Annotated in this window: 55 protein-coding genes and 1 pseudogene (2 of these 56 cut by a window edge); 23 read left to right on the forward strand and 33 right to left on the reverse strand. The window is 64.9% G+C overall.

Annotated features, from left to right (window positions below):
• Together ACFQU1_RS25795 and ACFQU1_RS25800 are read right to left on the reverse strand one after the other, a co-directional pair.
• Nucleotides 1–146, reverse strand: partial view of a dipeptidase gene (locus ACFQU1_RS25795; protein ID WP_378138194.1) — the 5' portion only. Its footprint begins 1,249 nt before the window's first position; only the first 146 of its 1,395 coding nucleotides appear in the window; its start codon is at nt 144–146; its stop codon lies off the left edge, out of view.
• A complete protein-coding gene (locus ACFQU1_RS25800) occupies nt 143–559 on the reverse strand; it encodes an ester cyclase (RefSeq protein ID WP_378138196.1) in 417 nt (138 codons plus the stop codon). Before ACFQU1_RS25800 ends, ACFQU1_RS25795 begins: the two co-directional genes overlap by 4 nt.
• 135 nt (nt 560–694) lie before the next feature.
• Between ACFQU1_RS25800 and ACFQU1_RS25805 the strand changes: the two genes are divergently transcribed.
• From ACFQU1_RS25805 to ACFQU1_RS25840, 8 genes are all read left to right on the forward strand, one after another.
• Nucleotides 695–1,801: a M24 family metallopeptidase gene (locus ACFQU1_RS25805; protein ID WP_378138198.1), complete on the forward strand. Its 1,107-nt coding sequence runs from the start codon at nt 695–697 to the stop codon at nt 1,799–1,801.
• A 23-nt stretch (nt 1,802–1,824) separates the two neighbouring features.
• Nucleotides 1,825–2,967, forward strand: coding sequence for a M24 family metallopeptidase (locus ACFQU1_RS25810; protein ID WP_378138200.1), 1,143 nt, complete (start codon nt 1,825–1,827; stop codon nt 2,965–2,967).
• Nucleotides 2,968–2,991: 24 nt separating this feature from the next.
• Complete coding sequence (locus ACFQU1_RS25815; protein WP_378138202.1) at nt 2,992–3,549, forward strand: flavin reductase family protein; 558 nt, start codon at nt 2,992–2,994, stop codon at nt 3,547–3,549.
• A gap of 252 nt (nt 3,550–3,801) precedes the next feature.
• Nucleotides 3,802–5,346: an ABC transporter substrate-binding protein gene (locus ACFQU1_RS25820; RefSeq protein WP_378138204.1), complete on the forward strand. Its 1,545-nt coding sequence runs from the start codon at nt 3,802–3,804 to the stop codon at nt 5,344–5,346.
• Between the two features lie 534 nt (nt 5,347–5,880).
• Entirely contained in the window at nt 5,881–7,968 is a 2,088-nt protein-coding gene (locus tag ACFQU1_RS25825; RefSeq protein ID WP_378138206.1) for a hydantoinase/oxoprolinase family protein, read from the forward strand.
• 2 nt (nt 7,969–7,970) lie between these two features.
• A complete protein-coding gene (locus tag ACFQU1_RS25830; RefSeq protein ID WP_378138208.1) occupies nt 7,971–9,635 on the forward strand; it encodes a hydantoinase B/oxoprolinase family protein in 1,665 nt (554 codons plus the stop codon).
• A gap of 4 nt (nt 9,636–9,639) precedes the next feature.
• Nucleotides 9,640–10,575 (forward strand): ABC transporter permease, encoded by a 936-nt coding sequence (locus tag ACFQU1_RS25835; RefSeq protein ID WP_378138210.1) that lies wholly within the window; start codon nt 9,640–9,642, stop codon nt 10,573–10,575.
• On the forward strand, nt 10,575–11,426 hold the full coding sequence (locus tag ACFQU1_RS25840) for an ABC transporter permease (protein ID WP_378138390.1): 852 nt from the start codon (nt 10,575–10,577) through the stop codon (nt 11,424–11,426). Before ACFQU1_RS25835 ends, ACFQU1_RS25840 begins: the two co-directional genes overlap by 1 nt.
• A 53-nt stretch (nt 11,427–11,479) precedes the next feature.
• On the opposite strand, the gene ACFQU1_RS25845 is transcribed toward ACFQU1_RS25840, so the two are convergent.
• Nucleotides 11,480–12,055: a peroxidase-related enzyme gene (locus ACFQU1_RS25845; RefSeq protein ID WP_378138212.1), complete on the reverse strand. Its 576-nt coding sequence runs from the start codon at nt 12,053–12,055 to the stop codon at nt 11,480–11,482.
• A 29-nt stretch (nt 12,056–12,084) separates the two neighbouring features.
• Nucleotides 12,085–12,600 (reverse strand): CMD domain protein, encoded by a 516-nt coding sequence (locus tag ACFQU1_RS25850; protein WP_378138214.1) that lies wholly within the window; start codon nt 12,598–12,600, stop codon nt 12,085–12,087.
• A 101-nt stretch (nt 12,601–12,701) separates the two neighbouring features.
• On the opposite strand from ACFQU1_RS25850, the gene ACFQU1_RS25855 reads away from it, so the two are divergent.
• Genes ACFQU1_RS25855 through ACFQU1_RS25870 form a run of 4 tightly spaced genes read left to right on the forward strand, consistent with a single transcriptional unit; the run spans nt 12,702 to nt 17,562 of the window.
• A complete protein-coding gene (locus ACFQU1_RS25855; RefSeq protein ID WP_378138392.1) occupies nt 12,702–13,715 on the forward strand; it encodes a LysR family transcriptional regulator in 1,014 nt (337 codons plus the stop codon).
• The gene (locus tag ACFQU1_RS25860; protein ID WP_378138216.1) at nt 13,712–15,175 is read left to right on the forward strand and encodes an NAD(P)-binding domain-containing protein; all 1,464 of its coding nucleotides are present in this window, start codon (nt 13,712–13,714) and stop codon (nt 15,173–15,175) included. Before ACFQU1_RS25855 ends, ACFQU1_RS25860 begins: the two co-directional genes overlap by 4 nt.
• On the forward strand, nt 15,162–16,022 hold the full coding sequence (locus ACFQU1_RS25865) for an alpha/beta fold hydrolase (RefSeq protein WP_378138218.1): 861 nt from the start codon (nt 15,162–15,164) through the stop codon (nt 16,020–16,022). The genes ACFQU1_RS25860 and ACFQU1_RS25865 overlap by 14 nt, the downstream gene beginning before the upstream one ends.
• 37 nt (nt 16,023–16,059) lie before the next feature.
• A complete protein-coding gene (locus ACFQU1_RS25870; RefSeq protein ID WP_378138220.1) occupies nt 16,060–17,562 on the forward strand; it encodes an ABC transporter substrate-binding protein in 1,503 nt (500 codons plus the stop codon).
• A 3-nt stretch (nt 17,563–17,565) separates the two neighbouring features.
• Here ACFQU1_RS25870 and ACFQU1_RS25875 read toward each other — a convergent pair whose 3' ends face one another.
• The 4 genes and pseudogenes from ACFQU1_RS25875 to ACFQU1_RS25890 all read right to left on the reverse strand — a co-directional run bounded on the left by ACFQU1_RS25875 (nt 17,566) and on the right by ACFQU1_RS25890 (nt 19,945).
• Nucleotides 17,566–18,645, reverse strand: a complete 1,080-nt coding sequence (locus ACFQU1_RS25875; protein ID WP_378138222.1) for an NAD/NADP octopine/nopaline dehydrogenase family protein — start codon at nt 18,643–18,645, stop codon at nt 17,566–17,568.
• An 11-nt stretch (nt 18,646–18,656) separates the two neighbouring features.
• Nucleotides 18,657–19,319 (reverse strand): GntR family transcriptional regulator, encoded by a 663-nt coding sequence (locus tag ACFQU1_RS25880; protein ID WP_378138224.1) that lies wholly within the window; start codon nt 19,317–19,319, stop codon nt 18,657–18,659.
• 172 nt (nt 19,320–19,491) lie between these two features.
• Nucleotides 19,492–19,677 (reverse strand): annotated as a pseudogene (gene glnQ / locus ACFQU1_RS25885) (glutamine ABC transporter ATP-binding protein GlnQ); the annotation flags it as partial.
• Nucleotides 19,634–19,945, reverse strand: a complete 312-nt coding sequence (locus tag ACFQU1_RS25890; RefSeq protein WP_378138396.1) for a hypothetical protein — start codon at nt 19,943–19,945, stop codon at nt 19,634–19,636. The gene ACFQU1_RS25890 and the pseudogene glnQ, both read right to left, overlap by 44 nt.
• Before the next feature lie 359 nt (nt 19,946–20,304).
• Between ACFQU1_RS25890 and ACFQU1_RS25895 the strand changes: the two genes are divergently transcribed.
• Entirely contained in the window at nt 20,305–20,958 is a 654-nt protein-coding gene (locus ACFQU1_RS25895) for a LysR substrate-binding domain-containing protein (protein WP_378138226.1), read from the forward strand.
• 186 nt (nt 20,959–21,144) lie between these two features.
• Here the strand turns inward: ACFQU1_RS25895 and ACFQU1_RS25900 are convergent, their stop codons facing one another.
• From ACFQU1_RS25900 to ACFQU1_RS25930, 7 genes are all read right to left on the reverse strand, one after another.
• Nucleotides 21,145–22,263 (reverse strand): ABC transporter ATP-binding protein, encoded by a 1,119-nt coding sequence (locus tag ACFQU1_RS25900; RefSeq protein ID WP_378138228.1) that lies wholly within the window; start codon nt 22,261–22,263, stop codon nt 21,145–21,147.
• 5 nt (nt 22,264–22,268) lie between these two features.
• Nucleotides 22,269–23,111 (reverse strand): ABC transporter permease, encoded by an 843-nt coding sequence (locus tag ACFQU1_RS25905; RefSeq protein WP_378138230.1) that lies wholly within the window; start codon nt 23,109–23,111, stop codon nt 22,269–22,271.
• Nucleotides 23,108–23,980 (reverse strand): ABC transporter permease, encoded by an 873-nt coding sequence (locus tag ACFQU1_RS25910; RefSeq protein WP_378138232.1) that lies wholly within the window; start codon nt 23,978–23,980, stop codon nt 23,108–23,110. The genes ACFQU1_RS25905 and ACFQU1_RS25910 overlap by 4 nt, the downstream gene beginning before the upstream one ends.
• 28 nt (nt 23,981–24,008) lie before the next feature.
• Nucleotides 24,009–25,061 (reverse strand): extracellular solute-binding protein, encoded by a 1,053-nt coding sequence (locus ACFQU1_RS25915; RefSeq protein ID WP_378138234.1) that lies wholly within the window; start codon nt 25,059–25,061, stop codon nt 24,009–24,011.
• Nucleotides 25,062–25,235: 174 nt separating this feature from the next.
• Nucleotides 25,236–25,988 carry an SDR family oxidoreductase gene (locus ACFQU1_RS25920; RefSeq protein ID WP_378138236.1) on the reverse strand — a complete coding sequence of 251 codons (753 nt, stop codon included), beginning with the start codon at nt 25,986–25,988 and terminating at the stop codon, nt 25,236–25,238.
• A gap of 120 nt (nt 25,989–26,108) precedes the next feature.
• Nucleotides 26,109–27,020, reverse strand: a complete 912-nt coding sequence (locus ACFQU1_RS25925) for a DUF6282 family protein (protein WP_378138238.1) — start codon at nt 27,018–27,020, stop codon at nt 26,109–26,111.
• Between the two features lie 10 nt (nt 27,021–27,030).
• Nucleotides 27,031–27,954, reverse strand: a complete 924-nt coding sequence (locus ACFQU1_RS25930) for a DUF6282 family protein (protein WP_378138240.1) — start codon at nt 27,952–27,954, stop codon at nt 27,031–27,033.
• A 307-nt stretch (nt 27,955–28,261) separates the two neighbouring features.
• Here ACFQU1_RS25930 and ACFQU1_RS25935 point away from each other — a divergent pair, with 307 nt between their 5' ends.
• Nucleotides 28,262–29,206 (forward strand): DUF6282 family protein, encoded by a 945-nt coding sequence (locus ACFQU1_RS25935; protein ID WP_378138241.1) that lies wholly within the window; start codon nt 28,262–28,264, stop codon nt 29,204–29,206.
• 48 nt (nt 29,207–29,254) lie between these two features.
• Here the strand turns inward: ACFQU1_RS25935 and ACFQU1_RS25940 are convergent, their stop codons facing one another.
• Nucleotides 29,255–30,235, reverse strand: a complete 981-nt coding sequence (locus ACFQU1_RS25940) for a Bug family tripartite tricarboxylate transporter substrate binding protein (protein WP_378138243.1) — start codon at nt 30,233–30,235, stop codon at nt 29,255–29,257.
• Between the two features lie 260 nt (nt 30,236–30,495).
• Between ACFQU1_RS25940 and ACFQU1_RS25945 the strand changes: the two genes are divergently transcribed.
• Together ACFQU1_RS25945 and ACFQU1_RS25950 are read left to right on the forward strand one after the other, a co-directional pair.
• Nucleotides 30,496–30,951: a tripartite tricarboxylate transporter TctB family protein gene (locus ACFQU1_RS25945; RefSeq protein ID WP_378138245.1), complete on the forward strand. Its 456-nt coding sequence runs from the start codon at nt 30,496–30,498 to the stop codon at nt 30,949–30,951.
• A gap of 8 nt (nt 30,952–30,959) precedes the next feature.
• Entirely contained in the window at nt 30,960–32,465 is a 1,506-nt protein-coding gene (locus tag ACFQU1_RS25950; RefSeq protein WP_378138247.1) for a tripartite tricarboxylate transporter permease, read from the forward strand.
• Between the two features lie 27 nt (nt 32,466–32,492).
• On the opposite strand, the gene ACFQU1_RS25955 is transcribed toward ACFQU1_RS25950, so the two are convergent.
• The 5 genes from ACFQU1_RS25955 to ACFQU1_RS25975 all read right to left on the reverse strand — a co-directional run bounded on the left by ACFQU1_RS25955 (nt 32,493) and on the right by ACFQU1_RS25975 (nt 37,295).
• Nucleotides 32,493–33,998 carry a tripartite tricarboxylate transporter permease gene (locus ACFQU1_RS25955; RefSeq protein ID WP_378138249.1) on the reverse strand — a complete coding sequence of 502 codons (1,506 nt, stop codon included), beginning with the start codon at nt 33,996–33,998 and terminating at the stop codon, nt 32,493–32,495.
• A 3-nt stretch (nt 33,999–34,001) separates the two neighbouring features.
• Nucleotides 34,002–34,487 carry a tripartite tricarboxylate transporter TctB family protein gene (locus ACFQU1_RS25960; protein ID WP_378138251.1) on the reverse strand — a complete coding sequence of 162 codons (486 nt, stop codon included), beginning with the start codon at nt 34,485–34,487 and terminating at the stop codon, nt 34,002–34,004.
• Between the two features lie 24 nt (nt 34,488–34,511).
• Nucleotides 34,512–35,501, reverse strand: a complete 990-nt coding sequence (locus tag ACFQU1_RS25965; protein ID WP_378138253.1) for a Bug family tripartite tricarboxylate transporter substrate binding protein — start codon at nt 35,499–35,501, stop codon at nt 34,512–34,514.
• A gap of 66 nt (nt 35,502–35,567) precedes the next feature.
• Nucleotides 35,568–36,716 (reverse strand): sialidase family protein, encoded by a 1,149-nt coding sequence (locus ACFQU1_RS25970; RefSeq protein WP_378138255.1) that lies wholly within the window; start codon nt 36,714–36,716, stop codon nt 35,568–35,570.
• A gap of 120 nt (nt 36,717–36,836) precedes the next feature.
• Nucleotides 36,837–37,295: a YybH family protein gene (locus ACFQU1_RS25975; RefSeq protein ID WP_378138257.1), complete on the reverse strand. Its 459-nt coding sequence runs from the start codon at nt 37,293–37,295 to the stop codon at nt 36,837–36,839.
• 270 nt (nt 37,296–37,565) lie between these two features.
• Between ACFQU1_RS25975 and ACFQU1_RS25980 the strand changes: the two genes are divergently transcribed.
• The 4 genes from ACFQU1_RS25980 to ACFQU1_RS25995 all read left to right on the forward strand — a co-directional run bounded on the left by ACFQU1_RS25980 (nt 37,566) and on the right by ACFQU1_RS25995 (nt 41,973).
• Nucleotides 37,566–38,480, forward strand: a complete 915-nt coding sequence (locus ACFQU1_RS25980; RefSeq protein ID WP_378138259.1) for a hypothetical protein — start codon at nt 37,566–37,568, stop codon at nt 38,478–38,480.
• Nucleotides 38,481–38,725: 245 nt separating this feature from the next.
• Nucleotides 38,726–39,880, forward strand: a complete 1,155-nt coding sequence (locus ACFQU1_RS25985) for a sialidase family protein (RefSeq protein WP_378138261.1) — start codon at nt 38,726–38,728, stop codon at nt 39,878–39,880.
• A gap of 62 nt (nt 39,881–39,942) precedes the next feature.
• Complete coding sequence (locus ACFQU1_RS25990) at nt 39,943–40,866, forward strand: 3-keto-5-aminohexanoate cleavage protein (RefSeq protein WP_378138263.1); 924 nt, start codon at nt 39,943–39,945, stop codon at nt 40,864–40,866.
• Between the two features lie 297 nt (nt 40,867–41,163).
• Entirely contained in the window at nt 41,164–41,973 is an 810-nt protein-coding gene (locus ACFQU1_RS25995; RefSeq protein WP_378138265.1) for a helix-turn-helix domain-containing protein, read from the forward strand.
• 65 nt (nt 41,974–42,038) lie between these two features.
• On the opposite strand, the gene ACFQU1_RS26000 is transcribed toward ACFQU1_RS25995, so the two are convergent.
• The 7 genes from ACFQU1_RS26000 to ACFQU1_RS26030 all read right to left on the reverse strand — a co-directional run bounded on the left by ACFQU1_RS26000 (nt 42,039) and on the right by ACFQU1_RS26030 (nt 48,385).
• Nucleotides 42,039–42,809, reverse strand: coding sequence for an HpcH/HpaI aldolase/citrate lyase family protein (locus tag ACFQU1_RS26000; RefSeq protein WP_378138267.1), 771 nt, complete (start codon nt 42,807–42,809; stop codon nt 42,039–42,041).
• A 280-nt stretch (nt 42,810–43,089) separates the two neighbouring features.
• Entirely contained in the window at nt 43,090–43,869 is a 780-nt protein-coding gene (locus tag ACFQU1_RS26005; protein WP_378138269.1) for an amino acid ABC transporter ATP-binding protein, read from the reverse strand.
• On the reverse strand, nt 43,866–44,963 hold the full coding sequence (locus ACFQU1_RS26010) for an amino acid ABC transporter permease (protein ID WP_378138271.1): 1,098 nt from the start codon (nt 44,961–44,963) through the stop codon (nt 43,866–43,868). Before ACFQU1_RS26010 ends, ACFQU1_RS26005 begins: the two co-directional genes overlap by 4 nt.
• A complete protein-coding gene (locus ACFQU1_RS26015; RefSeq protein WP_378138273.1) occupies nt 44,960–46,099 on the reverse strand; it encodes an amino acid ABC transporter permease in 1,140 nt (379 codons plus the stop codon). The genes ACFQU1_RS26010 and ACFQU1_RS26015 overlap by 4 nt, the downstream gene beginning before the upstream one ends.
• Nucleotides 46,100–46,117: 18 nt before the next feature.
• Nucleotides 46,118–46,750: a hypothetical protein gene (locus ACFQU1_RS26020; RefSeq protein WP_378138275.1), complete on the reverse strand. Its 633-nt coding sequence runs from the start codon at nt 46,748–46,750 to the stop codon at nt 46,118–46,120.
• A gap of 74 nt (nt 46,751–46,824) precedes the next feature.
• On the reverse strand, nt 46,825–47,130 hold the full coding sequence (locus tag ACFQU1_RS26025; RefSeq protein WP_378138277.1) for a hypothetical protein: 306 nt from the start codon (nt 47,128–47,130) through the stop codon (nt 46,825–46,827).
• A gap of 58 nt (nt 47,131–47,188) precedes the next feature.
• On the reverse strand, nt 47,189–48,385 hold the full coding sequence (locus ACFQU1_RS26030; RefSeq protein WP_378138279.1) for a trans-sulfuration enzyme family protein: 1,197 nt from the start codon (nt 48,383–48,385) through the stop codon (nt 47,189–47,191).
• A gap of 110 nt (nt 48,386–48,495) precedes the next feature.
• On the opposite strand from ACFQU1_RS26030, the gene ACFQU1_RS26035 reads away from it, so the two are divergent.
• On the forward strand, nt 48,496–49,407 hold the full coding sequence (locus ACFQU1_RS26035; protein ID WP_378138281.1) for a LysR substrate-binding domain-containing protein: 912 nt from the start codon (nt 48,496–48,498) through the stop codon (nt 49,405–49,407).
• 169 nt (nt 49,408–49,576) lie between these two features.
• Here the strand turns inward: ACFQU1_RS26035 and ACFQU1_RS26040 are convergent, their stop codons facing one another.
• Genes ACFQU1_RS26040 through ACFQU1_RS26055 form a run of 4 tightly spaced genes read right to left on the reverse strand, consistent with a single transcriptional unit; the run spans nt 49,577 to nt 53,820 of the window.
• On the reverse strand, nt 49,577–50,524 hold the full coding sequence (locus tag ACFQU1_RS26040; RefSeq protein ID WP_378138283.1) for a DUF6282 family protein: 948 nt from the start codon (nt 50,522–50,524) through the stop codon (nt 49,577–49,579).
• A gap of 27 nt (nt 50,525–50,551) precedes the next feature.
• Entirely contained in the window at nt 50,552–51,481 is a 930-nt protein-coding gene (locus ACFQU1_RS26045) for a hypothetical protein (protein WP_378138285.1), read from the reverse strand.
• A gap of 34 nt (nt 51,482–51,515) precedes the next feature.
• Nucleotides 51,516–52,286, reverse strand: a complete 771-nt coding sequence (locus ACFQU1_RS26050; RefSeq protein ID WP_378138287.1) for an HpcH/HpaI aldolase/citrate lyase family protein — start codon at nt 52,284–52,286, stop codon at nt 51,516–51,518.
• Nucleotides 52,287–52,296: 10 nt separating this feature from the next.
• Nucleotides 52,297–53,820 (reverse strand): MFS transporter, encoded by a 1,524-nt coding sequence (locus ACFQU1_RS26055; RefSeq protein WP_378138289.1) that lies wholly within the window; start codon nt 53,818–53,820, stop codon nt 52,297–52,299.
• Between ACFQU1_RS26055 and ACFQU1_RS26060 the strand changes: the two genes are divergently transcribed.
• Both ACFQU1_RS26060 and ACFQU1_RS26065 read left to right on the forward strand, forming a co-directional pair.
• Complete coding sequence (locus ACFQU1_RS26060) at nt 53,770–54,534, forward strand: helix-turn-helix domain-containing protein (protein WP_378138291.1); 765 nt, start codon at nt 53,770–53,772, stop codon at nt 54,532–54,534. The genes ACFQU1_RS26055 and ACFQU1_RS26060 overlap by 51 nt on opposite strands.
• A gap of 59 nt (nt 54,535–54,593) precedes the next feature.
• Nucleotides 54,594–55,493 (forward strand): 3-keto-5-aminohexanoate cleavage protein, encoded by a 900-nt coding sequence (locus ACFQU1_RS26065; RefSeq protein ID WP_378138293.1) that lies wholly within the window; start codon nt 54,594–54,596, stop codon nt 55,491–55,493.
• A 9-nt stretch (nt 55,494–55,502) separates the two neighbouring features.
• On the opposite strand, the gene ACFQU1_RS26070 is transcribed toward ACFQU1_RS26065, so the two are convergent.
• A protein-coding gene (locus tag ACFQU1_RS26070) for an SDR family oxidoreductase (RefSeq protein WP_378138295.1) crosses the window boundary here: on the reverse strand, nt 55,503–55,518 show its 3' end. It continues 758 nt past the right edge of the window; 16 of the gene's 774 nt are visible here — the last part of the coding sequence; its start codon lies off the right edge, out of view; the stop codon is at nt 55,503–55,505.

Below are 55,518 nucleotides of genomic sequence, written 5' to 3' on the forward strand. Positions count from 1 at the left end.
ACCCAGGCGGCGGCGCGTTCCACGTCGCCGAAATGCTCGGGTGCGGCCGAGACACTCGGGATGCTGAGAAATTCCGCGAGTTCGGCGACGAAATCGGCCTGCCGGGCCTGGAGATAGGCCTCGAAGTCTCGCGAGGTTGCGTTCAACCCGTGGCCTCGATCTGGCGCAGCAGCACAAGCGAATCGCGCAGCACCCAGCTTTCGCGGATGAGCCCACCCGCCACGCGGTAGATCCCAATGCCGGGCACGTTAACGGCTCGGCCGGTGGGTGGCCTGCCCTGGAACTCACCTTGGTGAATGCCAAGCATCGTGTAGCGCACCACGACCTTGTCGCCGTCGACGAGGACATCATCGAGGGTGAAGCGCACGTCGGGGAAGGCCGTGATCAGCGAGTGGTAGTTCTTGGTGATGCCCGCGGGGCCCGCGAGTGTGCCGCGCGCGCCAGCGTGATTGACGTATTCGGGCGCGAACAAGGTCTCGATCGCCTCCGGCTGACGCCGGTCCCAGACCAGATCGTAGTAGCGAAGGATGACCTCCTTCGGCGTGAGCGCTGCATCCATCGATCTTCTCCGCTTTGTCGGCGCTGAGACCGCTTGACAAAAAACGCGGCAGCGCGACCATATGTGTACTGCATGCAGGAAACAGACGCTAGCGCCTTCGGCTGTGACGGGGGGCGCGCCTTTGTGGAGCGGCCGGTGACAACCACAATTCCCCTTGTTCACAGACGCCAGGCCGTACGCACGTCGATGCGCTCCGCCGGCATCGATCTCCTCCTCATCGGGCCGAGTGCGGGCTTTCGCTATTTCGCCGGACGCAACGCCATTCTCACGGAACGCTTCGTGGCGCTCGCCATCGGCGCGGACGGCAGAGACGTCATCTTCAGTCCACGCCTGCAGGCGCCACTCTACGAGACCATGGCCGGCGTGGAGCTCCGCATCTGGGACGAGACCGAAGATCCGCTCGCCGCCGTCGCTGCGAAGGCTCGGGCCGCAGGCGTCCGCAGCATCGCTGTCAACGCCGAATTCTGGAGCGGATTCCTCTTGCAACTCGCCGTGCATTTGCCCGACGTGTCGCTGAAGAACGGGGCAGCGCTCATCGAGGCGCCGCGCATGGTCAAGGGTCCCGAGGAGATCGCCGCCCTCGCTGCGGCGGCTGCGAAGATCGATGCCGTCTGGGCCGAATTCGTCGCGACCACCGACAGCATGGTAGGCCACACAGAGCTCGAACTGCGCGCCAGGATCGACGCTATGATGCGGGCTCAAGGCTTCAGCGAGGTGACGTGGGTCGATGTCGGCGCCGGCCCCAACGGCGCCTCCTCGCTCCATCATGGGTCGGACCACGTCATCGCCGCGGGCGAGCCGGTCGTGTTTGACTTCGCCGGCTGCTACGAAGGCTACTACGGCGATATCTGCCGAGTCGCCGTCTCGGACGAGCCTCATCCGGACTATGTCGCACTCTATGAGATCGTGCGCGAGGCACAGGAACTCGCATTCCGGGCCATCCGGCCGGGTGTGGCCGCCGGTGCCATCGACGCCGCTGGGCGCGAGCATATTGCCGCCCATGGCTTCGGCCCGCTGTTCACGCACCGCCTCGGCCACGGCATCGGCTTGGCCGCCCACGAGGCGCCGTACATCGTCGCGAGCAACGACACGCCGCTCGAAGTCGGTATGACCTTCTCCAACGAGCCCGGCGTCTATGTGCCGGGCCGCTGGGGCGTGCGCATCGAGGACATCGTCGTCGTCGCGCAGGACGGCGCGACCCGCCTCACCCAGTCGCCACGCGATCTCGTCCGCTTCGGCTAATCGCTTTCGAAGGAAGCACCAGCATGTCGCACGATCCATCCGGCAAGGCGCTCGCCTTCCCGCGCGAAGACTACGACGCGCGTGTCGCCAAGCTGCGGCAGCGCATGGCGGATGCCGGCGCGGACGTGCTGATCATCGACGAATTCGAGCATCTCGCCTATTACACCGGGCACATTCCAACCGCGGCGATGTACCAGTGCTGCCTCATGCCGGCCGCGGGCGAACCCGTCATGATCGTTCGCTCGCTCGACGGCCCCATGCTCGAGGAGATGAGCTGGACGACCGATCACGTCCTCTTCCATGACGACCAGGATCCGATGACGGTTGTTGTGACGGAGCTCAAGCGCCGCGGCTGGGCCGGCGTCCGCATTGCGGTGGAGACGGATTCGCACATCATGCTGCCCGCGCGGCTCGCCCGCCTGAAAACCGAGCTCAGCGAAGCCACCTTCATCGATTTCGCCGGCCACATGTGGGAGCTTCGGCTCAAGAAGTCGCCGCGCGAGATCGCCTATCTCAAACGTTGCTCGGAGATCTGCGACATTGCCACCCTCGCGGGTGCAGAAGCCTCGCGCATCGGTGTGCCGGAGCGCGAGGTCGCTGCGGCCATCACGGCGGCAGCGCTGCGTGCCGGCGCCGACAACACCCGTCTCGTGCTCATGCAGTCCGGCCCCCGCTCCAGCACGCTCCACGGCGGGCTGGGCAGCCGCGTCCTGGCGCCGGCCGATATCGTCCATATCGAAATGGTGCCACATTATCGCGGCTATAGCGCCCGCTCTATGCGACCCGTTTCGGTCGGGGAGCCGACGCCACGCCAACGCGAAGTGGCGGAGAAGCTCGTGGCCTTCCAGGACGAGCAATTCGCCGCCATGAAGCCCGGCGCGCTCGCCTCTGACGTCGATCGCATCCTGCGCGACCAGGTGCTCGCGGCCGGCTTGCGCGAGACCTACACCAACATCACGGGCTACACGCTCGGGCTCGTCACGATTCCGCGCACCAGTGACTTCACGCGCGTCTTCCTGCCCACCTCCGACTGGTTGCTGGAAGAGAACATGGTGTTCCACATGTACGGCTGGGCGGAAGGTATGGCCTTCAGCGAGACGGTCCTCGTCACGCCTGCCGGCGGCGAGCGGCTAACGAGGCTGGACCGCCGCTTGTTCGTCGCCTGAGGACTTAGATCAGGGAATCTCGCCATGGCCGAACAGCAGCATCTCTCTGCCGCTCCGGTGCCTCGAATGGAGCCGAATGCTTTTGACGCACGGCTCTTCCGCAGGGCGCTCGGGCAGTTCGCCACAGGGGTTGCGGTCGTCACCGGCTTGAGTCCGGCTGGCGAGCGGCTCGGCATGACGGTGAGCTCGTTCAATGCGGTGTCGCTAGAGCCGCCCCTCGTGCTGTTCAGCATCGCGCGGGGCGCCCTCAGCCTGCCGGCGATGCTCGAGCTCGAGGGTTATGCGGTCAACGTCCTGTCGCGCGAGCAAGCTAACCTGTCCGGCCGCTTCGCGCGGCCGGCGAGTGACAAGTGGACCGACATCGAGCATGCCACCGGCCACGCCGGCGCCCCTCTACTGCCCGGCGTCCTCGCGCATTTCGAATGCGCCGCTCATGCCCGTCACGACGGCGGCGACCACGTCATCTTCGTCGGCCGCGTCGTCTCCTTCGCCTGGAATGACGAAACCGAGCCGTTGCTTTTCTTCCGCGGCGCCTACCGGGAGGTCAATGCGCTGCGGGCCGAGCAAGGCCGGTCAGGCTGACGGATAGGGCAAGGTTCGGCGGACGGCACCGGCTCGATCGGTAAGGCTCCGTCGAACGCTTTGGTCCGCATTCAAGGTCGAGAGCAGCGTGCACTTGTCGGTATTTCGGACGCTCGGCTCCGACAGGCAGTGGCGGATGATGCCATAGCTCGCAAGGGCATATGAGTGCGTTTGACAGCTGCCAATCTAGATGCCACGATTGGCGCCAAGATGGGAACGGTCACAACGACCTCAGTCGGTAGGGTAGTCCATATGGCATTCCAGAATTCAGGCGGGCACCGCCTTGCGCCCACGGACGGGCGCCTCGCGCGTTGCACGGCGCTCGGCATCGCAGCCGCGACGCTTTTCCTTGGCGCAACGGGCATCGCCCTGGCACGCGATCTCACCATTGCTCTGCCGACCAATGTCAATACGCTCGATCCGGACAAGTCGACGACGGTCGGCACGGACTTGAGCGTCGTCTCCCACATCTACACGCCGCTTATCGACCGCGGGCCAGACCTCAAGCTGCGACCGGGGCTCGCCACCTCCTGGACGCCGGTCGGCGATACGGTCTGGCGCTTCGAGCTGCGCGACGGCGTGACCTTTCCCAACGGCGAGAAGCTCGATGCCGATGCGGTGAAATGGAATGTCGAGCGGATCCTCGATCCGAAGACCGGCGCGCGCAACAAGCCATGGTTCGCCAATATCACCGAGGTCCGGGTCGTCTCGCCGACGGTCGTTGAATTCGTGACGCGTGGCGCCTACCCCGATCTTCCGGCCCAGATGTCCATGTTCTTCCTGATGCCGCCGAAATGGACGGCCGAGCATAACCCGTCGACGACGGCGCTCGGCAGCGGCCCCTACGAACTCGCCGAATTCGTGAGCGGCGACCGAATCGTGCTCAAGGCGCGCAAGGACTACTGGGGCGAGAAGCCCGCTTTCGACAAGGTGACCTTCCGCGTGATGCCGGAAGATGCCGCGCGCATCGCGGCGCTGCTCGCCGGCGACGTCGATCTCGTCACGGTTTTTCCGACCTCCGAGATCAAGCGCATCAACGACAGCAAACGCGCCAAGGCCAGCTCTGTCACCGGCACGCGCGCCATGTTCGTGAAGCTCAACGCGACGCGCCCGCCCTTCAAGGACAATCCGAAGCTCTGGCGGGCGCTCAACCTCGCCGTCGACCGCACCGCGATCAACGACGGCCTGCTCGACGGGCTCGGTGAGCTCGAAAGCTGCCAGGTGCTGTCGCCCGCCTATTTCGGCTACAATCCCGATCTGAAGCCCATTCCCTACGATCCGGCGAAAGCCAAAGCCCTGCTTGCCGAGGCCGGCTATCCGGATGGCCTCTCCATCGAGCTCGAAGTGCCGACCGGCCGCTATATCCAGGCCTCCGATATCGCTCAAGTGGTCGCTGCCCAGCTCGCCGAAGTCGGCGTGAAGGCAACCATTCGCGAGCTCGAGTTCGGCGCCTTCATGAACAAGTATCTCGTCGCGCGAAACCTCGCCGATACCGCCTATTTCGGGCTGGGCTGGCCAACGCTCGACGCCGGCGGCCTCTTGAACTTCTGGGAATCCGACAATCCCCAGGCCTATTGGGACAATCCGGACTTCACGAAACTGGCGCGCGAGGCTCGTTCCACCAACGACACAGCCAAGCGCAGCGCGCTCTACAAAAAGCTCACGCAGTCCATGTGCGATGCAGCGCCGCTCATCTTCATGTTCTTCACGCCCATTACTTACGCGGAGAGCCCGGACATCGAGTGGCAGGCCCGCGGTGACGACTGGGTGCGAGCCATGGACGTGAAGCTGCGCTAGAGCAAATCCGGCTTGCATGGAATCACCTGATGCCATGCAAGCCGGTGATTTTGCTCGGCTATTTTTAAGTTGAGCAAGTCCGCGACAGACAGGCTTGCTCTAGGCCACCAACCTCGCCCGGAGGCGATCTGCATGCAGTCTGCCGTTTCACCTCCGTCTGAAAGCCAGGCTCTCGGACGTGAAAAGCGCGACGGCTTGATCCCTCCCCAACGCAAATCGGGTGTTCCCGATTTGCGGATTATTGGGAGTGCGACTCGGAAACATCCGAGTTGCACGGGGAGGGTGGAACCGAGCGAAGCTCGGAGCCGGGTGGGATGCAGGACGGCCGTTGTGTCCCCCTCCGCCGTCAGATCGAACGCGGGCCTGCCCGCGTTCGATGTGAGACCACCTCCCCCTCGGGGGAGGATCATTCCAGCGCCGTCAAATGCGATCGCTCCCTCACCTCTTGGGGCGGCGACGTGAAACGGCCCACGGGCGGTCGACCTCAATCAACATCAGCTCATCCCGCTTGCTCGAACTGAAACGGATAACGACGTGTCCTCAGAACGACAGACCGCGGATTCCGCACGCCTGCGCATAGGCGTCGATTCCGGCGGTACCTTCACCGACGTGTGCATGTTCGACGAGACCTCCGGCGAGGTCCATGTCTGGAAGGTGGCGAGCACGCCGCAGGATCCCTCCCTCGGCATCGCCGGCGGCGTCGAGCAAGGCCTCGCTGAGGTAGCGCGGGCGACCGGGCGACCGGGCGAGGTGGTCTATTTTGGCCACGGCACGACGGTGGCGACCAATGCGCTCATCGTCGGGCGCGGCGCGAATACCGGCATGATCACGACGGCAGGCTTCCGTGACATCATCGAGCTGCGCCGGCAAAAGCGTGACTCACTCTACGACATCCAGACCGACAAACCGCCGATCCTCGTTACCCGGGATAACCGGCTCGAGGTGCGGGAGCGAGTCACCTTCGACGGCAAGGTATTCGTGCCGATCGTCGAGGAGGACGTGCGGGCGGCGGTGCGCAAGCTGAAGGAAGCCGGCATCCGCTCCGTCGCCGTCTGCTTCCTGTTCAGCTTCGTCGCGCCTGCCCACGAGGCGCTCGTCAAGCGCATCCTCCGCGAGGAGATGCCGGACGCCTTCATCAGCGTGTCGCATGAGGTGGCGCCAGAGTTCCGCGAATATGAGCGCTTCTCGACGACAGTCGTGAACGCTTATCTCGGGCCGATCATGCGCTCCTATCTGGAGCGGCTCGAGCCGCGGCTCAAGGACATCGGCGTCGATACCCATGTCCATCTCACCCAGTCGAACGGCGGCGTCATCTCCTCGGACGTCGCGCAGGACTTTCCGGCACGCACGGTGCTGTCCGGACCGGCGGCGGGCGTCATGGGCGCGCTCGCCATGGGCCGCTATTCGGGTTTCGAGAACCTCATTACGTTCGATATGGGGGGCACCTCCACGGACGTGTCATTGATCGATGGCGGCAAACCGCAGATGTCGAACGATGCGGTCGTGCACGGCTATCCCTTGAAGCTGCCGATGCTCGACATCCACACGGTCGGCGCGGGTGGCGGCTCGATCGCCTATGTGGACGCAGGCGGTCTTCTAAAGGTTGGGCCGCGCAGCGCCGCCGCTGATCCCGGTCCCGTCTGCTATGGGCGCGGCAACGAGGAGCCGACCGTCACCGACGCCAATGTCGTGCTGCAGGTGCTGAACCCGACGCATCTGTTGAACGGCCGCATGCCCATCGACCAAGCGCGCGCCAAGGCCGCTATCGCCCGTCTCGCCGAGAAGCTCGGCATGGACGTGATGGCGACGGCGCAGGGCATCATCAGCGTCGTCATCGCCAATATGGCGAAGGCCATCCGCGTCATTTCCGTGGAGCGCGGCTACGATCCCCGTGATTATGCCATGCTCGGCTTCGGCGGTGCGGGCCCGATCCATGCGGCCCGGCTGGCGCGCGAGCTCGAGATCCCGCGCCTCGTCGTGCCGAAATATCCCGGCATCATGTGCGCGCTTGGGCTCCTGCTCACGGATCTGCGCTCCAACATGTCACTGACACGGCTGCAGCCCTTGTCGGACGAGGAGGCCGGGAGCCTGCAGCAGGGCTTCGCCAGCCTGGAGGAGCGCGCCGAGACCTGGTTCGCGCAGGAGGCGATCGAGCCGCAACGCCGCTCCGTGATCCGCGCTGTCGACATGCGCTATGGCGGCCAGGGCTACGAGCTCACCGTCCACTGTCCGGCGGGGCCCATCGATGCCGCTGCGATCAAGGCGCTGCGCGAGGGCTTCGAACGCGCGCACCGCCAAGTCTATGGCTATATCGCCGAAGAGGAGCCGATCCAGGTGACGACCTTGCGCCTCGAGGCGGTCGGCTTGGTGCCGAAGGCGGAGTTCAAGCCGCAGGCGAAGGCCACGACGCCTGTCGAGACCGCGATCGTCACGCGGCGCGAGGTGTGGCTGCCGGAGACCGGCGGCTTCACCCCCTGTCCGATCTATGATCGCGAGAAGCTGGGGCCGGGGCACCGCATCGCCGGACCCGCGATCGTCGACCAGATGGATTCGACGACGCTCGTGCTGCCCGGGCAGGCCGCGACCGTCGATCCCTACCTTAATCTCATCATCGAGGGCTGAGCATGGCCAATCTCGAAGCCGCCTCTTCGCCCGAGGCCCGCACGCTCGATCCCATCACCGTCGAGGTGATCGGCAGCGCGCTGACGACCATCGTCGAGGAAATGGGCAAGGCGATCATCCGCTCCGCCTATTCCACCAATATCAAGGAGCGGCAGGACTGCTCGACCGCGCTGTTCGACACCGAGGGGCGGATCATCGCCCAGGCCGAGCATATTCCGGTGCATCTCGGCTCGCTCCTCGGCATCGCCGAGCATGTCTTCAAGCATCACGACCTGTCGACCGTGCGGCCCGGTGATGTCTTCGTCGGCAACGACGCCTATACAGGCGGCGGCACCCATCTCAACGACATCGTCTTCTTGGAGCCGGTATTCCACGGCGGCGAATTGGCGGCCTGGGTCACCAATCTCGCCCATCACTCCGATTTCGTCGACCGAGGCCACGCCCATATCTTCCAGGAGGGCCTGCGCATCCCGCCCGTGCGGCTCTATCGCGAGGGCGTGCTGCAGGATGACGTCATGCAGCTCATCCTGCTCAATTGCCAGGTGCCGCGCGAACGCATCAACGATTTCCGCGCCCAGATGGCGGCCAACCGCCTCGGCGTATTGCGCTACCAGGCGCTCTGCGACAAATACGGCCGCGAAATCGTGGCACGCGCCGCCGAGCAGGTGCTCGATTACACCGAGCGCCGCACGCGGGCCGGCATTGCCACCATTCCCGACGGCGTTTACGAGTTCCGGCACGATTTCGACAGCAATCTCATCGGCGAGATCCTCGACCTCAAGGTGAAGATCGAGGTGAAGGGCGACGAGATCTTCATCGATTTTCCGGACGCGCCGCCGCAGGTCCGGGCCGGCATCAACATGGTCTATACGGCGCTTCTCGCCACCGTCTATTTCGCGGTGAAGGCGCTGGTCGATCCGGACGTTCCGGCCAATGCTGGCTTCCATCGGCCGATTCATGTCACGGCGCCGCTCGGCAGCGTGCTGAACTCGACGCCGCCGGCTGCCGTCTATAGCCGAACCGACATCGGCCAGCGGCTCGTCGATATGATCTTTGCCGCGCTGGCGCCGGTGATCCCGGCGCGCATCGCCGCGGCCTCGACCGGCGGGACGCTGCTGACCACCAGTGGCATTCACCCGCGTACCGGCCGCTTCTATGTGTATAACGAGATGCACGGCGGCGGCATGGGCGCGCGCGCCGACAAGGACGGCCTCGACGGCGTGCAGGTCAACACCACCAACACCGCCAATCTCCCGATCGAGGCGTTGGAGACCGAGCATCCGGTGATGGTCGAATGCTACGAGCTCGTGCAGGATTCGGGCGGCCCGGGCGAATTCCGCGGCGGCATGACGATGCGCAGGCGCGTGCGCGTGCTCGACCATGTCGCCACCATCTCCGCCGGCGGCACCAACAGCGTCGTGCCGCCTTTCGGCCTCTTCGGGGGGCTGCCCGGCACCGTCGCGCGGGTCGAGCTGTCGGAAGGCGTGCCGCCGCTCCACAAGCGCGCGGGTGTGCTGCAGCCCGGCCAATCCGTCGGCATGGTCGCGGCGGCTGGTGGCGGTTACGGCGACCCCAAGAAACGCGACCGCGCACGTGTTCTGCGCGACCTCAAAGAGGAGCGGATCTCGGTGAAGGCCGCAGTCGAAATCTACGGACTAGACCTCTAAGAGGATGGCGGCCCTGACCGGAACATCACGCCGCTTTCTCACCCGGCTCGGCGAGGGGCTCATCGCCATCTGGGGCGTGGTCACGATCGTCTTCGTGGTGTCGCGGCTCCTCGGCGATCCGGCGGTGCTCCTCCTCCCCATCGGGGCAAGCCAGGCGCAGCTGCAGGAACTGAGGGTGCAGCTCGGCCTCGATCAGCCGTTGGCCGTGCAATATCTCACCTTCCTGGCCGATTTGCTGCACGGCGATTTCGGCCAGTCCTTCCAGTTCTCGCGGCCGGCGCTCGAGGTAGTGCTGGAGCGTCTGCCGGCAACCGCTTTGCTCGCCGTTACCGCCCTCGTCATCGGGATTGCCGTCGGCGGTATCGCTGGTGCGCTGGCAGCCATCTACCGCGGATCGATTCTCGAAGCGGCCGTGATGTGCATCGCGCTTCTCGGCCAGGCGACACCCTCCTTCTGGCTCGCCATCATGCTGATCCTCGTCTTCGCGGTCGATCTCGGCTGGCTGCCGACCGGCGGCTACGGCACATGGCAGCATCTCGTCCTACCGGCTGTGACGCTCGCCTGCTTCACGACCGCCAGCATCGCGCGGCTTTTGCGATCCTCCATGCTCGATGTGCTGCGTGAGGACTATATCCGCACCGCCCAAGCCAAGGGGCTGATGCCGCGGTCGATCTATATCCGGCACGTGATCCGCAACTCGCTGATCCCGGTCGTCACCATGGTCGGCATCCTCGCGGGCGAGCTCCTCGGCGGCGCGGCCGTCACCGAGACCGTCTTCGGCTGGCCCGGCGTCGGCCGGGTCATCGTGCAGGCCATCGAGACGAAGGACTTCCCGGTCGTGCAGGCGGGTGTGGCGATCGTCGCGACGATCTTCGTGGCGGTCAATCTCCTGGTCGACGGCCTCTATGCCGTCCTCGATCCCCGGATTCGGCAATCGTGATGCTCGCTCTCAAGCAGCTGCGTAAGCAGCGCCACAACTGGCTTGGCATCGTCGGTGGCATCCTGCTCGCCGTGCTGGTGCTCATCGCATTGTTCGGACCGTGGCTCGGGCTGCCCGATCCGCTGCGTGGGGACCTCCGGGCACGGATGGCCGCGCCAACGCTCTCCTGGTCCGGGCTCGGCGCTCATCCGCTAGGCACCGACCAGCTCGGCCGCGACATCTTGAGCCGCATCGTAACCGGCAGCCGCATTACCCTGATGATTGCTGGCGCGGCGGTCCTTCTCGGAGGCATCGTCGGCGTCTTCCTCGGCCTGATTGCCGGTTATTTCGGTGGCTGGGTCGACCGGGTCCTGATGCGCGTCGTCGACATCCAGCTCGCCTTTCCCTTGATGCTGCTCGCACTTCTTGTGGTCGCGGCGCTCGGGCCAAGCCTCGGCAATCTCATCGCGGTACTCGCGCTGACGAGTTGGGTGCGCTACGCGCGCATCGTCCGCGGGCAGGTGCTCGCGGTGCGCGAGCGGGAATTCGTCTTGTCGGCGCGCACGATCGGCGCAACCACGGGGCGTATCCTCTTCCACCATATTCTGCCGAATGTGCTGACGCCGGCGCTCGTTGTGGCTACGCTCGAACTCGCGCGCACCATCGTGCTCGAAGCTGGATTGAGCTTCCTCGGGCTCGGCATCCAACCGCCCTCGCCGAGCTGGGGGCGCATGCTCGCGGACGGGCGTACCTATATCGCGAGCGCGTGGTGGATCATCACCTTCCCTGGTATCGCGCTGATGCTGACGGTGCTCAGCGTCAATCTGCTTGGAGACTGGCTGCGCGACTTTTTTGACCCGCGGCAGCGTTGATCTCTCCCCTTGAGGGGGAAGATTGGACGTGCTGTCGTCAACGCGTCTGTATCTCAGTCCCTGACCGGCTCGCCAAGGGTATGCATCAGCCGGTTCGCCCAGCCGAAAATCGCGACCGACAGGACGAGATCCACAATTTCCAGCTCCGAAAGACCAGCGGAACGCAGGGCGGCGATGTCAGCTTTGCTCGCCTCAGACGGTGCGCGCGAGAGCTTCACGGCGAAATCGAAAATGGCTTGGTGCCGTTCTTCGAGCTTCGCGTCGACGCCGTCGTCGAAGATGGTCTCGATTACCTCGGTCGTCTTCGTCAGCTGGTTGAAACGCGCGCTGTGGACGGCGGCGCAATAAACGCAGCGATTGACAATAGAGGCCCCGACGGCTCCGAGCTCGCGCTCGGCGGAGGCGAGCCCGTCGCGACCATACATAATGGCATTGAACAGCGGCGAGCGCACTTTGAGGGACTCGGGGTCGTGCGCCAGCGTCAGCACATAGGCCGAGACCTTCTTGTTCGACGGCGTGATCTTCATCGCGTCGAGCTGCTCGGGCGTCGCCTCTTCGAGGCTGACGGGCGTGATATAGGGCGACCAGCGCGGGATGTCGGTGGTGAAGTCGTGGACGGGCGTGGGCATGGCGGATCTCTAAGAATGGAAAGCTGCCGTCAGGATGCTGCGAGCAGCCTCAGGCCGGCCATCACACGTATCTGGTAATTGACGAAGGCGGTGAGCTCGGCGAGGCGCACGATATCTGCTTCCCCGACGCCGGCGGCCTTGAGCGCCTCGATATCTCTGCGCGTCGCCTCTCGTGGCGCCTTCGACAGGATATCGGCATGGCGCAGGATGGCCCGGAGCTGCCGGTCGGCGAATTCCTCGAAGCCGACCGTCGGTGAAGCGGCGTCGGCGAAGACGTCCCGTTCTCCGCTTCGGTCGAGCAGCACGTGATAATGCGCCGCAAGCGCCTCGTCCCCATTCCATGCGGCCATACGCGCGGCGAGCACTGCCCGAAGCCCGTGGCTCAGACCGCCCGGCGCGCGGGGCGTCAGCATGGCGTCGTGGCTCGCCTGGCTCAACTCCATGATCTCGGCACGCTTCGCGAGGGCATCCGCGATCGGCGATCCGGCGGCAACGCCTGCCAGCCGCTCGATGACATGCGCCTGCTCCGGCGTGGAACTGATCATGATGCGTCCTTGCTCACTAACTTCCTCGTGCAGGCGCAGGAGGGCCGAGGATGCCTCGCTGCACTGCTTTTATGCTTGCGCAGCATAAAGATGAAGATATCATCCGTAAAATGAATTCTGACGCTTTCGACATCAAGCAGCTCGAGGCCTTCGCCGCGGTCATCTCATCCGGCAGCATCACCGGGGCGGCGCGGCTGCTCGGCCGTTCGCAGCCGGCGGTTACGCGGCTCATCCAGGACCTCGAGGCGAATGTCGGCTTCCCGCTGTTGCACCGGAACGGGCCGCGCATTTCGCCGACGCCGCAAGGGCTCGCCTTCCATGAGGAGGTCGAGCGGCTCCTGGTCGGTTTCAGGCATATGCGCGAGCGCGCAGCCGCCATCGGCGCGGCGGAGCTGCGCGCCATCGAGATCGCCGCCACGCCCGCACTCGCCACCGGCATCACGGCACAGGCCTTGGCGCGACTCGATCCGACGCTCGTGCCGCGCGTGATGCATGTGCAATCGGTGGCAGCCGAACAGGTGATCCAGCTCGTTCAGGCGCATTCCGCCGACATCGGCATCGCCACCTTGCCGATCGAGCATCCCGGCGTCGACGTGCTCTGGATCGGCGAAGCGCCCTGTGTCGCCGCCGTGCCGGCCGACGACGCGCTCGCGCAGCGGCCCGTCCTCCGCATGGCCGATCTCGCCGGCCGGCGCCTGATCACCATGGCCAACCCCTATCGGCTGAGGCGGCGCGTCGACGAGGCGCTGGCGCGCGCCGGTGTTTCACCGGCGAGTCTGATCGACACCAATTCCGCGCTGACGGCTCTGGGTGCCGCGCGTGCCGGGCTCGGCGTCGCGCTCGTCGAGCCGGCGAGCGCCTATGGCCTTCCGCTGGAAGGCGTGGCGGTGCGGCCGCTCGATGTCGCGATCCCCTTCCTCTTCGGCGCCATCGTACCCGCCGCCCGGCCGCTGACGCCCAGCCTGGAAGCCTTGAGCCTCGCCCTTCAGGAGACCGCCGCCGCGCTTCTCCCCGGCTTCAGGCTGCACGATGCCGCCGGACGCGAGGCGCTGGCGGCCGCCATCTACGGCGCCGAGACCGATGCGGCCGCAGCGGTTTCGGAGAGCACACCATGACCGCCGCGTCGGGCGAGATCATGGGCCTTCCTGCCCTGGAGCGCCGCCTGCGGCAGGATCTTGCATGGCTGGAATTCCCCGCGAAGGAATGGGTGCCGCCGCTTGAGAAAAACGGCAAGCGCGTGCGCGACGTCGTCATCATCGGTGCCGGCATGGCGGGGCTCGCCGCCTCCGCCGAGCTCAAGCGCAAGGGCATTCTCAATCACGTTCTCTACGACCGGGCTCCTGAAGGCCGGGAAGGGCCTTGGGTGTCCTTCGCGCGCATGCGCACGCTCCGCTCGCCGAAACAGCTGACGGGGCCGGCGCTCGGCCTGCCGGCGCTTACCTTCCGCGCCTTCTACGAGGCGCAGTTCGGCCGCGCCGCCTGGGATGCCCTCGGCCGCATCCCGCGCGTGCTGTGGATGGACTATCTCATCTGGTATCGGCGCATGCTCGACGTGCCCGTCCAGAACGAGACGACGCTCGCGGGGGTCCACGCGGCCGACGATCTCCTCGAACTGACATTGGAGTGTGGCGGGCGGACCGAGACCGTCTTCACCCGTCACCTGGTACTCGCCACCGGCCGCGACGGCCTCGGCGGCAGCTATGTGCCGCCCTTCGCCAATCAGATCGAACGCCGCTTCTGGGCGCATTCGGTCGACGACATCGACTTTGCCGCGCTCGCCGGCAAGCGCGTGGCCGTGATCGGCGCCGGTGCCTCCGCCATGGACAATGCGGCCACCGCGCTCGAAAGCGGCGCCGCGCGGCTCGATCTCTTCATCCGCCGCACCGACATCCCGCGCATCAACAAATTCACCGGCATCGGCAGCCAGGGCGTCGTGCATGGCTTTGCCGGCCTGCCGGACGAATGGAAATGGCGCTTCCTCGATTACGCCTTGCGCGCACAGACGCCACCGCCACGCGACAGCACGCTACGCGTCTCCCAGCACGCCCATGCGCATTTCCATCTCGGCAGCCCGGTCACCGCCCTGGCGCAGAGCGGCGATGGTGTCGCCATCACCACGCCGAAGGGCCGCTATACGGTCGATTTCATCATCTTCGCCACGGGCTTTGCGGTCGATCTCGGCCGCCGGCCGGAGCTTGCCGAATTCGCTCCACACGTCCGCCTCTGGCATGACCGTTTCACGCCGCCGCCGGGACTCGACAACAGCGAGCTCGCTTATTCGCCGGATCTCGGCGAGAGCTTCGCGTTTCAAGAGCGCGTGCCTGGCGCCTGCCCGGCGCTTGCGCGCATCCACTGCTTCAATTACCCGGCGACGCTGAGCCACGGCAAGCTTACAGGCGACATCCCGGCGATCAGCGAGGGGGCCGAGCGGCTCGTGCGCGGCATCACCCGCAGCCTTTTCGTGGAAGACCGCGAGGCGCATTTCCGCGCGCTCGAAGCCTATGACACACCCGAGCTTCTGGGCGACGAATGGACCGACGCCGATCGTAAGCAGGATGCCAATGCCCCCGCATGAGAGCCTGAAAACCATCGACTTGAACGGCGCCACCTTCCGCTACGCGCTCGCCGGCGAGGACCACGCGGAGACGATCGTCGTGCTGCATGGCGGGCGCGGCATTGGCGACCACCGCGGCGAGTTCAGCGCCTATGCGCCGCTCGCCGATCGCTACCGCATCCTCGCCTATGACCAGCGCGGCTGTGGGCTCTCGTCGCTCACGCCGCCCTATACCTTCGAGCAGTTCGCCGACGACGTCGAAGCCTTCCGCCAGACGCTCTGCGGCGGTCGGCGCATCATCCTGATCGGCGGCTCCTTCGGCGGCATGATCGCGCTGACCTATGCGGCGAAATACGGCGCGGCGGCGCTGTCGCGGCTCATCCTGCGCGGCACCGCCCCGAGCCATCACCACGAGGCCGAGGCGATTGCCAATTTCAAAGCCCGCATCGGGAAGGCGACGAGCGCCTCGCTCGGCATGGTCGACAAGATGTTCTCGGACAAGGTGATCGACGACACCGAGCTCAGGCTGATCTGGCTCGCGCTGCAGCCGCTCTACTATGAAAACTTCGATCCCGATGCCGCGCTGGAGCGCACGCGCACCATGCATCTGCACGCCGAGACGCATAACGCGCTCTTCGCGCACAAGGACTACGACCTGCGGGACAGACTTCCCGGAATTGACGTGCCGACGCTCGTCGTCGTCGGCAGCGAGGACTGGATCTGCCCGCCGAGCCAGTCGCGCCTCATCGCCGAACGCATTCCGGGTGCCGAGCTCCTGGAGATCGCCGGCGCCAACCACGCCGTCCATATCGAGGCGAATGCGCGAGTCGTCGCCGGGGTGCGCGATTTCCTCGCGCACACCGCATGACCGGATAGCCAAAACCATCAAACCAGAGGGCTTTGCAATGTCGCGTTGGCTTTCTCTTCTCGGCGCCGCCGTGGTCTCGGCGGCCTCCCTCATCACACCGGCGGCTGCGCAGGCAGCCGACCAGGTGACGATCGCGCTTAATGTCAATGTGAACACGCTCGATCCGCATATGACGGCCTCCGTCGGGTCGGATCTGAGCGTTCTGTGCCACATCTATCCGGCGCTCGTGATGCGTGGTCCGGACATGAAGCTCAATCCGGGCATCGCGACCGAATGGTCGCGGGTGGACGACCACCACTGGCGCTTCAAGCTGACCGACAAGGCGGTCTTCGCCAACGGCGAGAAGATCGATGCGGAAACGGTCAAATGGAACCTTGACCGCGTACGCGACCCGAAAGTGAACGCCCGCATCAAGGCCTGGTTCGATCTCGTGAAGAGCGTCACCGTGGTCAGCCCGACGGAGCTCACCGTCGAGACCTCGGCGCCCTACCCCGCTCTCGCCGACCAGCTCTCCATGTTCCTGCTGTTGCCGCCGAAATGGGCGGCGACGCACAACCCGGCGACCGAGACGCTCTCCGGCGGACGCTACACGATGGTGGAGAACGTCCCCGGCGATCACATCACGCTCAAGGCTAATCCCAAGTGGTATGGTGAGAAGCCCGCCTTCGATACTGTCGTCTTCCGCATCATCCCTGAAAGCGCCGGCCGTTCGGCGGCGCTCGCAGCCGGCGAGGTCGATCTCGTCACCGGCATCCCGGTCAGCGAAGTCAACCGACTCGCCCAGAATCCCGCGCTGAAGGTCGGCACCGTGCCGAGCACGCGGTCGGTCTTCATCAAGTTCAATACCCTGAAGCCGCCCTTCGACAACAAGCTCGTCCGGCAAGCGCTGAATTATGCCGTCGAGAAAGAGGCGATCGCGCAGGCGATCTTCGGCGGGAAGGCGCAGGTCTCGACCTGCCAGGTGCTGTCGCCGTCCTATTTCGGCTACAACCCGGACCTGAAGCCCTATCCCTTCGATCCCGACAAAGCACAGGCCCTGCTGAAGCAGTCCGGCGCCGATCTCGGCAAGCCCATCGATCTCGACGTGCCGACCGCCACCTATCTGCAGGGCGACGAGGTGGCGCAGGCCGTCGCCGACCAGCTCTCGGCCGTCGGCCTCACGGTCAAGATCCACGAGATGGATTTCGGCACTTATATGAACAAATATCTGAAGACGAAGGAGCTCGCGCCCGCTTCCTTGCTTGCGCAAGCCTGGCCGACGATCGATGCCGACGGTCTGCTCACCTTGTTCGCACCCGGCAACACTTACGCCTATTGGGAGAATGCAGCCTTCGGCGAGCTTCTCCAGAAGGGCCGCTCGACGACGGATCCCGCGGCGCGCCAAGAGTTCTACAAGCAGGCGACGGCGCTCATGTGCGAGGAAGCGCCCGTCATCTTCCTCTACGTGCAGCCGACGACCTACGGCAGCGCGAAGCGCGTGACATGGGCGGCGCGAGGCGACGACTGGGTGCGCGCGTTCGACATCACGCCGGCCCCGTAATTGTTAGCAGCCGGCCCATCCCTCCCGCGCCAGGCGATGGACCTCGACGGCGCTCAGACCGTCGAGGTCGAGCAGCGGCAGCAGGTCGTTCTCGGCGCGGAAACCGCGCGCCGAGATGGCGGAAAAGAGTTCGATACCCGCCTGATGCAGCGGCATCGGCACGCCGGCGATAGCACCGAGCCGTTCCAGCGGTAGCAGCCCGAACGGCACGTCCTCGGTGATGAAGCGCGTGTCGAGGCTCTTCGGGCCGAGAAGCTCGGGCCGTTTGCGATAGACCGCCTGCGCCATGTCGCTGACCGGACCGGGCTCGACGCCGAAGGACAGCGCGTAATGGTCCTGCACCGTGCGCACGGTGAGGCCGAAAGCGGCGGCGAGCGCGAGGCGCTCGCGGTCCATCGCCTCAACGATCCGCCCGACCGCCGGCGTGATGCTGCCGTAGTTCGGCCAATCCTCGCCCTTTTCGGCCCGCGTCAGATTGCCGAGCATGTTCGCCATATGGGCCGGCGGATTGAGATTGCTCAGCATGATCGCGAGGACGTCGTCGCGCAGCGCGAAGCGGTCGCCGAAGAGCGCGCGGCAGGCCGCGAGCCCTTCGGTCTCCAGCCGTTTGGGCACGGCCGCGATATCGACCTGGCTGCGAACACCCGAAATGTGGACGCCGGTCGGTCCGGACTTGCGCGCCGTCACCGCCGTCGTCGACCAGGCGACGATCGGCAGTTCGAGGCCGCGCTCCGCCAAAAGCTTAGCGAGATAGAGCGCTGCGAAGGAGCAGTGGGCACTGACGATGACGGTCTGGCCGGCGGCGAGCTGCGGGGCGATGGCCTCCATCACCCTGCGAAAGCCGTTGGCCGTGACGGCAATGATCACCACCTCGGCGCCGTCGATCGCCTCGGCTGAGGAGGCGGCGACCGGCACCGAGAGCTCGCCGGGCAGAATGCCGGTCGCGGTCAGCGGCTTGCCCCCGGCGAAATCGGCCTCCGCCGCCCCGGTGGGTGACCAGAAGACCGGCGCGTGCCCCTCACGTGCGAGGAGGACGGCATAGCCGCGGCCGATGCCGCCGGCCCCGATAATGGCGATGCGCATGGACACTCCGCTCAGCCCGCTGTGACGGGCTCGTTGAAACTCGCCGTCACGTGGCGGCGCAGCAGCGTCTTGAGGCTAGCCAGATCGCCGGCGCGCAGGAGAGCGATGATCGTGAAATGGTCCTGCGCCGCCTGGGCCATCAGTGTAGCGGTGTTGCGCTCGCGGGTGATGGCAACCGGGATGCGGCTGCGCAGATCGAAGATCATTTGCACCAGCTCGCGATTCTCACAGTATTTCAGCATCTCCGCGTGGAACGCGCGGTTGGTTTCCTCTTGTTCCACCACCGTGCCAGCTTTGACCGCCTTCTCGAAAGCAGTGGCGAGCTCTTCGAGCCGCGCAAATCCCGCCTCGTCGATGCGATCCATCACCTCCTCGGCAGCGGCGACCTCGAGTATCGCGCGGATCTTCAGGATGTGGCGCAGTCGCGTCGCATCGACTTCCAGGACGCGATAACCGCGACGGGCGACGAGCTCGACCATGCCGCGCTCGGCGAGGCGCTCCAGTGCCTGGCGAATGTCGAGGCGGGTCGAGCCGTATTTCTCTTCGAGGTCGATCTGCTTGAGCCACGCGCCGCCACTCAACCGGCCCGAGACGATGTCACGCTCGATCCGCGCCGCGAGATCTCGCGTCCGGTACTGCGTGACGGGCGTTTCGTTGTCGGTGAGCTCGTTCATGCCGTATAGCTGGTTGCCGTTTTGCCGGATTCGAAGCTCGGGATGGCCGTACGGATGACATTCCCGATCACATCACGATAGCAGCGTTCAGTGTTGGCGCCAAGCACGATACCGAGATTGGCGCCAAAGCAATCTAAAAACGGTCGGCGGAGGCAGCGGACTGGCGCCTTGACTAAGGTTGGATCTGGCCGAGGAAGGCCTGCGTGCGATCGTTGGCAGGTCGCGAGAAAAAGATGTCGGGTGAGGCGCTCTCGACGATTTCGCCGCCGTCCATGAGGACGACGCGATCGGCCACGCGGCGCGCAAAACCCATCTCATGAGTGACGACGATCATCGTCATGCCGTCCTCGGCGAGGCCGCCCCTCGACACCAAGACCTGCAAGAAATGTCTTGTCTGCAACCCGGTAGTCCAGATCGACGCCACCCCAGTTTTCCACGTCGATCTGAGTAGAACGGAGATCGCTCTCAATCTTCGTAGTGGCTTGCCTCGGTCGGGCGCTGTAGACCAGATGCTCCGGCGACAATGAAAGCCCAAGATCTCTCGCATGCTCAAGTTCGATCTTGACGCGGTCGGGCGCCTTGGCGTCATTCATTCGTCGTCTAAACTCGATTGTCTTTTCGTCCATCAAATTGCCTCCTGAGAGATTCGAACAACACCGTTTTGGCAGCATCGGTGCAGCCGAACGCACGAGAAATGCGGCAACAGGTGCTCGTGGTCTCTGAAGTTCGTCACAGGCCGGCGGCGTGCGGGATGAGACCGAAGCCCTCGTTGGCGCATTCTTCAGGAAACTTGAACGGTACGAGCGCTCTCTTCCGGATTTCGCTTAACTCGTTCAATCTTCCGAGAGCAATCTATGCGCAGCTTTCGATTGGGTGTCATCGTATGAACATACGATACCAGTGGTACTGTGGCTTTGCTTGGCGGTGCGCCGACGATGCGGATTGGTCGGTTCGATTCATGGAATGAGTTAAGCTGTGATGGGCCATGGCAATTTCGGTTGAGGCGTCTTCCGGTCTGGTTTCCGGAATCCAGGAAGCGGCGCTTGAGCCGTCGCGATGGCCCGGCGGGAAGCTTGAAGCACGAGCGAAGCAAAAGGCTAGTGAGGCACTGTCCGCGCCAGGCATGGCTCTGCATCGCCCGCGATTAATGAAAGACCGGTTTGGCGAGCATCTCGGCGCCGAGAAGCAGCAGCCCAATCAGGAACCAGCGGCGAAAAGTCGAAGCGTCGACACCCTCGTGCTTGTGGTGCCACGCAGCCATCCGCTCGCTTCGGAAAGACAGGTGTCCTTTGCGCAGATCCTCGACGAACAATTCGTGGGGCTGGCGAAAGGCGCGCTCCAGGATCACATCAACGGCCATGCCGCACAGGCCGGGAGGAAGCTGAGCTTCCGCGCGCGTGTCCGCACCTTCGAGGGGATCTGCACGATGGTTGCGCAAGGTGCTGGCATCGGAATCGTCCCAGAGCGGGCCGCCCGCCGATGCCGCAGAACCATGCCCCTCGCGTCCGTCCGTCTGCAGGACGCTTGGGCAACCCGACGGCTGTCGATCTGCTATCGACCCGACGAGGCATTGCCGGCGTTGACCAGAGACCTGCTCTCGCATCTGAGAGAAGGCTACCGCCAAGACCGGGCGGCCTAGGCAGCGAGCGCCGGATCAGGGATCACCGGAGCCACACATGATGCGGACGGATCAGCCGATGCCGATGCAGTAAGCGCGTGGCGCTCGGAAACGGGCGATGACGGTACCGCGAGCCCCGGTGGGGAAGAGCTTTGCGTGTAGAGAGATGCCGTTTCGCCCCCTCCCCCACAGATCGATCCTCTGTAACTACCGCTCGCCTTCACGCTTTGACACGATCCGCTGGGCACCGGGTCGCCACCACATCGTCACCTCGTCACCGGGTGAAAAGGCTGACACTGATGCAGGAAGTCGCGCGCGGCCCTCTATATCGGCGTTGCCGAGCCCGAGGATAAGCGTCCGGTAGGAGCCCGCATAGTCCACGTCACGTACTTTGGCACATACCGCATTGGCGTCGGCCGGCACGTCGGCGCGGGTCGGGTTCAGCGAGACGGCCTCCGGCCGCACCACAAGCGCCGTCCTGCTCGCGCCCTGGGCACTTACGGCGGTCGTGTCACCGTCGATTGTCCAGCGCTCCTCTTCCCAGGTTGTGAAGCCGCTGGCGGGCGTATCATCGAGATGGAAGACATTGGACTCGCCGAGGAAGCGCGCGGCGAACAGCGTCTCCGGCTTTGCATAGAGATCTTCCGGCGTGCCGACCTGCTCGATCCGGCCTTCGTTGAACAAGGCGATGCGGTCCGAGAGGCTCATCGCCTCTTCCTGATCGTGGGTCACAAAGATGAAGGTCGCGCCGACTTCGCGATGAATGCGCCGGAGCTCCACCTGCAGGTTCGCGCGGAGCCTTCGGTCGAGCGCGCTCAGCGGTTCGTCGAGCAGAAGGGCGCGCGGCTCGAAGACGATCGCCCGCGCCAGGGCCACCCGCTGCTGCTGCCCACCCGACAATTGCGCGGGGTAAGCATCATCGCGACCGCGCAGTTGCACCAGTTCGAGCACGTCCTGCACGCGCCTGGCGATCTCGTCCTTAGGCATCCGGCGTTCGCGCAACGGATATGCAATGTTGCGCGCCACTGTCATATGCGGGAACAGCGCATAGTTCTGAAACAACATGCCGAGATGGCGCTTATGCGGCGGCAGGCGGCCGACCTCCTGGGAGTCGATGAAGATCGCACCGTCCGTCAGTGTCTCGAAGCCCGCAATCAGATTGAGGGTCGTGGTCTTGCCGGAACCCGACGGGCCGAGCAGCGTGATGAATTCACCAGGCTCAATGGTCAGGGAAATAGTATCCACGGCGGGCGCCGCGAGGCCGTAATCCTTGGTAACGCCCTCCAGTCTGATCTGCGTGCCCCGTTTTACAGTCGTGTGCTTCATGGTTTCTAGCTGCGCCTCCGGGTAAAACCAACCACCATCCCGACCAGCAGGACGATGCTGACCGTCGTGACGATCAGGCTCGACGACGCGGCGACGGTCGGATCGATCTCCACCGTCACGCTGTTGTACATCTGCACCGGCAAGGTTTGGAAATCGGGCGCTCGAATGAAGAGCGCGATGACGACCTCGTCAAAGGAGGTGACGAAAGCGAGAACCGCGCCGGTCGCCACGCCGCGGCTGATGAGCGGCAAGGTCACCGTCGTGAAAGCGCGAAGCGGCGATGCCCCCAGCGAGGCAGCGGCGCGCAACAAGCGCGGATCGAACGTGCCGAGCGCGCTCGTCACGGATACGATGACGAAGGGTGTCGCGATGGCCGCATGGGCCAGCACATAGCCGGTCAAGGTGCCGACCAGGCCCCACATCAAGAAGGAGATATAGATCGATGTGGCAATGACGATCGAGGGGGTCACGATCGGCACCATAAGGATCGCACGGAGATAGCCGACGACCTTGCCGCGCAGCCGGTTGAGGCCGAGCGCCGCCGCGGTACCCACCACGGTCGCGAGCGCCGAAGCGAGCGTGGCGACCAGGATGGAATGGCCGAGCGAGCCGATCCAGCGCGGATCGGTGAAGAAGTTCTCATAGAGCCGAAAGGTGAAGCCTCGCGGCGGAAAGACGAAGGTGGTCGCCTCGCCCCAGCTCATCGGAATGACGAACAGCGTCGGCAGAACGAGATAGAGCGCGACGGCCAAGCCGGCCACCCGCAGCCATAGCGCAATCGGCTCTCCTGCGCGGATGCGGCGCCGGCGGCGCAGCCTCTGAAGCTGCGATGCGTCGAGCGGCCTCATGCGTGCTTGGCCTCCGCCCGCCCCACGGCAACGGCGCCCACCGCGTTGATGCCGCCGCCGACACGATTAGCCCAGGCGACTAGGAGCAGCGTGACGACGAGCACGAGCGTGCCGAGCGCGCCGGCGCCCGCGAAGTCCAAGAGCTCTGTCGTGCGGGTGCCGAGCAGCTGCGCGATGAGCGATTGCTGCGGTGAGCCGAGCAAGGCGGGCGTGACGTAGAAGCCGAGGCTGAGCGTGAAGACGAGAATCATGCCGGAGACGGCGCCGGCGCGCGACAGCGGCCAATAGATCTTCCAGAACGCGACGATCGGCGGCGAGCCGAGGCCGCGGGCCGCCAGCAAAAGGCGGCGGTCGATGCCACCGAGCGCGCTGAACAAGGGCAACACCATAAAGGGCAGCATCACCTGGCTCATCGCCAGCGTAACGCCGGCGACCGTGCCATAGAGCACGACATGGCCGAGGCCGATCAGAGACAGAAGCTGCTCGATCGGGCCGCCCTTATAGATCAACACCAGCCAGCCGAAATTGCGTGCGAGCGCCGACGTCCAGAAGGGGATGAGGACGATGGTCATCAGCACGCTGCGCGCTACCGGTCCGACGCGCGTCATCAGATAGGCGTAAGGGTAGCCGAGGGCGAACGCGACGACGGTGACGATCGCGGCGGACACGGCGGTGCGCCCGAGGATCTTCATGGTCACCCCATCCGTAAACAGGGTGGCGTAATTGGCTGTCGTCCATGTCGGCTCGCTGATGCTCCGCCAGAAGCTCTGAAATAGCGGAACGAACAGAACGCCCATCAGCAGCGCCAGCGCTGGCAGGAGCAGCAGCCAGCCCGTATCGAGGCTCACCGGCGATCGCGAAGTCCTCACGTCTTCACCTGATCTCTTCAACCGGCCCTCATTCGATCAGCCAAGCGGTGAAGCGCGCCACCGTCTGGTTGAAGTTCTGGCTCCACCAGCCTGGATCGACCTGAAAAGTCTTGCCGGTATTGGCGGGCCCGAAGGCGTTCACTTTGTTGCCGTTCTTCGAATAGGTGGGCACGGATTTCAGGTTCGAGGGCCCGACTCCACCAAGCGTCGCCATGCGCGCCTGCTGCTCGGGCTGCATCACGAAGCTCAGAAACGTCTCGATTTCGGCCAGGTGAGGCGACCCCTTCGGAACGGCCAGGCCATCGATGCTCGTCACCGTCATATCCCACACGGGAACCATGTTGGCGCCGGCATCGAGCGCCGCCTGGGAGCGGGCCTGAACCAGCAACTGCATATCGACCTGCTTGGACGTGATGAGCTGCAGCAAAGCGCCGGGATTGGCGGCCCAAATGGTGTCCGCCTTGATGGTCGACCACTTCTTGAGAGCGCGCTCGACGTCTAGCGGATAGATGTCCTCGGGCTTTACGCCGTCGGCGAGAAGTGCCTGCTCGAGCAGGCCGTCCTGCACGTTCTTCACGACGCCGCGCTTGCCGGGGAATTTTTTGGTGTCGAAGAAATCGGCGAGCGTCTTCGGGGCGTTCGCCGGGTCCGGCCATTTGTCGGCACTATAGCTGAAGACGAGTGAGTAGCGAAAATCCGCGACGTAGCAGTCGCCGATAGCGTTCGGCGGAAATCGAGAGTTGTCGAGTCCCGGAATTTTCAGCTTCTCGTAGAGTGTTCCGCAATTCTGCGTGGCGAGGAAGGGAGCCGTGGTCACGATGTTCCACTGAATGGTCTTGGCCAGCACCTGCGCTTTGACTTGTGCGGGATCGGGCGGTGATGTGTTGGTAAAGGAGATATGCGGCTTGGCGGCCGTGTAAGGCTCCTGCCAGGCCTTGATCTGCGCGCCCTGACCGGTCCCACCGTAGGACACATAGGTCAGGCGGAGCGGCGACTGCCCGTACGCGCCGCTCGTGGTCAGAAGGGCGAGGATCACCGTCGCTGCCGCGAAGCGGCGCGGCGACACTGACTTCCGTGGCATCGGCATTCCGTCCTCCCGTTTGTTACGAGCCGCCGCGCTCGCGCTTTCAGCGTGGCTGCCCGGCGGCGCTCATCTTCTCTAGAACTGCCTCACCGTGGCGGGAGGTTAGCCCCTCTCCTCGCCTTCCGACGGACGTCGCGCACTTGTTTCGGAAGCCGAAATTGGAATGGGTGTTCACCGCTGCGCGCCCATCACATTCAAGATCGCGCCGGTCACGAAGGAGGCTTTCTCCGAAAGCAGCCAGACGATCGCCTCGGCCACTTCCTCGGGTTGGCCGGCCCGGCCGAGCACGGTCTTCTCCGCGAAATCCGCAACGCGATCTCCCTGCCCCGACTTGGCGTGAATAGGCGTATCGATGAGACCCGGCCGGACAGCGTTGATGCGGATGCCGTCTCGCGCGACCTCGGCCGCAAGCCCCAAGGTCATCGTATCGACGGCGCCCTTTGAGCCCGCGTAATGGATGAACCGCCCCGGCGAGCCCGTCAGGGCGCCGATTGACGAGACATTGACGATGCTGCCGCCCTTGCCACCGTGCTTTGCCGACATGCGTTTCACCGCCTCGCGGCAGCATATGAGCAGTCCCGCTGTATTCACCGCGAGAAGATCCATGGTTTCCTTAAACGTGTAATCTTCTATGCTCCGCAAGCTTGGCGTATTGATGCCGGCGTTGTTGACGAGGCCCGTCGGCGGACCGAACATTTGATCTGCTGTCTCAAAGAGCTGTACGATATCGTCTTCGACGCCCATGTCGGCAGCGACGGCGATGCCCTTGCCGCCTACTGCGTCAATATCGGCCACAACCGCCCTCGCCTCCGCCGCCGAATGCCGATAATTGACGACGACACGTGCTCCATTGCGCCCGAGCATCCGCGCCGTCGCCGCGCCTATCCCGGTGCTGGCTCCTGTGACGATCACAACCTCCGACATACGTTCACCTCTCCCTGCGGCTGTGGCGGGCTGGCTGAAGGTCGTGCCCGTCCGAAGCCGACCTCGACCAGGCGTGCCAGCGGAGGCGCGATCCTATTTCACTCGACAAAGCAGTCGTCGTCAGGACGTTTCGGTCGCCGTGCTATCCAATCCGAGCAATCGGCAAGGATTGATCGCAATCATCGTGCGCACCTCATCAGGCGTGAAGCCGACGCCGAGCGCGGGTTCGATCGCGGCGCGGCCGGCGGCGACCCGGTCCGTGGCGCCGGGCGGAAGAGTGCCGAAGCCGAGGATGCTCTGCCCGAGCCCCGCTTGCGCGACGCCTTCCTTCAGCATGCCGGCGTCGAAGGCGCCGGTCCCGTCGTCGCAAGGTCCGAACGCGATATAGGCGCCCATCGCGGCCAGGGCACGCAGCTCGTCGGGAAGCGCCTCGACATAGCGGTGGGGGTGGCTGACGAGCAGACGCCGGACGCCGCGGCGGCGCGCTTCCTCGAAGAGCGGCAAGACCTCGCTGATATCCAGATGCCCAGCCGCGAGCACCGCGTCGTATTTCGCGACCTGATCGAGTATTTCCTTCACTTCGTCCTTCACGACCCACCGCGGTGTGAGCACGTTCAGCGCCTCCGATAGCGCGGCGGCGGCGCGTCTCAGATCGCGATGGTTTTGACGGACATGGTTGGTCGCGGAGAGGGTCGGCATCCACACCACGCGGCCGCCGAGCATCAGCGCATGTTCGGCCGCATAGGGGTTGAGCCCGCCGACGGGCGTGTTGAGCACCACGCCCGATATGAGCTTGAGCCGCGATTCCCTGAACCAGCTGGCCGCCAGAAAGGCGGCAACCGGCGTCACCGAGTACCAATGATCCTTGTAGACGATGGCCCGCAGGCCGGCCGTCTCGGCCGCGCGCGCCGCCTCCACATGGTCGAAGGCGCGACGGACCGGCGATGGCCCGCTCTGGCAATCGAGATCGACCGCGCCGCGCAGCAGGCCATCCACCACGGCGCCGCGTTCAATGTCCGGTCTCGTCAGCATCGGCCGTGCCTCATGGTGCTTCGCCGTCGAGGCCGATCAGGCGCGAGGCATTGTCGGACGTCATCTTGCGGATCTCGCTCTCCCCATAGCCGAGCTCCAGGCACATGCGGATCACGGCGCGGAAGCCTTCCACGGGATGCGGATTGGTCGGCTGGCCGAGATCGGAACACAGGATCGTGCGGTCGATCCCGCCGGCTTCGATGCATTGCCGCAAATCCTCGGCGGTAAAGGTTTTCGACGAGCACTCGATATAAAGGCAGGCGCAATGTTCGAGGTAAACGCCCATGGCGGCGAGATCGCGAAGATCGTCGAGCCCGCCCTCGATCCAGAACGTCGGATGGCTGACCAGCATGCGTCGGACGCCACGCCGCTTGGCTTCTTCGAACAGCGGATACATTTCGCTGATGTGCAGATGGCCGCCACAGAGCACGGCGTCGTGCTCGGCGATCAGGTCGAGGATCGGCGCAATCTCCTCGCGCAGGCGGCCGCGGGAGTCGACGGCCGAGATGGCGTGCGGCGGGATCATGTCGAGCCGGCCGGCGAGATTGTAGCGGAAGGCCGAGCGCAGATGGTTCTCCGCACAGAGCGTCGGCATCCAGACGAGGCGCGCGCCCATCTTGAGGCCGAGCTCCACCGCATCCGGATTGAGGCCGCCGAGTGCGTTGTTGAGAGGCACCCCGGACAGCAGCCTGAGATTCGAGCGGGGATTACGATGGCGGCTGATGAGCTCCATCACCGGGGTATTCGAATAGAAATGGTCCTTGAAGAGTACGGCCTTCATACCGGCGGCTTCTGCATGCTCGATCTGTTCCAAGTGGTCGAGCTTGCGCGTCATGATCGACGGGCCGGTGTGGCAATGCAGATCGACCGAGCCGTGCAGCAGGCGGTCGACCAGCGCGTCGTCGATGCGTCCGGCCTCGAGATGTTCGCCCATGGCTCTCTCCCTGCATGCGCGACGGCAGCGCCACGCCTCTCCGCCTGGCCAGCAGCCGAGCACTTGCCGAAGACTGCCGGGCCGATGTCCCGGCCTCGCGCAACCATCTTTTGTTCCGCCTCAACGCGCCGCCAGCAAATTTCACGTGTGTTTCATATTCCGAAACCGCCGCACTCAGGGTGGCGCGAGACAGTCGCTCATGGCCTTCGTTGACCGAATTTCGGTCCACGAAAACCTGCGATATCGCGCGAAGCCATATCTGCCAACCGCGCTAGCCTGCGCTCCGTTTGCCGCGAGCGCCAAGGTCATGAAACCGCAAAAGATCTTCTATGACGATGTTCCACCCAAGCCGGCGCTGACGCGCCCGGACGATGTCGCCCGTCTGCTGGTGGGCGCAGTCGACCTCCACTGCCACAGCGGCCCGGCGGCCATGCCGCGCATCCTCGACCATTTCGACGCGCTGATGGATTGCGCCGAAGCCAAGTTCCGAGCCCTGGTCTACAAGGATCACTTCTACCCGGGCATGGCGCATGCCGCGATGCTCGAACGGCTCGTGCCGGACACCGGCGTCGAGTTGTTCTCCGGCATCGCGCTCAACAATGCGTCCGGCGGCATCAATCCGCATGCGGTGGATCACGCGCTGCGTCTCGGCGCCAAGATCGTCTGGATGCCGACGCTCGCGGCCAAGAACCACGTCGATCAGACGAGCGGCGCCGCGAAGGATTTTCCGAAGACGGCCGAGAAGATGCTCGATGCGATCCCCCTCACCTGCCTCGACGCCAATGGCCGGCTGGCGGATGAGACGAAGCTGGTGTTGGACCTCATCGCCGAGGCCGACGTCATTTTGGCGGGCGGGCATCTCCATGTCAGCGAACAGCACCTCCTCTTCGCAGAGGCCAAGGCCCGTGGCGTCAAGAAGATGCTCGTCAATCACCCGACCTATGTGATCGGCTGTTCCGACCAGGACATGCGCGACCTCGCCGCCCTCGGCGTGTTCATGGAGCACGAGATCGGGATGTTCGTTCCGGGGCGAGCGCAGAAGGGAGATGCGCGCGACCTGCGCCGCCTGATCGATCTCGTCGGCATCGGTCGCGTGGTGCTGTGTTCGGATCTCGGCCTGCGCGGCTCACCGCGTCCGGTGGATGGCTATCGCGCCATCGTCCAGGCTTTCCTCGACATCGACATGCCGGAGGCCGATATCACGCGCCTCATCAGCACGAATGCCGCGGCTCTGCTGACCCTGGCCGCCTGACGTCGCCACCGGCCGGGCGAGCCGCATTCAGCGGCACGCTCAGGGTCTCTACCTGTTCGCCGCGATCATTTTTGCGAAGTCGTCGACGAGAGCGGCTTCGCCTTTGATGAGCGTGACAAACTGCTCCGGCTTGCTCGACAGCGGCGTCGCGCCCGATTTCGCCAGAAGCGCGATGAAGGCGGGGGTCTTGAGGCTGTCGTTGATGGCGTCGTTCAAAGTCTTGACGAGCTCGGCCGGCATGCCAGGCGGCCCGAAGATGCCCCACCAGATCTGCGCCTTCTCCATGCCCTTGATCCCGAGCTCCGCCATGGTCGGCGCCTTCGGCGCGCCGGGCGGGTAATTGTCGTCGGTATAGGCGAGCAGCCTCAGTTCGCCGCCTTCGATCTGCCCGAGCGTGCTGGCCACCGTCACGAACATCGCCTGCAGGCGCCCAGCGAGGAGATCCGTCTGAGCGTCGGCCGAGCTCTTGTAGTTGACCCCCTTGATGCGCAGCCCCGTCAGATTGTTGAACAGCTCCATGTGCTGCTGCTGCGTCGTCCCGATACCCGCATAGCCGTAGAAGGTCTTGGTCGGATGGGCTTTGGCATAGGCGATGAACTCGGACACGCTCTTGACCGGCAGCGAGGCCGGAACCACGAGCGCCGTCGGCGAGCTCGCCATGGTGCCGATGGGGGTCAGGTTCTTCAGCGGATCGAGCTCGACCTTCATCACCGGTTTGAACCCGACGACGCTGTTCGGCATCTCGACCAGGGTATAGCCGTCGGGGGCGGCGCGTGACACCGCATTGACGCCTGTGAACCCGCCCGCGCCGGGCCGGTTCTCGACCACGAAGGGCTGGCCGAAGCGCTTGGACAGATTGTCGGCGAGCGCCCGGGTGAAGGTGTCATTGCTGGCGCCTGGACCATAGGGCACCACGATGGTGACGGGGCGGGCCGGCCAGGTCTCCGCTGCCGTGGCTGTGCTGACAAATGCAACGGCCGCGGCGAAAGCGGCACCGAGCATGGCGCGGCGTGTGAATTCGGTCGACATTTGTCCCTCCGTAGTATTCACGTCCGGCTCCGCGGACCTTGTCGCAGCATATCGCGAAGGTCCCGCGTCAACATCCCGCCCCCACGCGCTGTTTCGTGTTCCGAAATAAGGGGGTGTCAGCCCGGAGGGGCGCCAATTTCGCCGGCCGAAAACGGCCGCTGCGGTCTGCCGCAAGTGCAAAAGACTCATCGCTCGCCGAAAGGTGATCCGTTAGCCTCCCGATGAGCGGCGGTATCCCGGAACGACCGATGGGGAGGAGGATGGAGCTCAATCGAAGGGATCTTGCGTGCGGGCTGATCTTCGCAGCAGTCGGCCTTGCCTTCGTCGCCTATGCATGGACGACCTTGCCGATCGGCGAAGCCGTCGCCATGGGACCGGGCTATTTCCCGATCGTGCTCGGCGTCGTGCTCACGGCGCTCGGTGCAGTCGTCGCCCTCAGCGGACGGGCGGGCCCCGCCGTCACGTTCCCGCCGGTCGCCTGGCGTGGCGTCGGACTCATCGTGGGGGCAGTGCTCTTCTTCGGCCTCACCGTTCGCGGGCTCGGCATGGCGCCGTCGCTCCTCATCGCCACCTTCATGGCGGCGCGCGCCGCGCCGCAGGTGCGGCTCCGTTCGGCCCTCATCGTCAGTGTTGTGCTCACGTTCTTCAACATCGCGGTATTCGTGTTCGCGTTGCGGCTGCCCTACGCGATCATCGGTCCGTGGCTCGGCGGCTGAGGTTCGGCATGGAACTCATCGGCCATCTCGCTCTCGGCTTCGGCACGGCGCTCTCGCCGGACAATCTGTTCTACTGCTTCGCGGGCGCTCTTCTCGGCACCTTCATCGGTGTTCTGCCTGGCATTGGGCCGACGGCGACGGTCGCCATGCTGCTGCCGCTGACCTATTATCTCTCGCCGACATCCTCCCTGATCATGCTGGCTGGCATCTATTACGGCTCGCAATACGGCGGCTCGACGACGGCCATCCTGCTGAATTTGCCCGGCGAGGTCTCGTCCTCGGTCACTGCCATCGACGGCTATCAGATGGCGCGCCAGGGAAAGGCCGGCACGGCGCTCGCTGTCGCCGCAATCGGCTCCTTCGTCGCCGGCACCTTCGCCACCTTCGTCATCGCGCTGGTTGCCTTACCGCTTACGGGCCTTGCGCTGCAGTTTGGCGCAGCCGAAAATTTTTCGCTCGTCCTGCTGGGCCTCGTCACCTCCACGGCCCTGGCGCACGGCTCGGTGGCCAAGGCCATGGCGATGATCGTCACCGGCATGCTCTTCGGCATGGTCGGCACGGATGTCGACTCAGGCGCCTTCCGCTTCACCTTCGGCATCATGGATCTGACCGACGGCCTCAATATCGTCGCCGTGGCGCTCGGCATCTTCGGGCTCGCCGAGACCATGCGTAATGTCGAAGCGACGCCGATCTCCGGATTGGGCACGGCGCCGATCACCCGCCTCATGCCACGCTGGGCCGAGATCAAGGACGCGTGGGGGGCGATCGGGCGTGGTTCGGTGATCGGGACGGTGCTCGGAACTTTGCCGGGCGGCGGCTCGATCCTCTCGTCGTTCTTCTCCTACACCCTGGAAAAGCGGATCTCGAAACATCCCGAGCGCTTCGGCAAAGGCGCGATCCAGGGTGTCGCCGGCCCTGAATCGGCCAATAACGCCGGAGCCCAGACCTCCTTCATTCCCATGCTGACGCTCGGCATCCCCTCCCATCCGCTGATGGCGCTGATGATCGGCGCCTTGATGATCCAGGGCATCGCCCCCGGGCCCAATGTCGTGCGCGATCAGCCCGACCTTTTCTGGGGCGTCATCGCCTCCATGTGGATCGGCAATGCCATGCTGATCGTCCTGAACCTGCCGCTGGTCGGGCTCTGGGTGTCGATGCTGAAGATTCCCTACCGCATCCTTCTGCCGGCCATCGTCATCTTCTCGGCCATCGGCGTCTTCACCGTCTCCAACAACGGCTTCGACGTGGCGATCCTCGCGCTTTTCGGCGTCATCGGTTACGCCCTTCACCGGCTCGAATGCGAGCCCGCGCCGTTCCTCATGGGCTTCGTGCTGGGCGGCCCGCTGGAGGAGCATTTCCGCCGGGCGATGGTGTTCTCGGCCGGCGATCCGAGCGTGTTCCTCCGCCAGCCCATCAGCGCCGGCCTGTTGGCCGCGGCCGCGCTCGTCCTCGTGATGGTGTCTTTTCCGGCGATCACCCGTCGACGCCAGGAAATTTTCTCCGAGGAGGGTTGAGCGGGCGGCTTTTCGTCCGGTCGACTACTACTCCTCAGCCAGCACCTCCTGGCGCCCGCGGCGAATCTTCGGAAAGATCATGAAGGAAAGCATCACGAGGGCTGCAAGCAGCAGCGCCGCCGCGACGGGGCTCGCGACGAAGCTCGTCCAATCGCCGTTGCCGAGGATCAGCACGCGGCGGAAATTCGCCTCGAGCGAATCGCCGAGCACGAAGCCGAGCAGAAGCGGAGCCGCCTCGAAGCCGAGCTTCATCATGGCGAGACCGACGAGGCCGAAGCCGGCCATGAAATAGATGTCGTCCGACAGCCGGTTCACCGAATAGAGGCCGATGCAGCAGAACAACAGGATTGCCGGGAACAGCAATCGATAGGGCACCTTCAGGAGGGACACCCAGAGGCCGATGAGCGGCAGGTTGATGACGAGCAGCATCAGATTGCCGATCCACATCGAGGCGACCATGCCCCAGAAGAGGTCGGGGTTCTTCGTGAAGACCTGGGGCCCGGGGACGATGCCCTGGATCGTGAGCGCACCGAGCATCAAGGCCATCACCGCATTGGGTGGCAGCCCGAGGCTCAGGAGCGGAATGAAGCAGGTCTGGGCGGCCGCATTGTTGGCCGCTTCCGGTCCGGCGACGCCTTCGGGGGCTCCTTGGCCGAAACGCTCGGGGTCTCGAGAGATCTTCTTTTCGAGGACATAGGACGCGAAGGGCGCAAGCAGGGTGCCGCTGCCCGGCAGGACGCCGAGCAGTGAGCCGAGCACCGTGCCACGGGCGACCGGCCCGGCCGAGCGGCGCAACTCCTCCCGACTGGGCCAGAGCCGACCGAGTGCGGCCTGCACCGCCGGGCGTCGTTCCGAATTCCCGATATTGTGCAGGATCTCGCCGATCCCGAAGATGCCCATGGCGAGGATCGATACGTTCAGCCCCTCGAGAAGCGACGGCAGCCCGAAAGTGAGCCGCTGGGCGCCCGTTTCCACATCCGTGCCGACGCAGGCGAGAATGATGCCGAGCAGCACCGACAGGATCGCCTTCAGAAGCGAGCCGCCGGCGAGCACGATGGCGAAGACAAGGCCGAGCAGAATGAGAGCGAAATAATCTTCCGGCCCGAGATGAAGCGCGACCTCCCCGAGCGGTTGGGCGAAGATGCCGATGACGACCGTGGCGACGCATCCAGCTGCAAAAGAGCCGAGCGCGGCGAGCGCCAGCGCCGCCCCCGCGCGTCCCTTCCGCGCCATGGCATTGCCGTCCATAATGGTGACGATCGAGCTCGCTTCGCCCGGCATGCGCACGAGGATCGCCGTCGTCGATGAGCCGTATTGCGCGCCGTAATAGATGCCGGCGAGCATGATCATGGCGCCGACCGGTGAGACGCCGAAGGTGAACGGCAGCAGGATCGAGATCGTCGCGATGGGCCCAATGCCCGGCAAGACGCCGATCAATGTGCCGATGAGGCAGCCGAGCAGGCAAAGCAGGACGTTGTTGAGGCTGAGGGCGATCGAGAACCCGAGCCCGAGGTCGGCGAGCAATGATGTCATGGGTCAGAGGCTCAGGCCGGGGAGGATGAGGATCGGCATCGTCAGTTTCAGCACATAACTGAACAGGACGATGCTGAAGACGATGAGGCCGAGCGAGACGGCGAAGAGTTCGCCAAAGCGCACCTCCGGCGTTGCGAGGCCGGCGATCAGCATGGTGAGGAGGCCAGCCGGGCCATAGCCGAAAACGGGCGTCACGAGCCCGAAAGCAGCAACGCCGAGCGTCACGAGAAGTGCTGGGCGTAGCGGCCAGCGCTCCAGTCCCGGTCCATCCTTGACGAAGCCGCGCGCGATGAGCACGAGCCCGCCGACGGCAAGCGCATAGGTGCAGACGCTCGGGAATAAGGCTGGCGAGAAGGCGGAGTAGCTGTTCGTCGACACGTGTGACAAAGCACGCAGGAGGACAGCGGCGATCACCACGACCGTGGCGCCGGCCGCGACATCCTGCGGCCCGCGAAGACGCGGCCGGCGAATCCCTCCCGATGCATCCATGGCCGGCTCCTCTCCTCGAAAACTCTATTCCTTTTGCAGCCCCGCCCGGCGGATCATGCCTTCCCATCGGGTCAGTTCGGAGCGCACGAAAGCGTCCGCCTCGGCCTGCGACATGGCCGTCGGCTCGATTCCGAGCTGGCGCAGCCGGTCGCGCACCTTGTCGGATGTCAGAATGACCTTGGTGATCTCGGCATTGAGCCGGTCGAGAATGGGCTTTGGGGTGCCGGCCGGCGCAAAGACGGCGAGCATGGAATCCGTCACGACATCGAAGCCTTGCTCGCGCAGGGTCGGTGCATCCGGGAAGGTGGTGCTGCGGTTGGCGGTCGTGGTGCCGAGGAGGCGCATCGTGCCCGCCTCGATGGGCGCGCGCCCGCCGGCGATATCGGTGACCATCAGCGGCAGGCGACCGCCTAGAAAATCGGTCGTCGCCTCGACCTGCCCCTTGTAGGGCACGCGGCGCATCTCGATCCCGGCGAGCTGGCCGAAAATCGTGCCGGTGACGAGCACGCTACTCTGCCAGAAGGGAAAGGCGAGCTTGCCTGGATTGGCCTTGCCATAAGCCGCCACGTCAGCCACCGACTTCATGGGACTGTCGGCGGGCACAACGATCAGCCAGGGGCTGCGGCCGATGGAGGCGACCGGCACGAGATCCTTGATCTGATCGAAGAGCGGCGCCTTCATCAGATTGGGATTGAGCGAATAGGTAGACTGGGCCGTGAACAGGAGGGTGTAGCCGTCGGGCGCCGCGCGGGCGACCACAGCCGAGCCGATCGCGCCATTGGCGCCCGGCCGCGCCTCCACCACGATGGACTGACCGAGCGCCTTGCTGAGCTCCTCCGAGACGGTGCGGGCGATGACGTCGGTGCCGCCGCCGGCCCCGAACGGCACGATCATGGTGATGGGCCGGCTCGGATAAGCGTCGGCTGCGGCCGCGCTGCCAGCGGCCACACCGCCGATACAGGCAATGGCCGTTGCGATTGCGATCACGCGCCGGGTCGCGAAAAACCGGATCATGGATTTCTCCCTCTCGTCGGGCTTGTTGTTCGGCCTTCCGGCAGCCCGTCGCCGGAGGGCATCGAGTCAGTCGACGGAAAAGAGCGTGCGCGCGATATGGCGCACGCCGCCGTTGAGCTGCCGCGGATCATCGCTGGTGTTCATGTAATAGACAGTGAGCAGACGGCCGGGCTCGACCTCGATAACGCGCGGATAGCCGAGGTCCCAGCTGCCGCCGTCGTCGCGCAGGATGATCTCCGAGCCCCATGTGCGGCCGCCGTTCTCGCTGACCCGGGCGCGGATGCCGGGCGGCGCCAGGCGATAACCGTAGACGCAGACGACGCGCCCGTCGGCCATCTCAACGATGTCGCCCGGCGCGCCCCAGTCGTTGACGCGCGACAGGAAATGCCAAGTGCGGCCACCGTCCTCGCTCTCGAATACATCCGTCCAGAAGACACCGCGCGCGTCGCGCTGAAAGCGCAGCGAAGCGAGTATGCGCCCGTCGCGCAAGGCGAGCGGCCGGGCGTAGAAATGGCGGATCGCGCCGAAGAGGGCAAGCTCATTGCGATCGCTCACCGCCGAGCCGCCCTCGATTGCGGGTGTGATGAAGGACAGAAAATTCCAGCGGCGGCCGTCGGTGCTGCCGTAGACGAGCGGTCGATTGGTCCAGCCGTCCGCGGAGGTGGTGGAAAGGCCGAGCAGCGCGACCCCGTCCTGGCGCACCGATGGCGGCCCGTGCCCGGTCAGCGATGTCAGGCCGTGGAGCGGCAGGAGTATCGTGCGCCGCCATGTCCGGCCCGCGTCGGTCGACAGGCGCAGCCAGGCACGGCTATCGGCCTTGAGCAGCGCCGGCATGGCGCCCGACATGACGATGACATTGGGGTCGAGAAAGTCGACCGTCGCCTCGTCGTCGTAGTTGCTGCCGCCCGTGCGCTCGATCTCTTCCGCCGAGGTGGAGAGATCGAAGACCGTCTGCTGGCTCTCCGGATTCCATGAGCGGCCGCCATCACGGGAGCGGATCGTGGTCAGCCGCCCTTGTCCGACGGTGAGCCGCGTGTGGCTGATCTCTGCGTCGGCCCCATATCTGCTTGGGATCTTCTTGAAACCGAGGAGAAGTTCCCCGTTCAGGAATTGCCACAGGCCGCAATAAAAGGGCCATCCGCAGAATTCGTCCTCGCGGCGATAGACGATGCCGTGATCGGCGTCGCGGGAGCGCCTGGGCTTGTCGAATGGCATCTTTGACCTTCACGCGCTTGCAAGAAGAGGCGTCCGCATCAAGCACATTCACCGGCGGCGAAGAGGCCAGCGCAACCGCCGGCATTTTCGGCCGGCGAAACATCCGCCAGCCGATCCGGGTCATTTGTCGTCGAGGTTCGGATTGGTCGTCGGCACGCCACCTTCGAACCAAGTCTCGAATTTGCGATAGGCGTAGAGCCATCGCCCATCGGGCTGCTTGACGCAGGTGTCGGTCATGTGGGCGATCTGGATGGGGGGATTGGTCGGCAGGATCGGCTTGCCGTCCTGGGCGTACAGGTGGAGAAACCAGTTGCAGACCGCGCGCGTCGGGCTCTCGAGAACGACGCGGAAATTGGTGACCGAATGCACCGCGACGCGCGGACCGCGATCGAGCCGGTATTGATAGAACTGCCTGATCTTGGCCTTGCCGTGGTAGCTGGCACGGGTCGATTCGAAGACGGCGTCGTCGGTATAGTAATCGGCAGCATTGCGCCCCCAATTGGTGTCCACATCATGCCAATAGTCCATCAGAAGAATTTCGAGTTCTTGCCGCGCCTTGAGGATTTCCTGAAAGTCCATCGCTTCCTCGATCGATAACGCCCCGGTTGTGAGGGCTCCTGTGAGGCTAGCGCGCCGCATCGACTTCTCCGCACGGCCATTGTGCCTGTTTCGTCGGATGAAAAAGGCGCGCCTCGGCAGGAATGCTGTGCCGATACGCTGTTTCGCCGTCTGAAATAGCTCCGGAAGGCGTTGGCGCGCAGCGCAGACCGGCGACTAGCGTGAAGAGGAACGGGGGTGCCGACGTGGCGCCCGGCCGGCGGACGCCGGGCATCATCAAGGGAGGTTCGTGTGACGCAGAGGCCAGCACGGGAGGCATCGGTCGCCTGTTTCGATCGAATGGAACCGCAGGAAACGGACGCCGCCGGAACGAAGACCTGGATTACGCGTGGCGGCAATTTCCTGGTTGCCGTGTCGCGGGTGAAGCCCGGCGGGGTGCTCTCGCGTGAGAACAACCCTGACGAATACATGGTGATCCTCCCGCCGGGGGTGGAAGCGACTATCACGGCCGGCGACGAGGAGATCGAGGCGGTTGCGGAATCCCTCACGATCGTTCCGCCGGGACCAAGCCAGATTACGGCGCGCAGCGAGGGGCTGATCGCCCGCATCATCACCAAGAACGCGGAGGATCTCATCGCCAAGGCGTGGAACGCGGCGACCTATGCCGATGGGGCGCCCGAACTCGCCGTCCTGGAGCCTTGGCCCGAGCCGGTCGGCGGCTTCAAGCTGCGACATTACCCGCTCGCGCCCTATGCGGATCCGAAGGGCGAGCGCATCCAGCCGCGCCTCTTCCGCTCGACCAATATGATGGTGAACCTCTTCGTGCACTATCAGAACCGGCGCGACACCACCGCCCTCAGCCCGCACTGGCACGAGGATTTCGAGCAGGCCTCGCTCACCCTGCACGGCACCTGGATCCACCACCTGCGTTGGCCGTGGAATGCCAATCTCGCCGAATGGCGGCCCGACAACCATGACGAGGTGCCGACCCCCTCGGTCATCATCATCCCCGCCAATGTGGTGCACACATCGCGCGATGTCGGCGCAGGCGAATCCTCGCTCTACGACATCTTCTGTCCGCCGCGTCTCGATTTCTCGATGAAACCCGGCTTCGTCTTGAACGAGAGCGAGTACCCGATGCCGAAGATCGACGAGACGAAGACGGTGACCAAGGGCACGCTTCTCTCATGGCAGAAATCGGCTTGAGGGAGGCTGCGGCTGCGGATGATCCCGGGGCGTTGCGAAGCAACGGACCTGGGCTCCGGAACAATGGGGCATCCCGGGGCGGAAGGCGCGGAATCCTCTCGCACGACATCGTTCCCAGATCCCGGACAGCCGCTGCGCGGCTTCCGGGATGACCAAGGCGCCCGCCCTGACAGTCGAGATTGTGCGTATCAACGCGATAGGTGAATGCTCTAACCTCCCACCAGAGAATAACTACGGTGGTGATGATGAATCGCTTCGAGAAGCCGCGTCCCGCTCATAATGCCGAACACGGCATCGTCTATCGAAATCAGGAAGAATTCGCCGCCTGGCCTTTCCTCGGCGGCCTGTGGCGGACGGCGAGTGGTGAGATCGTTGCCGCCTTCACGCGCAATCACTGCGTCTATACAAAGCCCGACGACATTCATCACGACGTCCTCTCCGTCTCGCGCGGACAGGTCTCGATCATCCGCTCGCGTGACGGCGGCGCGAACTGGGACGCGGATTCGGTCAAGACCGTTTTCGATATGGCGACCACCGCCGGGGAGATCGCCGCCGGCGGCGCCGAGGATTATCGCGACGAAGCGCCGGTCGACTTCCTCGACCGCGACGTGCTCGTGCTTTCAGGTGCCATTCCCGCCCATTTCGTGCCGACGGCACGGCCTTGGATCAGCCTGTCGGTCGATGGAGGCCATTCCTGGCGACGCCCCATTCTTCTGCCGCTCGGGGGGCTTCACTCTTTATCCGGCCAAGGCTCGACCTCGGTGCGGGCCGATGGCGTGAGCCTTATTGCGCTCACGAGCGTGACGCCGGACGGCTGGACACGCCGTCCGCTGGTCTATGCCAGCGCCGACGGCGGCGGCTCGTGGCAGTTCCTGTCCTTCATCACGCCGGAACAGGACGACGGCACCGCCGTGTCGGAGCGCAAGGGCAGCCCGCGCTTCGGCGCCCATCGCTATTTCTATCCGCGGCCGCTGCCGCTCAGGAACGGCCGCATTCTCTGCTCCATGCGTTCCCAGCGCGACCCGACCAGCATTCTCTGGACGGAAATGTTCGAGAGCGAGGACGGCGGCCGGACCTGGCATTTTCTGTCGCGGGTCAACGACTGGGGCGCGCCGGGTGACATCGTCGAGATGGCGGACGGGCGCATCGCCTGCGTCTACGGCTATCGTCTCGCTCCCTTCGGCATTCGCGCCCGCATCAGCGAGGACTGCGGACGCAGCTGGGGGGCGGAGATCATCCTGCGCGACGACGGCGGCAGCTGGGACCTCGGCTATCCCCGCGTCCTCGAGGTGGCGCCGGGCAAGCTGATGACCGTCTATTACTTCAACCTCCGCGACGACCCCATCCAGCTCAACGGCGGCGTCCGTCATATCGCCTGCACCTCGTTCTCACCCGATTGACGCGCAGGCGGCACCGCGCCGCATGCCGACCTCTCGACAACAATGATGCGGAACCGACAGACATGGCCAAGATCATCATCAGCGCCGCGGTGACCGGTGCCATCCACACGCCTTCAATGTCGGAGCACCTGCCGGTCACCCCTCGGGCGATCATCGAGGATGCGGTCGCAGCGGCCGAAGCCGGCGCGGCGATCGTCCATCTCCACGCCCGCGATCCCGAAACCGGCAAACCGGACCAATCGCCGGAGGCGTTCCGCCCGATCGTTCAGGCGATCAAACAGCGCTCGGACTGCGTCATCAATCTGACGACTGGCGGCTCTCCTACGATGAGCATCGACGAGCGCCTCGCGCCCGCGCATGTGCTGAAGCCGGAGCTCGCCTCGCTCAACATGGGCTCCATGAATTTCGGCATCTATCCCATGCTGGAGCGGACCAAAACCTTCCGCCACGACTGGGAGCGGCCCTATCTCGAAGGCTCGCATGACCGTATCTTCAAGAATACCTTCGCCGATATCGAACATATCCTGACGTCTTGCAGCGGCAACGGCACGCGCTTCGAAGTGGAATGCTACGATATCGGCCATCTCTATACGCTCGCGCATTTCGTTGAGCGCGGCCTGATCAAGCCGCCGTTTTTCGTCCAGTCGGTGTTCGGCATCCTCGGCGGCATCGGCGTCCATGCCGAGGACGTCGTGCATATGAAGCGCACCGCCGACCGGCTGTTCGGCGCCGACTACCGCTGGTCGGTACTCGCCGGCGGCAGGCACCAGATCCGCATCGCCACGCTCGCCGCCACCATGGGCGGCAATGTGCGCGTCGGCCTGGAGGACTCGCTCTGGATCGGCCCAGGCCGCCTGGCCCAGTCCAGCGCCGAGCAGGTGGCCGCGATCCGCGGCATCATTGAAAGCCTCGGGCACGCCGTGGCGTCTCCGGTCGAGGCCCGCGAAATGCTGTCATTGAAGGGGGGCGAGCAGGTCGGCTTTTGACCAGAGTACAGGTTGGAATTTCGCAGAGCGAAACGATCGAGTGTCGTCGCTGGCGATCTTCCAATCGTGCTAGACTTTCTTCCCAACGATAAGGAGGTCGCGATCCGGGCGGACCGCGACCCCAGCTATGGGAGGATGGCTATGGAGCCCATGACTCTCCTGGGCGACGCGGTGAGCGCGATATCGGATGCGGCCGTCAGCCGTGAGCCGAAGGAGCAGCTACACGAGCGCTGCCGGACAAATTCGAGGCGCGGTATGTCCGACCCCGGGCGACGTTCTTATCCGCCGGTTGAGTCTGTGAGAAGGGCGCTCGAGGTGTTGCGCACCGTCAATCGGCTGCGCATCGCATCCGTCACCGATATCTATGCAGCGACCGGCCTGCCGAAGCCGACCATCGTTCGGATGCTGGAGACCTTGATCACCGACGGCTATGTGGCGCGGGACAATATGTTCGGCGGCTACCGTGTGACTTGCCGCGTGCATGAACTCACCAAGGGCTACGGCGGCATCTCCATGGTGATCGAGGCCTCGCGCGCCCCGGCCATCGAGCTGACCCGCCGCATGAAATGGCCGATCGGCATCGGTGTGCTCGAGGGCGATGCCATCTCCATCCAGTTCTGGACGGGCGCCATCAGTCCCTGGGCGCACACCAATACGGTGCTGGGCTTGCGGCCGACCTTGCTGAGTTCGGCCATGGGACGGTCTTACGTGGCCTTCTGTCCCGAGGAGGAGCGCGAGAAGCTCTTCGCCTCGATGCGCGAGACCGTCGAGGAATTCACCGCGCAGAAGGAGAATGAATTCCGTCATCTCCTCGCTCGCGTGCGCACGGACGGCTTCGCCCTACGGGATCCGCGGACGGAGCCGAAGCAGATGACGACGATCGCGGTGCCGCTGATGTTCGAGGACAAGGTGCTCGCCGCGATGAGCGTGAGCTTCTACAAAAGCGCCGTCCCGCTGCAGAATATCGCGCCCCAGATCGTCGCGCCCATGAAAGAGACCAGGGGTAAGATCGAAGAGAATCTGTCGCTCCTGATGCGCGATGCGCGCAGCTCGGCCCTGACCGAGGTCGACACGACGCACGGTCTTGCTCCTTTGACACCGGGCTGACCGACGCGCGCGGTCGCTGCCGTGCGGAAGGCCGCAGCGCCTGCGCGGCGTCGCGGCCGGGTTCCTCACCAGGTCGAGGAGGTGCCGTAGTCCTTCAAGGCTTGCATGGCCGCGGCCTTCAAAAGATTCTGGTCGTTCGAGACAACGAAGGCCGAGGCGCCACGGTCGCGCATCGCGCGCGCATCCTCACGGCTGGAGACCAGCACCATGGTCGGCATGCCGGCCGCCCGTGCGGTGGCCGTGATCTGCTCGACGGCTTCCTCCATGCGCGCGGTGCCGAGCGCCGCGGTCAGATCGCCGCGCCCGATAAAGAAGGCATCGATGCCGTCGACGGCGGCGATGGCATCGAGGTGCGCGAGCGCCGCCTCGTCTTCGATCATCGCGACGCAGGTCACCTCCGCATCTTGCGCCGCGATATGATCGGCAAAGCTCGCGCCTCCGAAACTGCCGGCGCGGGTGGTGTTGGAGAAGCCGCGTGAGCCGTTGCGGTAACGGCAGGCGGAAGCAATGTCGCGCGCCTTCTCGGGCGAATCCACATGCGGCACGAGAACGCCGGTCGCGCCGAGGTCCAGGACCGAGAGGATGCTGGCCGGCGTCGGCTCGGCTACGCGCACGAGAGCCGCGGTGCCGGCGGCCCGTGCCGCCAGACAAGCGATGTCGATCGTGCCACGATCGAAGGGCGCGTGCTCCTGGTCGATGATCACGAAGTCGAAGCCGATCGAGCCGACGATCTCGATCACATGACTCGTGGGGGTTTTGATGAAGGTGCCAAGCACATGCTGGCGGTCTCTGATGCGGCTGCGGAATGCGGACGGAGGTTGGCGGCTCCCAGACATCGGTTCGGTCTCCTCGATGATGCCATCGCTCGGCGCCGGTCCGCCGCTGCAAGGCGCCGAGGCCGGCCACTCCAGTCCTAGCCGAGCGGCGGCCGAGAGGACGCCGCCGACTGGGCGATTTTCAGCGCGCGAAACAAGCCTCAGGCTGTGTCGCCGCACGGACCGAGGTGGTGGCCATGGGGGAGGGTTCGCGCCCCGAGAGCCCTGACGAGATTGCCGGCCTCAGGCTGAAAGCGAACGGCGGGAGCGCGACAGTGCGAGCGAAGACCACGCGCCCTGGCTAAGGGAGGATCTGGCCGAGGAAGGCCTGTGTGCGATCGCTGGCAGGTCGCGAGAAAAAGATGTCGGGTGAGGCGCTCTCGACGATTTCGCCGCCGTCCATGAAGACGACGCGATCGGCCACGCGGCGCGCAAAACCCATCTCATGAGTGACGACGATCATCGTCATGCCGTCCTCGGCGAGGCCGACCATCGTGTCGAGCACCTCTCTCACCATCTCCGGATCGAGCGCCGATGTCGGCTCGTCGAAGAGCATGATCTTCGGCCGCATGCAGAGCGCGCGGGCGATGGCGACCCGTTGCTGCTGCCCGCCCGACAGCCGCCCGGGAAATTTGTCCGCCTGCTCGGGAATACGCACGCGCTCGAGGAAATGCCGGGCTGTCGCTTCAGCCTCCGCACGGGCGGTTTTGCGCGCCAGGACGAGCGGCATCACGCAATTGTCGAGCACGCTCAGATGCGGGAAGAGATTGAAGTGCTGGAACACCATGCCGACGTCGCGCCGGACGGCGTCGATGTCGCGCAGATTGTCGGTGAGCTCGACACCGTTCACGACAATGCGGCCGCCCTGGTGACGCTCGAGCCGGTTGACACAGCGGATGAGGGTCGACTTGCCGGATCCCGAGGGCCCGCACACGACCACTCTCTCGCCGCGGCTGACGTGGAGGTCGACTCCCTTGAGCGCATGATAGGCGCCGTACCACTTGTGCACGGCTTCGATCCGCACGGCCTCGTCGCCTTGGCGGTCAACCGGCGCTTGGCGAAAGTCCGGCGCATTCGTCATCGGTCGTCTCTCTCGTGGACGCGCCGTTCGAGCCAGAGCGAATAGCGCGAGATCCCGTAGCAGATGAGGAAATACATTGCGGCGACAAAGAGATAGGTTTCGGCGTAAGGCGCGGGCCAAGCGGGATCGCTCGCCGCCGAGCGGCCGGCGTTCAGCATGTCGAATACGCCGACGATCATGACGAGGCTGGTGTTCTTCACCATGACGATCGCCGTGTTGGTCAGAGGCGGGATAACCTTCTGAATCGCCTGCGGCAGCACGATATGCCAGATGGTCTTCCAATAGGGGATGCCGAGCGCCCGCGCCGCCTCCTCCTGCCCCATGGGCACGCCCTGCAGCCCGCCGCGGACGACCTCCGCGAGATAGGCGGCCGAGAACACGGTGAGCGCCGCCACCGTCCGGCCCAGCTTGTCGATGGTCCAGTCCGACGGCAGCAGGAGCGGCAAGAGGATCGCGGCGACGAACAGGAGCCCGACAAGCGGAAGACCTCGCACGATCTCGATGGCGAATATGGAGAGCATGCGCATCACCGGCTTGTCGGAGCGCCGTCCCAGCGCGAGCAGAACCGCCAACGGAAAACCGAGACCGAGCGACACCACCGCCAGGAGAAGGGTGACGGGCAGGCCGCCCCAGCTGTTCGTGGGGACGAAGGCGAGCCCGAGGAAGCCACCCCACATCAGCGCAAGCATGGCGACGATGAGCAGGCCCCAGCCGAAAACGAGCCGCCGGCCCCACAGGGCGGGCGAAACGGTCACGAGCACGCCGGCCAGGATGAGCCCAATGACGACGAGCGGCCGCCATTGCTGATCCGGTGGATAGACACCGAACAGGATGAAGCGGAGCTTGTCGGCAATGAAGGCCCAGCAGGCACCCCCCGTCTGGCAGGCGCGCGGATCTGCCCTCGTGAAGACCGCATCGACGATCGCCCATTGCGCGATCTTCGGCCCGGCGAGGAGAAGGAGCCCGCCGGTGACGACGGTGATCGCCGCGCTCGCAAAATCACCGAAGAGAACCGAGAGCGCGGAGGTGCGCGGCGCGACCGGCGGGCGCATGATGGCGATTGTTCCGGATGCTGCGGAGGTGGTTGAGGTCATCGCTGCACCAGTGCGACCTTGCGGTTGTACCAGTTCATGAAGAGGGAGACGGCAAGACTGATCGAGAGAAACACGGCGAGCATGATGACGATGCTTTCGATCGCCTGCCCGGTCTGGTTGATGACCGTGCCGACGATCAACCCCAGCTCCGGGTAGCCGACGGCGAGCGCCAGCGTCGTATTCTTGACGGTGGACAAATATTGGGTCGTCAGGGGCGGAATGATGATGCGCAACGCCTGTGGAATCACCACTTTTGCGAGCGTTTGGCGCTCGCTCAATCCGAGCGCTCTGCCGGCCTCCCACTGCCCCATGCTGACCGCCTCGATACCGCCGCGGACGATCTCCCCGATGAAGGCTGACGTGTAGACGACGAAGCCGATGATGAGCGCGGTGAACTCGGGCGAGAGCCTGAAGCCGCCGTTGAAACCGAAGCCCCGCAGCTCCGGCACGGACACAGAGATGCCGATGCCGCAGGCGAGCGCTGCGGCCGCGAGCGCTGCGATGGCGGCCAGAACGGCATGCGGGGCGGACAATCGGATTTTGCTGCGCCGAGACAGGAGGAGCGCTGCGGCCGAAGTGCCGACGATCACGAGCGCGAGGAGCACGAAGCTCCAAACGTTTCCATCCAGCTCCAATCGGGGCAGGAACACGCCCCTGAGCGAGATGAAGGTGCCCCCGATCGGACTCCAGGCGCTGCGCGGCGGTGGCAGGGCGGTGGTCGCGAGGGCGTACCAGAAGAGGAGCTGCACGATGAGCGGGGTGTTCCGCACGGCGGTGATGTAAGCGCCGGTAACACCGGCCCCCAGCGGATTGCGGGACCGCCTCGCCAGACCGACGAACAGGCCGAAGATCGTCGACAGAACGATGGCGAGGATCGAGACGAAGAGCGTGTTGGCGATCCCGACGACGAAGGCCCAGAAGAACGTGTCGGTTGGGCTGTAGGGGATCACGCTTTCCGAGATCGGGAAGCGCGACGGCCGCCAGAGAAAATCGTAGCCGACGCGGATGCCCCTGGCGGCGAGATTGGCGGCGGTGTTTCCGACGAGCCAGGAGAGAAGGCCGAAGACGGCGGCGAGCAGCAGGGCCTGTGTGAGCCAGCTGCGCACCTTCTCGCTGTACCAGATCCTGGCGAGCATGGCTTACTCCGGCCGCCGCTACTGGAAGTCCAACGGAAACATGAGGCCGCCGTCCTTAAACAGGCGGTTGGGACCGCGGTCGAGCTTCAGCGGGCTCGCCGCGCCGAGATTGCGGTCGAAGATCTCGGCGTAGTTCCCGAGCTGCTTGACAATGTTGTAGGCGAATTTCTCGTCGAGCCCGAGCGCGGCCCCGTTGCCGGGCTCGACGCCCAGAAAGCGGCGTACGCGTGGGTCGTTTGACGTCAGCATCTCGTCGACATTGGCCTGGGTGATGCCGTACATTTCGGCCGCGAGGAGCGCCTGGATCGACCACTTCACGATGTCGAACCACTGGTCGTCGCCGTGCCGGACCGCTGGCGTGAGGGCGTCCATATATTGGGTCGCCGGGAAGATGACGTAGTCATCCGGGTTTTTGGCTTGGGTCGCCCGGACGGAGGCGAGCGCCGCCGCATCCGTAATGAGGGCGTCGCAGCGGCCAGAGAAGAAGGCCTGGCGGGTGGCGGCGACATTGTCGAAGATCACCGGCTTCAGGCCGAGCTTGTGCTTTGTGGAGACATCGTTCGCGACAACCTCGGTGGTCGAACCGGTCTGTATGCAGACCGAGGCTCCGGCCATGTCCTCGACCTTGGTAACACCGAATTCCTTCGGCATCATAAAGCCGGTAAACTCGTAGTAGTTGGGAACGGTCGGATTGATACCGTTGGCATCCCGGCGGAGAGTCCAGGTCAGTGTCCTCGGCAGGACATCGACTTCGCCGGTTTGCAGGGCCGGAATACGTTGCTGCCGCTGAGCGGCACGAACTCGACTTTGTCCTTGTCACCGAAGACGGCGACGGCCACGGCCCGACAGGTCTCGACGTCGAGGCCGCGCCAATAACCGTTACTGTCCGGCGCACCGAAGCCGACGGTGCCCTGGCTCGCGCCGCAGATCACGTGTCCGCGCTTCTTGACGGCCTCTAGTGTCGATTCCGCGGAGGCCGGACTGCTCGCGGCCGAGCCGAGGAAAATCGCGCCGGCGAGGGCCGGGAGCATCCATGTCTTCATTCTCATCGTTGGTCCCCTCTTCTTGTTGGATCAGACTTCTTCTTGATCAGACGGCGGCCCGCTGCATCGAAGACGGCGCTGCCGCAGCAATTGCTTCGACGATGGGCGCAAGATCGGCCCACAGGTCGTCCGGGTCTTCGAGCCCGATGCTGATGCGCAGAATGGTGCCCTGGTGGACGTTGCGGCTCACCCTGCGATCCCCGGCGATGTTCATGGGCGCGATCAGGCTATGCGTGCCGCCCCAGGACGCGCCGATGGAAAAGACCTTTGCAGCTGTCAGCAGGTCCGGGATGGCCGCCTCGGCAGCCGGCGGAATGACGAGACTGAAGACGCCGCTCGCACCCGCGAAATCGCGTTTCCACTCGGCATGGCCAGGGCAATGCGGCAACGCCGGATGCAGCACGAGCTCAGGAGGCAGGCTGCCAGCCATTCGCTCGGCGAAGGTGGTGGCTACGCGCGAGACATGGGCTAAGCGCACGCCCATGGTTTCCAGACCGCGCAGCGCCAGGCTCGCCTCGTCCGGGGAAACACCGATGCCAAGCATGCGCATGGTGTCCTTCAGCCGCCGATGGAGCGGCAGCTCGCGCAGGCTGATCGCCCCCATAAGCAGGTCCGAGTGGCCACCGACATATTTGGTGAGCGCCTCGACGACGAAATCGACCCCGTGCGTCAGCGGCTTGAAGAAGATGGGGGTCGCCCAGGTGTTGTCGCAGCCGACGAGCGCGCCATGTTGGTGCGCCGCGGCCACGATGGCGGGGATGTCCTGCACCTCCATGGTCGTGGAACCCGGCGATTCCGTCCAGACCAGCTTGACGGTGGGATCCAGGAGCGCGGCGATGCCGGGCCCGATCATTGGGTCGTAGATGCGGGAAGCGATGCCGCGTGGCTTCAGGAAATTCTCGCAGAGGCCGGTCACTGGAGGATAAGCGGTGTCGGGGACGAGCACGGTATCGCCCGGCATCAACGCGGTCAGCATCACCATGGCGATCGCCGCCTGTCCGGAGGGGACGAGGGCCGTGCGCACGCCCTGCTGCAATTCAGTCAGCGCCGCTTCCAAGGTGCGCGTCGTCGGCGTGCCGTGCAGGCCATAGGTGTAGCCGTCCGGGCCGCGGTGCTTACGGTCGGCATAGGCCTGGGCATCGGGAAAGACGATCGTCGACGCGCGGAAGGTCGGAACCGAGAGGCTGGCGAACCCCTCTTGGGATACGGCGGGGCGATGCACGCAGAGCGTCCGGTCGCGCATGAAAACTCCTGCATGAATGACTTGCGGGAGCATTGATCCACAGACAGACTAGAAAAACCATTGACGGACAGGCGTGAGTCTATGCCAAATCCTTATAGGGTGCTCCGTTCGTGAATCCGCGGCAGCTGGAAGCCTTCCGCGCCGTCATGATCAGTGGCACGGTTTCGCGCGCGGCTGAGCTGATGGGAATCACGCAACCGGCCGTGAGCCGCAGCATCGCCGAGCTCGAATCCTTTGTCGGCTTCTCCTTGTTCGACAGGATCAAAGGCCGGCTGGTGCCCACGCCCGAGGGGCAGTTGTTCTTCCGCGACGTCGACGCGAGCTTCGTCGGCCTCGACCGGCTCAGGGCTTCGGCGGCGCGCATTCGGGACTTCGGCTCGGGCAGCCTCAAGGTGGCGAGCCTCGCGGCTCTCGGCTCGACGCTGTTGCCGCGTGCAACCAAGCTTTTTCGCGACCAGCATCCGTCGGTCACGGTCACCCTCACGGTCATGTCTTCATCGGCCGTCCGCAACCATGTCGCAGACGGGCAATATGATCTCGGTCTCGCGGCTGACGAGGTCGACCTGTCCGGGGTCGAGCACCAGCTCTTCAGCAGTGTTGCGGCCGTCTGCGCCATTCCGGGCGGCCATCCACTCGCCGATCGCAAGACCATCGGTCCGGCCGATCTCGACGGCGTCGACTATATCGCCCTGTCACCGGAGGATCGGGCCCGCTTGCGACTGCACCAGATCTGCGAGCAGGCTGGTGTCGCGCCCCGCCTTGTCGCGGAAACACCGAATTCGGCAACGGTTTGCGCCCTCGCGCTCGAAGGCGTCGGGATAGGCATCGTCAATCCGCTCGCCGCGGACGGTTTTCCCCAACGCGGCCTCGTCCTGCGTCCGTTCAAGCCGGAGGTGCCGTTCAGGAGCCACCTGCTGTTCCGGCCGGACATCCAAAAGGGCCGCATCGTTCGGGCCTTCGTTGCGGCGCTCTTCAAGGCGCGCAACACCCGACCCGCATTGATCCGTGACAGTCACCGATGAGCTTGATCGACGCGCGAGGCCGAAGCCCGACCGCTCGATCAAGAATTTCGGCAGGCGCTAACGGAACAGAGCCTGCCCTTCAGCGCAGGCTGGCTCTAACGCTTCTTCATGGGGGCATGCCCTCGGGCAACGGTATGGGCGAGCCAGATGTGCGCGCCCGTGTCGCCCTTCACGCCAAGTTCAGAAGCGACGCCGCGTTATCCCCGACGAGCTTCCTGATGTCGCCCGTCGCGAACCGAAGGTCGAGCAGTGTCTGGATGATGGCGCGAAAGCCGGCGACGGGCCGCGGTCCGCCGAGAAGGCCGAGATCCGAGGACAGGATGGTGCGCTCGACGCCGGCGACCTCGATCAGATGGGCGAGATCCTGCGGCGAGAATTTCAGCGACTTGCCGCCGACGAACATGCCGATGGAATGTTCCATGAAAGCGCCGAGGCCGACGAGCCCTCGGATATCCTCATCCGTGCAGCCGATCACATAGGTCGGGTGGTTGACGAGCAGCTTGCGCACGCCGCGCCTCTTCGCCTCCTCGAAGAGGATCGCCAGCTCGGCCGCCGAGAGATGTCCGCCGGCCAGGATGATGTCGGCCTCGGCGATGATGTCGAGCACCTGCTTGCTTTCGTCGGTGAGCGCCCCGTTGGCGTCCAAGACGCTCAGCGGTTCGGGAGGCAGCATCTTGCGGGTGGTCTTCGGGAAGGTCTTCGTCTGCTTGCCCCCATCGGCGAGATGGTTGGCGGCCGACAGGGTCGGCATCCAGACGATCGCAGCGCCGAGGCCGACGGCATGATCCACCGCATGGGGATTGATGCCGCCGGACGCATTGTTCAGGGCAATGCCGGAAAAGAGCTGGATTTTCTCCGCCGGGAAGAGCGTCTGGAGCAGGATCGCATGCGGCATGCCGACATAGTAGTGATCCTTGAAAAGAAGCGCGCGAAAGCCGGCGCGCTCGGCGTCGAGCATCGCTTCGCGATGGTCCAGGATGCGCGGCATGGCCGCCGGGCCGCTGTGGCAGTGCAGGTCGACCGCGCCGACGAGAAGCTCGGCCACCTCTTCGGCACGGCTCGGGGCCGGCAGTTCGAAGGCGCCGTCATGGCGGGGCAGGAATGCTTCGATATTCATGAATGTCAACTCTCGTCCCGGAAGGGATCAGCTCTGCGTTTCGATGGCGCCCGGCTCATCCGGAAGAGGATAGTCGTCGGCGTTGAGCACCCATCCCGGCTTCGCCGAGAAATCCGCACGCGGCGGGCAGAAGATGTCGACGAGCTGGTTGATGCCTTGGCCCATCGCCTGCGAAGTATGGATCGCCGGCGGCGGGATGATCGCGACGGACGGCGATGCACAGTGCTCATGCTCATCGTTGCGCCAGTGCGCAATGTTGGTCGTCCACGGCCATCGCAGGTGATGGATATACTCGCCTGAAAGGGCGAGCGAACACTGCTCGAAGTCCTCGTGATGGTGCGGCGAAAGCATCGAGGGGTCGCGTGGCCCGTTCTTCGGCTCGAGATAGTTCACCATGAAAGTTGAGCCGCGGTAGATCCGACCGAACCGGCCGGGTTCGGGAGGAACGTCCAGGCTATAGCTGCGGACGCGAAATCCGTCGCGCGGTGCGGGCCATGGCTTCAGCTTCGGGATCGCGGCGTTCGACGTCTCGTAGGTCGCGGCGTTTGATGCCTTGGCGATCAAGTCGCTTGCCGCCTCTGTAAACAGCCGGATGACCTGCCCGCCCGCGGGCAGGATGATGCGGCTGTCGCCGGGGGCCACGAAGGTGATGGAATTGCCGGCGATTTCCGTCCTCGCGCCGTTGGCCTCGACGATCGCTTCCGTCGCGCTGTCGGGGATCAGGAGGACGTATTCGTCGGGCTGCCCGACCCTTTCGAAGACCTGCTCACCTTTGGCCTCGCTGTAGACGACCACGAAGGTCTGGCCGCGCACGATCCAGCTGTCCACCCCAGGCCCACGCTCCTGAGGCTGCGACTGATAAAACCGCGCGTAGGTCGCGGGAAATGCAGGCTCGTTCCGCGTGCTGCCGGGCTTCGACGGCGCAAGGCTCGCGCGCGGGTCTGTTGGATCGTACATGAGGCTTTCCCTTATCGATGGCCCTGACGCGACCTCAGGATCGGAAGTCCTTCAGGATCTGGCTGGCCGCTTTGCGCAACAGCCCTTGATCGGTCGACAGGATGAAGGCCGAGGCGCCCATGTGGGCGAAAGCATCGCCCTCCTCCCGGCTGTTCGCCATGACCACGACCGGCTTTCCGACGGCTCTTGCAGCGTCCGAGATCTTCTGGACGGCATCGGTGACCTGCGGCGCGCGGGAGTCGCTTGCCCCGAGAGCGACGGAAAGGTCGCCGCGCCCGACGAAGAAGCCATCGAGACCCTCGACCGCCACGATGTCCGAGATGTGCTCGACGGCGGCAGGGTCCTCGATCATCGCGATGACGGTGACTTTTTCGTCCTGGGCATCGATGTACGGCCAGGACGCCGTCCCGCCGTAGCGACCCGAGCGGCCCGAGGCCGAATAGCCGCGATGTCCGTTTCGATAGCGCGAAGCGGCCACGACCTCCTTTGCCTTGGCAAGGCTCGACACATGCGGAACCAGGATTCCCTCGGCTCCGCAGTCGAGCGCACTGAGGATCGATCCGATGGACGAGACCCTGACAAGCGCGATGATATCGGCCGCACGGGCTGCGAGCACCGCGATGTCGATCGTGCCGCGATCGAAGGGTGCATGCTCCTCGTCGATCACGACGAAGTCGAAGCCGACGTCGCCGAGAATCTCGATCGGATGCGGCGTCGGCGTCTTCACGAAGGTGCCGAAGAGGCGCTCTCCCGCTACGAAGCGTTGGCGAAAGCCGTGAGGCGTCGATTGCTGGCTGATGGTCATCATCCGTCTTTCAAAGATCGTGGGCGTTGCCGCTGGAGACCGCCGGCAGAGGCCTTCTGCCGGTGGCCAGAGCGCTCCTCAGCCCGCAGACGAGGCAGAGCATGCCGAGGCAGGCGGCAGGAACGATCATCGCGCCAACCGGACTGCCGACCGCCTGCGAGACCGAGGGCATGAGATTCTGGCCCACAAACCCGCCCAGCAGTCCAATCGTATTGATGACGGCGATGCCCGCCGCACCGCGCGAGCCCTTGAAGATCCGCGCAGGGAAGAACCAGAAGCACGGAAACAGCACAGAGATGCACGGCGTGCCGATCGCCAGGGCGACGAAACGGAGCGAATCCGACGGCAGCATCGTCGCGGCTGCGAACGAGCAGAGCCCAACGAAGGTGAAGATCGCGGCAGCCGTTATGATCGCGGTTTCGGTCTGGAGGCGGCGCGGAAGCGTGAACAGCAGCACGGCTGCGAGCGCCCATGGGACGGCATTGAGAAGTCCGTTCTGTGTCCCGCTGACACCGAAGCCCTTGATGACCGTCGGCAGCCAGTAGATCACGCCGAATAGCGAGATGTTGATCAGCGAGTAGATGGCCGCCATCGCCAGCACTCTGGGATCAAGCATCGCGCCGAGCGGATTTCCGCCATGCTCCGGCTCGGTCCTGCTCGTGCTGAGCCATTCCTTCTCGGTGGCCGACAGGAAGCCAGCCTCGGCGGGCTTGCTCGGCAGAAACTTCAGAACGACCAGCGACAGAAGGATCGGCGGCACGCCCGTCACGATGAACACCCATTGCCAGCCACTCAGCCCCGCCAAACCGTGAAGATCGAGCAGCGGTCCGGCGATCAGCGCCGACAACATGTTCCCGAAAGCGCTGCCCAAGGTGAGCAGGCCGAATGCGCGGGGGCGATGGCGTTCCGGAAACCAGAGCGTCAGATAGAAAATGACGGCCGGATAGAGGCCGCCCTCCGCCGCACCCAGCAGAAAGCGGATCACGTAGAAGGTGGAGCCGGAATTGGAAAAGGCCAGCAATACCGTCGCCAGACCCCAGGTAAAGGCGATCCGCGCAAACCAGATACGCGCGCCGAAGCGCACGGCGGCGAGCGCGCTCGGGATCTCCACGGCGACATAGCTGAAGAAGAAGAGCGAGGAACCGAACGCGAAACCGACCTCCGAGAGGTGCAGTTCGTCGATCATCTGCAGCTTGGCGAAGCCGATATTCGATCGATCGATGATCGCGCAGAGATAGAGCCCGATCACCATAGGCATGATCCGCCACGCGATACGGCTGATCAGCTCTTGCTCGTTGATAGCGTGAGCGGTGGGCACCGTTTCCTCCCAGGGCATTATGTGACGACTGTGTTCTTGATGTTCCCAGAGAGGTTGCAAATCGGACGCGGGCGATCCATCAAGCTGCTTCGCCGTTCCACCTGACGGAATTGGGAGACCCTCTTGAGCGAGCAGCCGGTCGAGTCCGTCTTGCGAGCCTTGGCGTTGCTGCGCGAGCTGAATCGCACGCGCGTCTCGTCCGTGAAGGATCTTCATGCCGCCACCGGCCTTCCAAAGGCGACGATTGTCCGATTGCTGAAAACGCTGTGCGAAGCGCAGTATGTGACGAATGACCGGCGACAAGGCGGCTACCAGGTCACGTCCAACGTCAAGGCGCTGAGCTGCGGATATCACGGCGATCCGCTGGTGGTCGAGGCGGCGCGGCCGTGGGCGATCGAGTTCACCAGGCAGCATCGCTGGCCGATCGCCATGGCGACCTTCGAAAGGGACGCCGTCTTCGTCCGCCTCAGCACGATCCCCGACAGCCCGATGTCGCCCTTCCACGGCACCATCAATCTTCGTCTCGATCTGCTGACGCGGGCACTCGGACGGGCCTATCTTGCTTTCTGCTCCGATCGGGAGCGCTCCTTATTGCTCGACGTGCTGGGCGTCAGCGACAGCGAAGCGCGCCAGGCCGTCCTCACCATGCTCGCGCGCATTCGGAAAGCGGGCTTCGCGCTCCGCGACCCGACGGTGGAGCCACGCTCGTCGAACACGATCGCCATGCCGATCATGCGCGGGAACGACGTGCTCGCGACGATCGGGATGACCTACTACAATTCCGCCTATCCGCTGTCGCAGGCGGTCTCCAGCTTCGTTCCGCTGCTTCGAACCTTGTCCGAACGGATCAGCGAGAGCGCATCCGCGCTGGAAGCAGACGATCCGGCGGTGGAACCCACGAGCAAATTCCGGCCAGCAGAACGGCGGTAGAATTCTGTCCTGGCATTTTCGCCGCCTGCTACCTCCGGCTCCTCAAGGAGGAAGACGCCATGACCTCGAGCGATGCGAAGACCGTCATCACCTGCGCCGTCACCGGTAATCTGACGACTCGGGAACAGACACCGCATTTGCCGGTCACACCGGCCGAGATCGCGCAATCATGTCTTGAGGCCGCCGAAGCCGGTGCGGCGATCGTGCATATTCACGTCCGCGACCCGATAACGGGCCGCCCGTCCATGGAGCTCGACCACTATCGCGAGGTCGTCGAACGGATCCGCGAGCGCAACACCGACCTCGTGATCAACCTGACGACAGGGCCCGGCGGGCGCTTCATGCCCGGCGAGGCGGACCCGAGAGTCGCAGGACCCGGAACAACCCTGACGACCCCGGAGCGGCGCGTCGCGCATGTGGCGGCACTCAAGCCGGACATCTGCACGCTCGACCTCAACACGATGACCTTTGGCCGTGAGGTCGTCATCAACACGCCGGCGAGCATCCGGCGCATGGCGGCGATCATTCGGGAAGCGGGCGTCCGGCCCGAAATCGAACTGTTCGACACGGGCGATACCGCGCTTCTGCACGATCTCATCGCCGAGGGAACGATCGATCTGCCCATCACCTGCTCCCTCGTCCTCGGTGTCAAATACGGCTTCCCGGCGACGCCCGAAATGCTGCTCAACGGGCGCAGCCTCCTGCCGGCAGGCTCCTTCTGGACCGCTTTCGGGGTTGGCCGGCACGCCTTTGCGATGGTCGCCCAATCCTATCTGGCCGGCGGACATGTCAGGATCGGCATCGAGGACGCCGTCTATCTCGACAAAGGGGTTCTCGCGCCCAGCAATGCCGCCTTGGTCGAAAAGGCGCGCAAGGTCGTCGAAATTCTCGGCGGCCGGATAGCCACATCAAGTGATGCACGCCGCTTGCTCGGGCTTACCGACGCCGCTGCGCCGTAGAGCGGCCTCTCACAGCGCCGCGAGA

This window comes from Chelatococcus sp. GCM10030263, from assembly GCF_042666455.1.
Classification (GTDB): domain Bacteria; phylum Pseudomonadota; class Alphaproteobacteria; order Rhizobiales; family Beijerinckiaceae; genus Chelatococcus.

Bases quoted from the DNA above. Each gene is read 5' to 3' on its own strand.
- ACFQU1_RS25800 (WP_378138196.1), bottom strand. From the start codon at position 559: ATGGATGCAGCGCTCACGCCGAAGGAGGTCATCCTTCGCTACTACGAT.
- ACFQU1_RS25810 (WP_378138200.1), top strand. From the start codon at position 1,825: ATGTCGCACGATCCATCCGGCAAGGCGCTCGCCTTCCCGCGCGAAGAC.
- ACFQU1_RS25815 (WP_378138202.1), top strand. From the start codon at position 2,992: ATGGCCGAACAGCAGCATCTCTCTGCCGCTCCGGTGCCTCGAATGGAG.
- ACFQU1_RS25820 (WP_378138204.1), top strand. From the start codon at position 3,802: ATGGCATTCCAGAATTCAGGCGGGCACCGCCTTGCGCCCACGGACGGG.
- ACFQU1_RS25830 (WP_378138208.1), top strand. From the start codon at position 7,971: ATGGCCAATCTCGAAGCCGCCTCTTCGCCCGAGGCCCGCACGCTCGAT.
- ACFQU1_RS25835 (WP_378138210.1), top strand. From the start codon at position 9,640: ATGGCGGCCCTGACCGGAACATCACGCCGCTTTCTCACCCGGCTCGGC.
- ACFQU1_RS25840 (WP_378138390.1), top strand. From the start codon at position 10,575: ATGCTCGCTCTCAAGCAGCTGCGTAAGCAGCGCCACAACTGGCTTGGC.
- ACFQU1_RS25845 (WP_378138212.1), bottom strand. From the start codon at position 12,055: ATGCCCACGCCCGTCCACGACTTCACCACCGACATCCCGCGCTGGTCG.
- ACFQU1_RS25850 (WP_378138214.1), bottom strand. From the start codon at position 12,600: ATGATCAGTTCCACGCCGGAGCAGGCGCATGTCATCGAGCGGCTGGCA.
- ACFQU1_RS25860 (WP_378138216.1), top strand. From the start codon at position 13,712: ATGACCGCCGCGTCGGGCGAGATCATGGGCCTTCCTGCCCTGGAGCGC.
- ACFQU1_RS25865 (WP_378138218.1), top strand. From the start codon at position 15,162: ATGCCCCCGCATGAGAGCCTGAAAACCATCGACTTGAACGGCGCCACC.
- ACFQU1_RS25870 (WP_378138220.1), top strand. From the start codon at position 16,060: ATGTCGCGTTGGCTTTCTCTTCTCGGCGCCGCCGTGGTCTCGGCGGCC.
- ACFQU1_RS25875 (WP_378138222.1), bottom strand. From the start codon at position 18,645: ATGCGCATCGCCATTATCGGGGCCGGCGGCATCGGCCGCGGCTATGCC.
- ACFQU1_RS25880 (WP_378138224.1), bottom strand. From the start codon at position 19,319: ATGAACGAGCTCACCGACAACGAAACGCCCGTCACGCAGTACCGGACG.
- ACFQU1_RS25890 (WP_378138396.1), bottom strand. From the start codon at position 19,945: ATGGACGAAAAGACAATCGAGTTTAGACGACGAATGAATGACGCCAAG.
- ACFQU1_RS25895 (WP_378138226.1), top strand. From the start codon at position 20,305: ATGGCAATTTCGGTTGAGGCGTCTTCCGGTCTGGTTTCCGGAATCCAG.
- ACFQU1_RS25900 (WP_378138228.1), bottom strand. From the start codon at position 22,263: ATGAAGCACACGACTGTAAAACGGGGCACGCAGATCAGACTGGAGGGC.
- ACFQU1_RS25905 (WP_378138230.1), bottom strand. From the start codon at position 23,111: ATGAGGCCGCTCGACGCATCGCAGCTTCAGAGGCTGCGCCGCCGGCGC.
- ACFQU1_RS25915 (WP_378138234.1), bottom strand. From the start codon at position 25,061: ATGCCACGGAAGTCAGTGTCGCCGCGCCGCTTCGCGGCAGCGACGGTG.
- ACFQU1_RS25920 (WP_378138236.1), bottom strand. From the start codon at position 25,988: ATGTCGGAGGTTGTGATCGTCACAGGAGCCAGCACCGGGATAGGCGCG.
- ACFQU1_RS25925 (WP_378138238.1), bottom strand. From the start codon at position 27,020: ATGCTGACGAGACCGGACATTGAACGCGGCGCCGTGGTGGATGGCCTG.
- ACFQU1_RS25930 (WP_378138240.1), bottom strand. From the start codon at position 27,954: ATGGGCGAACATCTCGAGGCCGGACGCATCGACGACGCGCTGGTCGAC.
- ACFQU1_RS25935 (WP_378138241.1), top strand. From the start codon at position 28,262: ATGAAACCGCAAAAGATCTTCTATGACGATGTTCCACCCAAGCCGGCG.
- ACFQU1_RS25940 (WP_378138243.1), bottom strand. From the start codon at position 30,235: ATGTCGACCGAATTCACACGCCGCGCCATGCTCGGTGCCGCTTTCGCC.
- ACFQU1_RS25945 (WP_378138245.1), top strand. From the start codon at position 30,496: ATGGAGCTCAATCGAAGGGATCTTGCGTGCGGGCTGATCTTCGCAGCA.
- ACFQU1_RS25950 (WP_378138247.1), top strand. From the start codon at position 30,960: ATGGAACTCATCGGCCATCTCGCTCTCGGCTTCGGCACGGCGCTCTCG.
- ACFQU1_RS25955 (WP_378138249.1), bottom strand. From the start codon at position 33,998: ATGACATCATTGCTCGCCGACCTCGGGCTCGGGTTCTCGATCGCCCTC.
- ACFQU1_RS25960 (WP_378138251.1), bottom strand. From the start codon at position 34,487: ATGGATGCATCGGGAGGGATTCGCCGGCCGCGTCTTCGCGGGCCGCAG.
- ACFQU1_RS25965 (WP_378138253.1), bottom strand. From the start codon at position 35,501: ATGATCCGGTTTTTCGCGACCCGGCGCGTGATCGCAATCGCAACGGCC.
- ACFQU1_RS25970 (WP_378138255.1), bottom strand. From the start codon at position 36,716: ATGCCATTCGACAAGCCCAGGCGCTCCCGCGACGCCGATCACGGCATC.
- ACFQU1_RS25975 (WP_378138257.1), bottom strand. From the start codon at position 37,295: ATGGACTTTCAGGAAATCCTCAAGGCGCGGCAAGAACTCGAAATTCTT.
- ACFQU1_RS25985 (WP_378138261.1), top strand. From the start codon at position 38,726: ATGAATCGCTTCGAGAAGCCGCGTCCCGCTCATAATGCCGAACACGGC.
- ACFQU1_RS25990 (WP_378138263.1), top strand. From the start codon at position 39,943: ATGGCCAAGATCATCATCAGCGCCGCGGTGACCGGTGCCATCCACACG.
- ACFQU1_RS26000 (WP_378138267.1), bottom strand. From the start codon at position 42,809: ATGTCTGGGAGCCGCCAACCTCCGTCCGCATTCCGCAGCCGCATCAGA.
- ACFQU1_RS26005 (WP_378138269.1), bottom strand. From the start codon at position 43,869: ATGACGAATGCGCCGGACTTTCGCCAAGCGCCGGTTGACCGCCAAGGC.
- ACFQU1_RS26010 (WP_378138271.1), bottom strand. From the start codon at position 44,963: ATGACCTCAACCACCTCCGCAGCATCCGGAACAATCGCCATCATGCGC.
- ACFQU1_RS26015 (WP_378138273.1), bottom strand. From the start codon at position 46,099: ATGCTCGCCAGGATCTGGTACAGCGAGAAGGTGCGCAGCTGGCTCACA.
- ACFQU1_RS26020 (WP_378138275.1), bottom strand. From the start codon at position 46,750: ATGCCGAAGGAATTCGGTGTTACCAAGGTCGAGGACATGGCCGGAGCC.
- ACFQU1_RS26025 (WP_378138277.1), bottom strand. From the start codon at position 47,130: ATGCTCCCGGCCCTCGCCGGCGCGATTTTCCTCGGCTCGGCCGCGAGC.
- ACFQU1_RS26030 (WP_378138279.1), bottom strand. From the start codon at position 48,385: ATGCGCGACCGGACGCTCTGCGTGCATCGCCCCGCCGTATCCCAAGAG.
- ACFQU1_RS26040 (WP_378138283.1), bottom strand. From the start codon at position 50,524: ATGAATATCGAAGCATTCCTGCCCCGCCATGACGGCGCCTTCGAACTG.
- ACFQU1_RS26045 (WP_378138285.1), bottom strand. From the start codon at position 51,481: ATGTACGATCCAACAGACCCGCGCGCGAGCCTTGCGCCGTCGAAGCCC.
- ACFQU1_RS26050 (WP_378138287.1), bottom strand. From the start codon at position 52,286: ATGACCATCAGCCAGCAATCGACGCCTCACGGCTTTCGCCAACGCTTC.
- ACFQU1_RS26055 (WP_378138289.1), bottom strand. From the start codon at position 53,820: ATGAAGATCCTTCACGGACGAGACGCGCGTGCGATTCAGCTCGCGCAG.
- ACFQU1_RS26065 (WP_378138293.1), top strand. From the start codon at position 54,594: ATGACCTCGAGCGATGCGAAGACCGTCATCACCTGCGCCGTCACCGGT.